Source organism: Microbacterium gubbeenense DSM 15944 (assembly GCF_000422745.1).
GTDB classification, from domain to species: Bacteria; Actinomycetota; Actinomycetes; order Actinomycetales; family Microbacteriaceae; genus Microbacterium; species Microbacterium gubbeenense.
In genome coordinates this window covers 1-56,847 of sequence record NZ_AUGQ01000010.1, presented here as the reverse complement: position 1 = coordinate 56,847, position 56,847 = coordinate 1, and the positions used below count along the sequence as shown (strand labels likewise).

At 69.2% G+C, this 56,847-nt stretch carries 53 protein-coding genes (1 of these 53 only partly in view); 36 read left to right on the top strand and 17 right to left on the bottom strand.

Annotated elements, in window-relative coordinates:
* A protein-coding gene (locus G510_RS0107875; protein WP_029153187.1) for a dipeptide ABC transporter ATP-binding protein crosses the window boundary here: on the top strand, window positions 1–1,229 show its 3' portion. The gene continues 382 nt to the left of window position 1, outside the view; the window shows 1,229 of its 1,611 coding nt (coding positions 383–1,611); its start codon lies beyond the left edge, outside the window; it ends in the stop codon at window positions 1,227–1,229.
* On the opposite strand, the gene G510_RS15965 is transcribed toward G510_RS0107875, so the two are convergent.
* Window positions 1,187–1,744, bottom strand: coding sequence for an NADPH-dependent FMN reductase (locus G510_RS15965; protein WP_036322430.1), 558 nt, complete (start codon window positions 1,742–1,744; stop codon window positions 1,187–1,189). The two genes, G510_RS0107875 and G510_RS15965, sit on opposite strands and share 43 nt — an antisense overlap.
* Before the next feature lie 113 nt (window positions 1,745–1,857).
* Between G510_RS15965 and G510_RS15960 the strand changes: the two genes are divergently transcribed.
* Window positions 1,858–3,987, top strand: coding sequence for an ATP-dependent Clp protease ATP-binding subunit (locus G510_RS15960; RefSeq protein WP_084644264.1), 2,130 nt, complete (start codon window positions 1,858–1,860; stop codon window positions 3,985–3,987).
* Between the two features lie 78 nt (window positions 3,988–4,065).
* Here the strand turns inward: G510_RS15960 and G510_RS0107860 are convergent, their stop codons facing one another.
* Together G510_RS0107860 and G510_RS0107855 are read right to left on the bottom strand one after the other, a co-directional pair.
* The gene (locus tag G510_RS0107860; RefSeq protein WP_029153186.1) at window positions 4,066–5,154 is read right to left on the bottom strand and encodes an ABC transporter permease; all 1,089 of its coding nucleotides are present in this window, start codon (window positions 5,152–5,154) and stop codon (window positions 4,066–4,068) included.
* On the bottom strand, window positions 5,151–6,035 hold the full coding sequence (locus tag G510_RS0107855) for an ABC transporter ATP-binding protein (RefSeq protein ID WP_029153185.1): 885 nt from the start codon (window positions 6,033–6,035) through the stop codon (window positions 5,151–5,153). Before G510_RS0107855 ends, G510_RS0107860 begins: the two co-directional genes overlap by 4 nt.
* A 190-nt stretch (window positions 6,036–6,225) precedes the next feature.
* Here G510_RS0107855 and G510_RS0107850 point away from each other — a divergent pair, with 190 nt between their 5' ends.
* Entirely contained in the window at window positions 6,226–6,783 is a 558-nt protein-coding gene (locus G510_RS0107850) for an NADPH-dependent FMN reductase (RefSeq protein WP_029153184.1), read from the top strand.
* A gap of 73 nt (window positions 6,784–6,856) precedes the next feature.
* On the opposite strand, the gene G510_RS15955 is transcribed toward G510_RS0107850, so the two are convergent.
* Entirely contained in the window at window positions 6,857–7,345 is a 489-nt protein-coding gene (locus G510_RS15955) for a VOC family protein (protein WP_036322428.1), read from the bottom strand.
* A gap of 119 nt (window positions 7,346–7,464) precedes the next feature.
* Between G510_RS15955 and G510_RS0107835 the strand changes: the two genes are divergently transcribed.
* Window positions 7,465–8,739 (top strand): sensor histidine kinase, encoded by a 1,275-nt coding sequence (locus G510_RS0107835; RefSeq protein ID WP_084644270.1) that lies wholly within the window; start codon window positions 7,465–7,467, stop codon window positions 8,737–8,739.
* A 12-nt stretch (window positions 8,740–8,751) separates the two neighbouring features.
* Window positions 8,752–9,402, top strand: coding sequence for a response regulator (locus G510_RS0107830; RefSeq protein WP_029153182.1), 651 nt, complete (start codon window positions 8,752–8,754; stop codon window positions 9,400–9,402).
* An 8-nt stretch (window positions 9,403–9,410) separates the two neighbouring features.
* On the opposite strand, the gene G510_RS0107825 is transcribed toward G510_RS0107830, so the two are convergent.
* Both G510_RS0107825 and G510_RS0107820 read right to left on the bottom strand, forming a co-directional pair.
* Window positions 9,411–10,250, bottom strand: coding sequence for an exodeoxyribonuclease III (locus G510_RS0107825; RefSeq protein ID WP_029153181.1), 840 nt, complete (start codon window positions 10,248–10,250; stop codon window positions 9,411–9,413).
* 10 nt (window positions 10,251–10,260) lie between these two features.
* Window positions 10,261–10,527 (bottom strand): hypothetical protein, encoded by a 267-nt coding sequence (locus G510_RS0107820; protein ID WP_157560476.1) that lies wholly within the window; start codon window positions 10,525–10,527, stop codon window positions 10,261–10,263.
* Between the two features lie 37 nt (window positions 10,528–10,564).
* Here G510_RS0107820 and pyrE point away from each other — a divergent pair, with 37 nt between their 5' ends.
* Together pyrE and G510_RS0107810 are read left to right on the top strand one after the other, a co-directional pair.
* Window positions 10,565–11,143 (top strand): orotate phosphoribosyltransferase, encoded by a 579-nt coding sequence (gene pyrE / locus G510_RS0107815; protein ID WP_029153179.1) that lies wholly within the window; start codon window positions 10,565–10,567, stop codon window positions 11,141–11,143.
* Window positions 11,144–11,186: 43 nt separating this feature from the next.
* Window positions 11,187–12,101: an ROK family protein gene (locus tag G510_RS0107810; protein ID WP_029153178.1), complete on the top strand. Its 915-nt coding sequence runs from the start codon at window positions 11,187–11,189 to the stop codon at window positions 12,099–12,101.
* Between the two features lie 8 nt (window positions 12,102–12,109).
* Here G510_RS0107810 and G510_RS19005 read toward each other — a convergent pair whose 3' ends face one another.
* Complete coding sequence (locus tag G510_RS19005; protein WP_281167431.1) at window positions 12,110–12,238, bottom strand: hypothetical protein; 129 nt, start codon at window positions 12,236–12,238, stop codon at window positions 12,110–12,112.
* 62 nt (window positions 12,239–12,300) lie between these two features.
* Between G510_RS19005 and G510_RS0107800 the strand changes: the two genes are divergently transcribed.
* The 4 genes from G510_RS0107800 (at window position 12,301) to G510_RS15950 (ending at window position 15,776) form a co-directional block, all read left to right on the top strand.
* Window positions 12,301–13,287, top strand: coding sequence for an SDR family NAD(P)-dependent oxidoreductase (locus G510_RS0107800; protein ID WP_245563260.1), 987 nt, complete (start codon window positions 12,301–12,303; stop codon window positions 13,285–13,287).
* Window positions 13,288–13,296: 9 nt separating this feature from the next.
* Window positions 13,297–13,932 carry a metal-dependent transcriptional regulator gene (locus G510_RS0107795; RefSeq protein WP_029153176.1) on the top strand — a complete coding sequence of 212 codons (636 nt, stop codon included), beginning with the start codon at window positions 13,297–13,299 and terminating at the stop codon, window positions 13,930–13,932.
* A 103-nt stretch (window positions 13,933–14,035) separates the two neighbouring features.
* Window positions 14,036–14,455 carry a YciI family protein gene (locus G510_RS0107790; protein ID WP_036322423.1) on the top strand — a complete coding sequence of 140 codons (420 nt, stop codon included), beginning with the start codon at window positions 14,036–14,038 and terminating at the stop codon, window positions 14,453–14,455.
* Between the two features lie 13 nt (window positions 14,456–14,468).
* Window positions 14,469–15,776 (top strand): RNA polymerase sigma factor, encoded by a 1,308-nt coding sequence (locus G510_RS15950; protein ID WP_051216586.1) that lies wholly within the window; start codon window positions 14,469–14,471, stop codon window positions 15,774–15,776.
* On the opposite strand, the gene G510_RS0107780 is transcribed toward G510_RS15950, so the two are convergent.
* Window positions 15,739–16,980 carry an Nramp family divalent metal transporter gene (locus tag G510_RS0107780; protein WP_029153174.1) on the bottom strand — a complete coding sequence of 414 codons (1,242 nt, stop codon included), beginning with the start codon at window positions 16,978–16,980 and terminating at the stop codon, window positions 15,739–15,741. The genes G510_RS15950 and G510_RS0107780 overlap by 38 nt on opposite strands.
* 70 nt (window positions 16,981–17,050) lie before the next feature.
* Here G510_RS0107780 and G510_RS0107775 point away from each other — a divergent pair, with 70 nt between their 5' ends.
* Window positions 17,051–17,656: a TrmH family RNA methyltransferase gene (locus tag G510_RS0107775; protein WP_029153173.1), complete on the top strand. Its 606-nt coding sequence runs from the start codon at window positions 17,051–17,053 to the stop codon at window positions 17,654–17,656.
* A gap of 28 nt (window positions 17,657–17,684) precedes the next feature.
* Here the strand turns inward: G510_RS0107775 and aceB are convergent, their stop codons facing one another.
* Both aceB and aceA read right to left on the bottom strand, forming a co-directional pair.
* Window positions 17,685–19,337 carry a malate synthase A gene (gene aceB, locus G510_RS0107770; protein WP_036322421.1) on the bottom strand — a complete coding sequence of 551 codons (1,653 nt, stop codon included), beginning with the start codon at window positions 19,335–19,337 and terminating at the stop codon, window positions 17,685–17,687.
* 27 nt (window positions 19,338–19,364) lie between these two features.
* Window positions 19,365–20,663 (bottom strand): isocitrate lyase, encoded by a 1,299-nt coding sequence (gene aceA / locus G510_RS0107765; protein WP_029153171.1) that lies wholly within the window; start codon window positions 20,661–20,663, stop codon window positions 19,365–19,367.
* A gap of 143 nt (window positions 20,664–20,806) precedes the next feature.
* Between aceA and G510_RS0107760 the strand changes: the two genes are divergently transcribed.
* A complete protein-coding gene (locus G510_RS0107760) occupies window positions 20,807–22,255 on the top strand; it encodes an XRE family transcriptional regulator (protein WP_036322419.1) in 1,449 nt (482 codons plus the stop codon).
* A gap of 6 nt (window positions 22,256–22,261) precedes the next feature.
* Here G510_RS0107760 and G510_RS0107755 read toward each other — a convergent pair whose 3' ends face one another.
* Window positions 22,262–23,578, bottom strand: a complete 1,317-nt coding sequence (locus tag G510_RS0107755; RefSeq protein WP_029153169.1) for an MATE family efflux transporter — start codon at window positions 23,576–23,578, stop codon at window positions 22,262–22,264.
* A 22-nt stretch (window positions 23,579–23,600) separates the two neighbouring features.
* Here G510_RS0107755 and G510_RS0107750 point away from each other — a divergent pair, with 22 nt between their 5' ends.
* Window positions 23,601–25,562, top strand: coding sequence for a M13 family metallopeptidase (locus tag G510_RS0107750; protein ID WP_029153168.1), 1,962 nt, complete (start codon window positions 23,601–23,603; stop codon window positions 25,560–25,562).
* A gap of 16 nt (window positions 25,563–25,578) precedes the next feature.
* Here G510_RS0107750 and cydC read toward each other — a convergent pair whose 3' ends face one another.
* The 3 genes from cydC to G510_RS0107735 all read right to left on the bottom strand — a co-directional run bounded on the left by cydC (window position 25,579) and on the right by G510_RS0107735 (window position 31,877).
* Window positions 25,579–29,184, bottom strand: coding sequence for a thiol reductant ABC exporter subunit CydC (gene cydC, locus G510_RS15945; protein WP_051216585.1), 3,606 nt, complete (start codon window positions 29,182–29,184; stop codon window positions 25,579–25,581).
* 77 nt (window positions 29,185–29,261) lie between these two features.
* On the bottom strand, window positions 29,262–30,299 hold the full coding sequence (cydB, locus tag G510_RS0107740; protein ID WP_029153167.1) for a cytochrome d ubiquinol oxidase subunit II: 1,038 nt from the start codon (window positions 30,297–30,299) through the stop codon (window positions 29,262–29,264).
* Between the two features lie 12 nt (window positions 30,300–30,311).
* Window positions 30,312–31,877 carry a cytochrome ubiquinol oxidase subunit I gene (locus G510_RS0107735; protein ID WP_029153166.1) on the bottom strand — a complete coding sequence of 522 codons (1,566 nt, stop codon included), beginning with the start codon at window positions 31,875–31,877 and terminating at the stop codon, window positions 30,312–30,314.
* Between the two features lie 144 nt (window positions 31,878–32,021).
* On the opposite strand from G510_RS0107735, the gene G510_RS0107730 reads away from it, so the two are divergent.
* The 6 genes from G510_RS0107730 to G510_RS0107705 all read left to right on the top strand — a co-directional run bounded on the left by G510_RS0107730 (window position 32,022) and on the right by G510_RS0107705 (window position 37,663).
* Window positions 32,022–32,372 (top strand): BlaI/MecI/CopY family transcriptional regulator, encoded by a 351-nt coding sequence (locus G510_RS0107730; protein WP_029153165.1) that lies wholly within the window; start codon window positions 32,022–32,024, stop codon window positions 32,370–32,372.
* Window positions 32,373–32,497: 125 nt separating this feature from the next.
* Window positions 32,498–33,250 carry a M56 family metallopeptidase gene (locus tag G510_RS15940; protein ID WP_051216584.1) on the top strand — a complete coding sequence of 251 codons (753 nt, stop codon included), beginning with the start codon at window positions 32,498–32,500 and terminating at the stop codon, window positions 33,248–33,250.
* A 66-nt stretch (window positions 33,251–33,316) separates the two neighbouring features.
* Window positions 33,317–34,252: a ribokinase gene (gene rbsK / locus G510_RS0107720; RefSeq protein WP_029153164.1), complete on the top strand. Its 936-nt coding sequence runs from the start codon at window positions 33,317–33,319 to the stop codon at window positions 34,250–34,252.
* 42 nt (window positions 34,253–34,294) lie between these two features.
* A complete protein-coding gene (locus tag G510_RS0107715; protein ID WP_029153163.1) occupies window positions 34,295–35,236 on the top strand; it encodes a LacI family DNA-binding transcriptional regulator in 942 nt (313 codons plus the stop codon).
* 97 nt (window positions 35,237–35,333) lie between these two features.
* Window positions 35,334–36,968, top strand: coding sequence for a fucose isomerase (locus G510_RS0107710; RefSeq protein WP_029153162.1), 1,635 nt, complete (start codon window positions 35,334–35,336; stop codon window positions 36,966–36,968).
* Between the two features lie 20 nt (window positions 36,969–36,988).
* Window positions 36,989–37,663: a FadR/GntR family transcriptional regulator gene (locus tag G510_RS0107705; protein ID WP_029153161.1), complete on the top strand. Its 675-nt coding sequence runs from the start codon at window positions 36,989–36,991 to the stop codon at window positions 37,661–37,663.
* 3 nt (window positions 37,664–37,666) lie between these two features.
* Here G510_RS0107705 and G510_RS15935 read toward each other — a convergent pair whose 3' ends face one another.
* Window positions 37,667–38,062 carry a cupin domain-containing protein gene (locus tag G510_RS15935; RefSeq protein ID WP_051216583.1) on the bottom strand — a complete coding sequence of 132 codons (396 nt, stop codon included), beginning with the start codon at window positions 38,060–38,062 and terminating at the stop codon, window positions 37,667–37,669.
* An 87-nt stretch (window positions 38,063–38,149) separates the two neighbouring features.
* Between G510_RS15935 and G510_RS0107695 the strand changes: the two genes are divergently transcribed.
* From G510_RS0107695 to G510_RS0107685, 3 genes are all read left to right on the top strand, one after another.
* Window positions 38,150–38,995: an amidohydrolase family protein gene (locus G510_RS0107695; RefSeq protein ID WP_029153160.1), complete on the top strand. Its 846-nt coding sequence runs from the start codon at window positions 38,150–38,152 to the stop codon at window positions 38,993–38,995.
* Window positions 38,996–39,066: 71 nt separating this feature from the next.
* A complete protein-coding gene (locus tag G510_RS0107690) occupies window positions 39,067–39,906 on the top strand; it encodes a fumarylacetoacetate hydrolase family protein (protein ID WP_029153159.1) in 840 nt (279 codons plus the stop codon).
* Window positions 39,906–40,649, top strand: coding sequence for an SDR family NAD(P)-dependent oxidoreductase (locus G510_RS0107685; RefSeq protein ID WP_029153158.1), 744 nt, complete (start codon window positions 39,906–39,908; stop codon window positions 40,647–40,649). Before G510_RS0107690 ends, G510_RS0107685 begins: the two co-directional genes overlap by 1 nt.
* A gap of 62 nt (window positions 40,650–40,711) precedes the next feature.
* Here the strand turns inward: G510_RS0107685 and G510_RS0107680 are convergent, their stop codons facing one another.
* Both G510_RS0107680 and G510_RS0107675 read right to left on the bottom strand, forming a co-directional pair.
* Window positions 40,712–41,692, bottom strand: a complete 981-nt coding sequence (locus G510_RS0107680) for an aldo/keto reductase (protein WP_036322416.1) — start codon at window positions 41,690–41,692, stop codon at window positions 40,712–40,714.
* Window positions 41,685–42,965: an L-fuconate dehydratase gene (locus G510_RS0107675; RefSeq protein WP_029153156.1), complete on the bottom strand. Its 1,281-nt coding sequence runs from the start codon at window positions 42,963–42,965 to the stop codon at window positions 41,685–41,687. Before G510_RS0107675 ends, G510_RS0107680 begins: the two co-directional genes overlap by 8 nt.
* 146 nt (window positions 42,966–43,111) lie before the next feature.
* Between G510_RS0107675 and G510_RS0107670 the strand changes: the two genes are divergently transcribed.
* The 13 genes from G510_RS0107670 to G510_RS19085 form a co-directional block, all read left to right on the top strand.
* Complete coding sequence (locus G510_RS0107670) at window positions 43,112–44,494, top strand: flavin monoamine oxidase family protein (RefSeq protein ID WP_245563259.1); 1,383 nt, start codon at window positions 43,112–43,114, stop codon at window positions 44,492–44,494.
* Window positions 44,495–44,650: 156 nt separating this feature from the next.
* Window positions 44,651–44,995 carry a 30S ribosomal protein S6 gene (gene rpsF / locus G510_RS0107665; protein ID WP_036322442.1) on the top strand — a complete coding sequence of 115 codons (345 nt, stop codon included), beginning with the start codon at window positions 44,651–44,653 and terminating at the stop codon, window positions 44,993–44,995.
* Between the two features lie 9 nt (window positions 44,996–45,004).
* Window positions 45,005–45,535 (top strand): single-stranded DNA-binding protein, encoded by a 531-nt coding sequence (locus G510_RS0107660; protein WP_029153153.1) that lies wholly within the window; start codon window positions 45,005–45,007, stop codon window positions 45,533–45,535.
* A 26-nt stretch (window positions 45,536–45,561) separates the two neighbouring features.
* Window positions 45,562–45,816, top strand: a complete 255-nt coding sequence (rpsR, locus tag G510_RS0107655) for a 30S ribosomal protein S18 (RefSeq protein ID WP_029150891.1) — start codon at window positions 45,562–45,564, stop codon at window positions 45,814–45,816.
* A gap of 11 nt (window positions 45,817–45,827) precedes the next feature.
* Window positions 45,828–46,283 (top strand): 50S ribosomal protein L9, encoded by a 456-nt coding sequence (gene rplI, locus G510_RS0107650; protein ID WP_029153152.1) that lies wholly within the window; start codon window positions 45,828–45,830, stop codon window positions 46,281–46,283.
* 72 nt (window positions 46,284–46,355) lie between these two features.
* Window positions 46,356–47,378 carry a LacI family DNA-binding transcriptional regulator gene (locus G510_RS0107645; RefSeq protein ID WP_029153151.1) on the top strand — a complete coding sequence of 341 codons (1,023 nt, stop codon included), beginning with the start codon at window positions 46,356–46,358 and terminating at the stop codon, window positions 47,376–47,378.
* On the top strand, window positions 47,375–48,904 hold the full coding sequence (locus G510_RS15930) for a sugar ABC transporter ATP-binding protein (RefSeq protein WP_036322414.1): 1,530 nt from the start codon (window positions 47,375–47,377) through the stop codon (window positions 48,902–48,904). Before G510_RS0107645 ends, G510_RS15930 begins: the two co-directional genes overlap by 4 nt.
* A gap of 152 nt (window positions 48,905–49,056) precedes the next feature.
* Window positions 49,057–50,052, top strand: a complete 996-nt coding sequence (locus G510_RS0107635; protein ID WP_029153150.1) for an ABC transporter substrate-binding protein — start codon at window positions 49,057–49,059, stop codon at window positions 50,050–50,052.
* Between the two features lie 80 nt (window positions 50,053–50,132).
* Window positions 50,133–51,668, top strand: a complete 1,536-nt coding sequence (locus G510_RS0107630; protein WP_029153149.1) for a sugar ABC transporter ATP-binding protein — start codon at window positions 50,133–50,135, stop codon at window positions 51,666–51,668.
* Window positions 51,665–52,723 carry an ABC transporter permease gene (locus G510_RS15925; protein ID WP_051216581.1) on the top strand — a complete coding sequence of 353 codons (1,059 nt, stop codon included), beginning with the start codon at window positions 51,665–51,667 and terminating at the stop codon, window positions 52,721–52,723. Before G510_RS0107630 ends, G510_RS15925 begins: the two co-directional genes overlap by 4 nt.
* Window positions 52,720–53,751 (top strand): ABC transporter permease, encoded by a 1,032-nt coding sequence (locus G510_RS0107620; protein WP_029153148.1) that lies wholly within the window; start codon window positions 52,720–52,722, stop codon window positions 53,749–53,751. The genes G510_RS15925 and G510_RS0107620 overlap by 4 nt, the downstream gene beginning before the upstream one ends.
* Window positions 53,752–54,126: 375 nt before the next feature.
* Complete coding sequence (gene dnaB, locus G510_RS0107615; protein ID WP_029153147.1) at window positions 54,127–55,509, top strand: replicative DNA helicase; 1,383 nt, start codon at window positions 54,127–54,129, stop codon at window positions 55,507–55,509.
* A gap of 394 nt (window positions 55,510–55,903) precedes the next feature.
* Window positions 55,904–56,847 (top strand): hypothetical protein (locus G510_RS19085; RefSeq protein ID WP_425411291.1); only part of this gene is annotated, 944 nt, incomplete at its 3' end.

Below are 56,847 nucleotides of genomic sequence, written 5' to 3'. Positions count from 1 at the left end.
ACGCGGCGACGCGCACGGTGGAGATCCTCGGCGACGTCGGGATCCCGAACCCCGAGGTGCGCGCCGGGCAGTATCCGCACGAGCTGTCGGGCGGCATGAAGCAGCGCGTGCTGATCGGCATGGCGTGGAGCTGCGATCCGCGTCTCGTGATCGCCGACGAGCCGACGAGCGCGCTCGACGTCACGGTGCAGCGCCGCGTGCTCGACCAGATCGAGCAGCTCGCCGAGACGCGCGGCACGGCCGTGCTGCTCGTGACGCACGACCTGGGAGTCGCAAAGGATCGCGCCCAGCACGTCGTCGTCATGCAGCAGGGGCTCGTGGTCGACCAGGGATCCACGCACGACGTGCTCGGCACGCCGCGCACCGACTACACGCGCGAGCTCGTCGCGGCCGCGCCGGGGCTCACGAGCCGACGCCTGGAGCCGACGCTCGAAGGGGATTCACCGTCGGAGCCGGTCGTGCAGCGCCCGCTGCTCGAGGTCGTAGGCCTGCGCAAGACGTTCGCGCAGGGAGACGACACCTTCGTCGCAGCCGACGATGTGTCCTTCGTCGTACCAGCAGGACGCACGGTGGCGCTGGTCGGCGAGTCCGGATCCGGCAAGACGACGACGGCGCGGATGGCCGCGCGCATCACGCAGGCCGATGACGGCCGCGTGCTGTTCCGCGGGCAGGACATCACGGACCTGCGCGGCGCGGGCCTGCGCGAATGGCGGCGCTCGGTGCAGGTCGTCTACCAGAACCCGTTCGGCAGCCTCGATCCGCGCATGAGCGTCGAGGCGCTCATCGCCGAGCCGCTGCGCGCCTTCCGGATCGGCTCGCGTGCGGAACGCTCCCGTCGCGTGCGAGACCTGCTCGACTCGGTGCGGCTGCCGTCTACGGTCGCCGAGCGCCTGCCGGTCGAGCTGTCGGGCGGACAGCGCCAGCGCATCGCGATCGCTCGCGCTCTCGCCCTGCAGCCCGAGCTGCTCGTGCTCGACGAACCCGTCTCGGCACTCGACGTGTCGGTGCAGACGCAGATCCTGCAGGTGCTCGTCGACCTGCAGGCCGCGCTCGGTCTCGGCTACCTCTTCATCACGCACGACTTCGGTGTTGTGCGCCAGATATCCGACCACGTCGTCGTGATGCGGGAGGGCCGCGTCGTTGAGCAGGGCCCCGCCGAACGCATGCTGACGCTCCCCGAATCGGACTACGCGCGCGAGCTGATCGAGGCGGTTCCCGGGGCGCTGTAAGGGGCGCGGCGGCGCGAGAGCACGCCGTCGAGCCGCGCATACTCCGACTCGACCCACTCGCCGATGATGCGGGCGCGGTCGCCCGTCTCGGCGGCGGGGAAGGCGATGGCACGCGTCGGCACGCTCGCGCCGAGCTCGACGAGCAGCGGCCGCAGCGTGGTGTCGACCGCGAGCGTGTGCGCGGGGGATCCGATGGTGAGGATCGGCACGGCCGTCACCGCCGAGAGTCCGCCTGCGCCGTATCGATCGAGGAACGCCTTGAGCAGACCCGTATACGCGGCCTTGTACGTCGGGCTCGCGATCACGACGACGTCGGCGGCGGCGACCTGTGCGTTCAGCTCGTCGATCTCGGCCTCGGGGTAGGCGAAGATGCGCTCCGCGTAACCCGCGAGGTCGATCGTCGGCAGCACCGTCGCCCCGGATCGGGCGGCGAGCTGGGATGCAACCTCCCCCGCGACGAGCGCGGTGCGCGAGGCGGGCTGCGGGTTTCCGACGACGACGGCGATGGTGCTCATGGATCCATTGAACAGGCGCTGTTCGTGCCGGGGCAAGAAGCTCGACACACGCGGTCACGCCGATGGTGTTAAACTTGAGTCGACCTAACTCAAGTTAAAACCGGGAGGACGATGTGGCAGAGAATCAGGACGACCAGAAGAGCGCGCTCGAGCAGTTCGGCATCAACCTCACCGAGCTCGCTCGCACGGGCAAGCTCGATCCGGTGATCGGGCGCGACAGCGAGATCCGCCGTGTGAGCCAGGTGCTCACCCGGCGCACGAAGAACAATCCCGTGCTGATCGGCGAGCCCGGCGTCGGCAAGACGGCCGTCGTCGAGGGCCTCGCTCAGCGCATCGTCGCGGGCGACGTCGCCGAGTCGCTGAAGGGCAAGGAGCTCATCTCGCTCGACATCTCCGCCCTCGTCGCGGGCGCGATGTACCGCGGCCAGTTCGAGGAGCGCCTGAAGAAGGTGCTGCAGGAGATCAACGACTCCGAGGGGCGGGTCGTCACGTTCATCGACGAGCTGCACGTACTGATGGGCGCGGGCGGAGGAGAGGGATCCGTCGCGGCAGCGAACATGCTCAAGCCCATGCTCGCGCGCGGCGAGCTGCGCATGATCGGCGCAACCACGCTCAACGAGTACCGCGAGTTCATCGAGAAGGACGCCGCGCTCGAGCGCCGCTTCCAGCAGGTGTACGTGGGCGAGCCCACGGTCGAGGACACCATCGCGATTCTGCGCGGCCTCAAGCAGCGCTACGAGGCGCACCACAAGGTGTCGATCTCGGACAGCGCCCTGGTCGCGGCCGCATCGCTCTCGCACCGCTACATCCCGAGCCGCCAGCTGCCGGACAAGGCCATCGACCTGATCGACGAGGCCGCGAGCCGGCTGCGCATGGAGATCGACTCGGCGCCGCTCGAGATCGACGAGCTGCGCCGCCACGTCGACCGGTTGAAGCTCGAGGAGCTCGCGCTGAAGAAGGAGAAGGACGCCGCGGCGAAGGAGCGCCTCGCGGCCCTCCGCGCGACCATGGCCGAGCAGCAGGAGAAGCTCGATGAGCTGCAGGCGAGGTGGGAGACCGAGCGCGCCTCGCTGAACCGCGTCGGCGACCTGAAGAACAAGCTCGACGGTGCGCGGATCCAGGCCGAACGCGCCCAGCGCGAGGGCAACCTCGAGAAGGCATCGCGCCTGCTCTACGGCGAGATCCCCGGCCTCGAGCGCGAGCTCGCCGACGCGGAGAAGGCCGAGCAGTCTGACGACCGCATGGTCGGCGACCAGGTCACCGACGAAGACATCGCCGCCGTGATCGCGGCGTGGACCGGGATCCCCGTGGGGCGCCTGCTGCAGGGCGAGTCCGAGAAGCTGCTGCACCTCGAAACGGAGCTCGGGCGCCGCCTCATCGGCCAGCGCGAGGCGGTCTCGGCCGTCTCCGACGCCGTGCGCCGTGCGCGGGCGGGGCTGTCGGATCCCGACCGGCCCACCGGATCCTTCCTGTTCCTCGGCCCGACGGGCGTCGGCAAGACCGAGCTCGCGAAGGCGCTCGCCGAGTTCCTCTTCGACGACGAGCAGGCGATGATCCGCATCGACATGTCCGAGTACGGCGAGAAGCACTCGGTATCGCGCCTCGTCGGCGCCCCTCCCGGATACGTCGGCTACGACCAGGGCGGCCAGCTCACCGAGGCCGTGCGCCGCCGTCCGTACTCGGTCGTGCTGCTCGACGAGGTCGAGAAGGCGCACCCCGAGGTGTTCGACGTGCTGCTGCAGGTCATGGACGACGGCCGGCTGACCGACGGCCAGGGCCGCACGGTCGACTTCAAGAACGTGATCCTGGTGCTCACGAGCAACATCGGATCGCCGATCCTCATCGACCCGACGATCTCGCCCGACGTCAAGCGCGACCAGGTGCTGCAGCTCGTGCAGGCCTCGTTCAAGCCCGAGTTCGTGAACCGCCTCGACGACATCGTGGTGTTCCAGGCCCTGGGCGAGGACGAGCTGGCGCAGATCGTCGAGCTGCAGGTCGACCAGCTGCAGAACCGGCTCGCGGATCGGCGGCTCACGCTCGCCGTCACGCCCGACGCGCGCGCCTGGCTGGCCGAGCGCGGCTACGACCCGGCGTTCGGCGCCCGCCCGCTGCGCCGCCTTATCCAGAAGCAGATCCAGGACCTGCTGGCGCGCGGCATCCTCGCGGGCCGAATCCACGACGGCGACACCGTGCGGGTAAATGTGGCAGCAGACGGGGACGCGCTGGCGCTGACGGGCGCCTAGCCCCCAGTTCATCATTTCTGGCACTTTTCTTACCCTGCTCGCAGGAGAAAAGTGCCAGAAATGAAGGGTTGTGGGGGGCTACTTCTTCAGGGCCTCGCTCCACTTCACGCGGGCGCCCATGCGCAGCAGTGAGCGCTCGTAGATTTTCGCGGCCAGCATGATCACGAGCGCGCACGCGATGAGCGAGATGACGATCGAGAGGATCGGCTCCCACCACTGCGCCTCGTTGAAGAACAGGCGGATCGGCATCGACACCGGCGCCGAGAACGGCACGTACGACATGATTGCCATCACGAGCGGGTTGTCGTTGAAGAAGATCACGAGGAAGTACGGGATCATCACGATGTACATGACGGGCGCGATCGTCTGCGAGATGTCCTCCTGACGCGACACGAGCGCTCCCGTCGCGGCGAACATCGTGGCGATCAGCAGGAATCCGGCGACGAAGAACAGTGCGAACCACAGCAGCGGCGCGCCGAGCCCTGCGAGCATTTCGGTCTGATCTGTCACGATGAGCGACACCGCCACCGCCGCGACGATCAGAATGATCTGCGCGAGCGCGAGCAGCGTGTTGCCGATCACCTTGCCCGCGAGCAGCGCCCGCGCGGGGATCGCCGTCAGCAGGATCTCGATCACGCGCGTCTGCTTCTCCTCGACGACGCTCGTCGCCACGGGGGATCCGAACGTCATCGCCGACATCATGAAGACGAGGCCGAAAGCGATCGCGAGGATGTAGCGGATCGGGGACCAGCCCGCATCCGGGTTCACGAGCTCGACGTGCGGCGCCTGTGACAGGCTCTGCAGCAGCTCGCTCGGCGCCTCGGTGAGCGCCACGATCGTCAAGCCGGTGGTCGAGTCTTCGTCGGGGACGACCGCCGCGTCGACCGCTTCATCCTCGACGAGCTGGCGGGCCTCGTCGGCATCGGCCACCTCGGTGACCTCGACGCCGTCGATCTCGGCGAGCTGCGCCGAGACGGTGTCGGGAGCGGCGACCTCGGTGGTCGTTTCGCGCTCGCTGAAGAAGTTCATCGCGATGATTCCGGCGATGATTCCGATCAGCAGGATCAGCGTCGAAATCACGAACGCCTTGCTGCGCACGCGGGTCACGACCTCGCGCTCCGCGACGAGGTAGGTGGCCTGGGGCAGGGACAGGGGCTGAGCGTTCATCGGACGACCTCCTTGAAGATCTGTGCGAGCGAGGGATGCTGCGGGGCGAAGCTCGTGACGTCGCCCTCGGCGACCGAGCGGCGCAGCACGTGCTGCGCGGCCTGGTCGTCCGTGACGTCGAACACAGCGTGGCCCGCATCGAAGTCGATGACCTCGATGCCCGGCTCGTCGCGAAGCCAGCCCGCGTCGCCGGTCGAGATCAGCTCATAGCGGTTGGTGGAGTGCTGCTCGCGGAGCGCCTCGCGCTCGCCGCTCGCGCGCACGGATCCGTCGGCGATGATCACGAGGTCGTCGCAGAGGCGCTCGACTACGTCGAGCTGGTGCGAGGAGAACAGCACGGCCGCGCCCTCGTGCGCGCGACGCTGCAGCACCGCGACGACCGTCTCGACGGCCATCGGGTCGAGGCCGCTGAACGGCTCGTCGAGGATCAGCACGTCGGGGTCGTGCACGAGCGCCGCGGCGATCTGCGCGCGCTGCTGGTTTCCGAGCGAAAGCGACTCGATCGGATCCGTGAGGCGCTCGCCGAGGCCGAGCTCGGTAAGGATGTCCGTCGCCTTTTCGCTGGCGACGCGCTTGTCGAAGCCGTGCAGGCGCCCGAGGTAGGTGATCTGCTCGAGCACCTTCATCTTCGGATACAGGCCGCGCTCCTCCGGCATGTAGCCGAAGCCGCGGCGCCGGGCGGCGGTGAGCGGATCTCCGTCGAGGGTGACCTCGCCGCCGTTCTTCTCGAGCAGCCCGAGAACGATGCGCATGGTGGTGGTCTTGCCCGCGCCGTTGCCGCCGACGAAGCCCGTGAGGCGGCCGCGCGTGACGGAGAACGACACGTCGTCGAGAACCGTGCGCTCGCCGTACTGCTTCGTGATTCCGCTGACGTCCAGCATGTCGGAACCCCTTTCCGTTCGTATGCTTCGACGCTATGCGGTGCGATACCGGCCGCACCTCCGCCGCGAGGGGGAGATCTCAGCTCGTTCACTGGGGATCCGGCCAGAATGATGAATTCATCGGAATAGACAGGACGGCGGGCCCGTTCCCGACTCCTGTACCGCAATTCGCCTACCAAGGAGAACCCCTGTGACCAAGATCGGCTACATCGTCGGATCCATCGGAACGACCTCGATCAACCGCGCGCTCGCCGGAGCGCTCGTGAACCTGCTCCCCGAGGGAGTCGAGGCCGTGGAGATTCCGATCAAGCAGCTGCCGTTCTTCTCGACCGACCTCGAGGGCGACTTCCCGCAGGTCGCGCTCGACTTCAAGGAGCAGATCGAGTCGGTCGACGGCGTGATCATCATCACGCCCGAGTACAACCGGTCGATCCCCGGCGTACTGAAGAACGCGATCGAGTGGGCGAGCCGTCCCTACGGCAACTTCTCCTTCGGCGGTCGGCCCGTCGCCGTCATCGGCGCCTCACAGGGCGGAATCGCCACCGCCGCCGCGCAGCAGCACCTCAAGGCCATCCTGAGCCACGTCAACGCGATCGTGATGGGCCAGCCCGAGGGCTTCATCCAGCTCACACCGGGCCTGATCAGCGAGACCGGCGAGGTGACGAACGCCGACACGAAGGCGTTCCTCGAGATGTACCTCGGCACCTTCCTCGGCCTCATCGGCCGCGTGCAGAAGGCCAACGCCTAAGCGTTCACGAACCAGCGCCCCGCGGATCCGCCTCTCCCCCTTATTGGATCCGCGGGGCGCTCTGCTGTGCGCGTCACTCGCGCGCGGGCCAGCCCTCCGCTTCCGCGTCCGTGAACGCGTCGTTCGCATCGGGGTGCTGGTGGTTGAATCCGTCGGCCGCGGCGGGCTGCGGGGCCTCGTCCGACATCCACGTGAACTCGATGATGTGCCCGTCGGGGTCGGCCATCGAGACCACGTACATGACGCCGTGATCGACCGGCGGCTTGTTCTCGGATCCGCCGTTGTCGAGCACCGTCTGCCGGGCGCGCTCGACCTGCTCGCGCGAATCCCGGCTGAGCGCCGTGATCGACTGCGCCCCCGTGCCCGGCATGACGACGGGCTGGTCGGTGAAGGTCGCGAAGTAGTCGGCCGCGAGGACCATGAAGAACACGTTCTCGTCCCACTTCAGGCACGAGGCGTTCTCGTCGGTGAACTCGGTGACGACCTCGGCGCCGAGCGCCGTGTAGAACGCCTTCGAGCGCTCGAGATCGGCGACGGGAAGATTGACGAAGATCATCACCATGGTGTGCTCCCTTGAGACGAGTGTGCCTGGCTCCAGGATCCGCGCGACGGCGCCGGAATACAAGGGCCTCCGCCGTGCGGGGGAGGCGATTGCCGCGATCGCCGCCTAACGTGGTCGGCATGACGATCACGACGGCGCGCACAACGCGCCCTGCGGCCGGATCCTTCGCGCGCGATGCGCCCGCGCCCGCGCAGAGAACGAACGATGTCTGGGTGGGACTTGCGCTGTTCCTCGGCGCGATCATCAGCGTGATCCTCGGGTTCTTCGCGCAGCTGATGGGATCCAGCGGGCTGGACGTGAAGTGGGGGCTCGTCTACGCGGCCGCGCTCTCGCTGCCGTTCGTCGTGCGCACCAGCTACCCGATCACCGTCGCGATCGTCGTCAACGTCGTCTACGTCGTCGGCATGGAGGCCGGGGCGACCGAGCTCTACGTCGGGCAGATCGCGCTGTTCCTGTCGATGTACACGGTGGGCGCGTGGGTCAACGACCGCCGCCGCGCCCAGCTCGCGCGCTTCGCGATCATGGCGGTCATGGCCGGGTGGCTGCTCGTCGCCACGTTCCGCGCGGCGACCGAGCCGGTGCCCGAGGGCATGCCCGACGCCGTGGGCGCGATGTCGCCGATGGTCGCGTACATGATGATCCAGTGGCTCATCAACGCGGTCTTCTTCGGCGCCGCGTACGTGATGGGCGACCGCGCGTACGAGGCCGCGCTCGGGCGGAAGGCGCTCGCCGCGCGCACGCGGGAGCTCGAGGAGCAGCAGGAGATCGCCTCCGCGCAGGCCGTCATGCTCGACCGCGTGCGGATCGCCCGCGAGCTGCACGACGTCGTCGCCCACCACGTGTCGTCGATGGGCGTGCAGGCCGGCGCCGCGCGCGCCGTCCTCGATCAGAACCCCGACGGCGCCAAGCGCGCGCTCACGGTCGTGGAGGAGTCGTCTCGGCAGGTGATCGGCGAGCTGCGGCACCTGCTCGACACGCTGCGCGGCGGCGACGACGACCACGAGGATCCGCCGTCGACGGTCACGCTCGCCGCGCTCGATCAGCTCGTTCGCGCGTCGGAGGCCGCGGGAACGCCCACCTCGCTGCGCATCATCGGGGATCCGCGCGATGTGCCGAGCCTCGCGCAGGTGAACCTGTACCGGATCGCGCAGGAGGCGCTCACGAACGCCCGCCGGCACGCGGGGCCGAACGTGACCGCCGACGTGCGCCTGCGCTATTCGGACGATGACGTCGAGCTCGAGGTGACGAACACCGGGCGAGCGGTCCTCGGATCCCGCGCGGGGCTCGGCACGCTCGGCATGCGCGAGCGGGCGACGTCGATGGGGGCGTTCCTCGAGGCGGGCCCGCGCGAGAGCGGCGGCTACCTGGTGCGCGTGCGCGTGCCGCTGGCATAGCAGGATGGAATCATGACCGCACCCACCGTTCTGCTCGTCGATGACCACGCCACGATGCGGGCGGGGTTCCGCATGATTCTCGAGGCGTCGGGCGTCGAGATCGTCGGCGAGGCCGCCACCGGTGTCGAGGCGATCGAGCGCGCAGCGCACCTCGACCCTGACGTCGTGTTCATGGACGTGCAGATGCCCGACATGGACGGCATCGAGGCCACGCGGCAGATCATCGCCTCGGGCAGCCGGTCGAGCGTCGTGATCGTGACGACCTTCGACCGAGACGACTACCTCTTCGCGGCCCTGGATGCGGGCGCGAGCGGGTTCCTGCTCAAGAACGCGGGGCCCGAGGAGCTCGTGAGCGCGGCGCAGGTGGCCGCTGCGGGCGACGCGCTGCTCGCACCCGAGGTGACCCGCCGGGTCATCGAGCGGCACAGCGCGGCGGGACATATGCCGCTGTCGGCATCCGATGGGATCCCCGTGTCTCTGACCGAGCGCGAGGCCGAGATCCTGCGCCTTCTGGCGGCGGCGATGAGCAACGCCGAGATCGCTCAGCAGCTGTTCATCGGCGAGGCGACGGTGAAGACGCACATCTCGAACATGTTGCAGAAGACGGGCTCGCGCGACCGCGTCGCCGCCGTGGTGTGGGCGTACCGCAACAACTTCGCGTAGGGCGTCGGTCAGCCGAAGATCATCGGAACGTCTTCGTCGTCCTCGTCGAAGTTCAGGTCGACGACCACCGGAACGTGGTCGCTCGGCCCCTCGCCCCCCCGCTCATCCCGCTCGATCGACGCGCCCTCGACCGCGTCGGCGAACGCACGGGATCCCAGCACGAAGTCGATGCGCAGGCCCTCGTTGCGCGGGAACCGCAGCTGCTTGTAGTCCCAGAACGTGAAGCCCTCGGGCACGAGCGGGCGCACGACGTCCTGCAGCCCGGCCTCGGACAGCGCGGAGAAGGCGTCGCGCTCGGCGGGGGAGACGTGCGTCGTCACGCCCTCGACGATCGACGGATCCCCGTTGTCCGCGTCCGTGGGCGCCACGTTGAAGTCGCCCGTGAGCGCGAGCGGAAGCGACGGATCCGCCGCGAGCGCGTCGGCAGCGTACTGTCGCAGCGCGTCGAAGAAGCGCAGCTTGTAGGCGTAGTGCGGGTCGTCGAGCCCGCGGCCGTTCGGCACGTAGAGGCTCCACAGCCGCACGCCCTCGACGAGAGCGGAGATCGCGCGCGCCTCGAGCGGGGCGTCGTCGCCGTCATAACCCTTCTGGAATCCGGGCATTCCCGGGAAGGAATATTCGACGTCCTCGAGCGGCAGGCGGCTCGCGATCGCAACGCCGTTCCACTGGTTCAGGCCGTGCGCCTCGATCGTGTAGCCGGCGTCCTCGAACTGTTGATACGGGAACTGCTCGGGCTTGCACTTGATCTCCTGCATGAGCAGGACGTCGATCGCGGCACGGTCGGCGAAGGCGACGATGCGGTCGACGCGTGCACGAACCGAGTTGACGTTCCAGGTCGCGATGCGCATGTGAAGAAGCCTACTTGCGCGGGTCGGATCCCCACTTCAGGTTGTCGAAGAGGTCGTCGACGGCCGCGCGGTCGTACGCCTCGGCGCGCGGGGCGGTCGGGAAGTCGATCTTGCGGATCAGATCGGCGTACTGCCGGTCAGCGCGCAGCCGGTCGACGACCTTGTCGGTGACCTCGTCGACCGCTCGGCGCGAGTAGCCCTCGCCCGCGAACAGGCCGGGCTTCTTCAACGGGTGGGATGCGAGCCATTCTTCGAGGGGCTGGTGTGCCTTAGCCATGTCGTCAGCCTATGGCCTGCCGAATAGACTGGGGCACATGGCCATCGCATCCACTCCCGCGCTCGAGTCCGACCGCCAGAACCTGATCTCGCTGATCACCGACGAGGCCGTGTTCCACGGTGACTTCACGCTGTCGAGCGGCAAGAGGGCCACGTACTACGTCGACATGCGCAAGCTCACGCTCGACCACCGCGCGGCCCCCGCGATCGGCCGCATCATGAGCGACCTGATCGCCGACATCGACGGCGTCGTCGCGGTCGGCGGGCTCACCCTGGGCGCGGATCCCATCGCGAACGCCGTCATGCACGCGACGGCGGCCTCAGAGCGGCCGCTCGACGCGTTCGTCGTGCGCAAGGAGCCGAAGGATCACGGCCGCGGCCGGCAGATCGAGGGCGCGGAGGTCGAGGGCAAGCGCGTCGTCGTGCTCGAAGACACGTCCACGACGGGGCAGTCGGCGCTGAAGGCGGTCGAGGCGCTGAAGAAGGCCGGAGCCGAGGTCGTGGCGGTCGCCGTGATCGTCGATCGGCTGACCGGCGCCCGTGCCGCGATCGAGGAGGCCGGCCTCGAATGGCGAGCCGCGATCGACCTGGGCGACTTGGGGCTCGACCCTCAGTAGAGCGCACCGACTGGGACATCCTCGGTACCGCTAGCCTGAACGCATGTCCCGCATCGCGTTGGCCGTCGACCTCGGCGGCACGAAGATCGAAGCCGCCCTCGTCGACGAGACGGGCGCCGTGATCACCGCGAGCCGGCACCGCGTTCCGACCGGGCGGGACATCACGCCCGAACGTCTCGGCCAGTCGGTCAGCGCGGTGGTCGCGGCCGCTCTTGACCACCTGCCGCAGGGCGCCGACTTCGCTGGGGCGGGCGTCGGGTCGGCTGGCCCGGTCGACCGCGCGGCGGGCACGATCCACCCGGTGAACATGCCGCTCGTGATGGGGTTCGACCTCGCCAGCACCGTGCGCGACGCCGTCGTCGTGGACACGGGTGACATCGACGCCGACGTGACGCTGCGGCACGACGGCGGCGCGCTCGCGCTCGCCGAGTCGTGGCTCGGCGAGGCCGCGGGCGCCAGGGCCTCCCTCTCGATCGTCGTCTCGACCGGCGTCGGGGGCGGCATCGTCATCGGGGGCGAGCCGATCGGCGGATCCTCCGGCAACGCCGGCCACCTCGGCCAGACGCACGTCGCCGAGCAGAACGGTGAGCTCACGCTCGAGGAGGTCGCCTCGGGGCCCGCGAGCGTCACGTGGGCTCAGCTGCAGGGCTGGCAGGGCACGGCGGGGGAGCAGCTCGGAGAGGACGCGCGCCGGGGCGATCGCACCGCGCGCGCCGCGATCGAGCGGTCGGCGCACGCGGTCGGGCGGGCGCTCGCCGACGCCTCCACCCTGCTCGACCTCGAGGTCGTCGCGATCTCCGGCGGGTTCTCGTTCGTCTCCGACGACTATGTCGAGCTCGTCCAGGCCGCGCTCAACGACTGGGCCGAGCTGCCGTACGCGCAGAACACCCGGGTCGTGCGCAGCGGCCTCGGCCCCGACGGCCCTCTGATCGGTGCCGCGGCCCTCGCGCTGCGCTGAGCCCGCCCTCAGCGGCGGGGGCCGAACATGTCGTCGTCGTCTCGACCCGACTTGTTCATGCGGCGCACGGCGCGAATGCCCATGACGATCACGCTGACGCAGGTCAGGGCGATGACGATCACGAACAGTTCCGGCATGCCGCCCACGTTACCCGCGCGCCGACCGGTGTGGGATCAGAACCCGACATAGGCTCGGCATCGTGGCGAAGAACCCGATGAAGGAGCGCGATTCCTTCAGCATGCCGCCGCAGGACGGCCGCACCTACCTCGTCACGGGCGCCAACGCCGGCCTCGGATATTTCGCCTCTGAGCACCTCGCGCGGGCCGGCGCGCACGTGATCATGAGCGGGCGCCACCCGAACCGCCTCGCCGCCGCCCACGACGCCCTCGAGGCGCGCGTGCCCGGGGCATCCGTCGAGACGCTGCTGCTCGACGTCGCGAACCCCGGATCCGTGCGGGCGGCCGCCGCGAGCATCCGCGGCGGCATGTTCGACCGCACGCGCCTCGACGGCGTGATCTTCAACGCCGGGATCGTGCACCCGCCGCACGAGCGCCGACTGACGCGCGACGGGCGCGAGCTCGTGTTCTCGACGAACGCGCTCGGCCATTTCGTGCTCGGATCCGAGCTGCTCGTGCCGCTCGCGAAGTCGGCGACGAATCGCTGGACGCCGCGCATGGTGTGGATCGGCAGCGTCTCGACGCGCATGGGCGCGCACAACCCCGTCGACGTGCAGCTCGAGGCGAAGTACTCGGCCTGGAAGGCGTACGTGCAGTCAAAGGTCGCCGTGCAGGCGCTCGGTTTCGAGGCCGACGCGCGCCTGCGCGACGCCTCGGTTCCGGTCAAGAGCATCGTTGCGCACCCCGGATACTCGATCGGCGGCCGTACGCCGCGGGTGCAGGGCGTCAACCAGCCCGGCCTGTTCAAGCGGCTGAAGGACGGCGCCCAGGCGCCCTTCTCGCAGAGCAAGGAGCACGGCGCCGAGGCGATCGTGCGCGCACTCGTGGATCCGGGCATCTCGGGCGGCGAGTACTGGGGCCCGCGCTACCTGCTGCGCGGCGAGGCCGTCAGGCAGCGCCCGTCGGTGACCTCGGCCGATCCGGAGGTGCGCCGCCTGCTCTGGGAGAAGTGCGAGGCGCTGTCGGGCATGACGTGGCCGCTGCAGAAGGCCGCCCGGGCCGCTCGGTAATCTGGTCTCGTGTCCACCAGCCCTGCAGCCGACGATTATCTGAAGACGATCTTCCACCACACCGAGTGGCAGGATCGGCCGATCACGCCGTCGGTTCTCGCCGCGAAGCTGGGCGTCGCGCCCTCGAGCGTGACCGAGATGGTGAAGAAGCTCGCCGCCGCCGGTCTCACGATCCACGAGCCGTATCGCGCCGTGCGCCTCACCGAGGCGGGCCTCGCCCGGGCCGTCACCATGACGCGCCGGCATCGCCTCATCGAGACCTGGCTGGTCAGGGAGTTCGGTTACACCTGGGACGAGGTCCACGACGAGGCCGAGGTGCTCGAGCACGCCGTCAGCGATCGCATGCTCGACAAGATCGACGACCGTCTCGGACACCCCGATGTCGACCCGCACGGCGACGCGATTCCGCGCCCCGACGGCACGATCCACCGCCCCGCGTTCGTGTTGCTCGGCGATGCGGATACGGGGCACGAGGGGCGCGTGCTGCGCGTGAGCGACGCGGATCCGATGCTGCTGCGCGCGATCACGGCGTGCGGCATCGATGTGGGAACGTCGATCGCCGTGCTGAAGCACGGTCTCGAGGTCGAGGGATCGCCGGTCGACCTTCCGGAGGGCGCGGCCGACGCCGTCTGGCTCACGGCCTGATTCGTTGGTCCGGAAATTAATCCGCCGCCGTGTCGATTTCCGTCTTCCGCGTTCGATGCGTCAGTGAGAGGGTCAGAACGGGCCCACCAGCGAGAGGAAGATCATGTCCAAGTTCATGCTCATCATGCGCGACAACGACGAAACGGCCATCGTGTCGAGGGACGTTCCGTTCGAGGAGATGCTCGAGGCGATGGGGAAGTACAACGAGTCGATGATCAAGGCCGGCGTGCTCGTCAACGCTGACGGGCTCACCGACCCCGCGGAGGGCGTCGTCGTCGACTACTCTGCGACACCGCCCATCGCGACTGACGGACCGTACGGCGAGACGAAGGAGCTCTTCAACGGGTTTTGGACCCTCGAGGTCCCGACGATCGAGGAGGCGACCGAGTGGGCGAAGCGCGCACCTCTCGGCGCTGGAAGCAAAATGGAGATCCGCCGAATCCACGGCAACGAAGATTTCCCGACCGACAACGAGTGGATCCAGAAGGAAGCCGAGTGGCGCCAGCAGCTCGGCACCGAGTGATCCGGATCCGCGGATGAACGGCGACGGGGTTGGCACCGCGCCCGAGCGGGAGGCGGCGTCAGCCCGCCGCCGCGTCGAGGCGGTGTGGCGCATCGAGGCCGCGCGCATCGTTGCGACGCTGATCCGGTACACCGGCGACTTCGATCTCGCCGAGGATCTCGCGCAGGAAGCGCTTTCGGCTGCGCTTGAGCAGTGGCCCGTCGACGGCACGCCGTCGAACCCGGGTGCGTGGCTCGTCACCGTCGGCAAGCGCCGCGCCGTCGACGGCTGGCGTCGCGCGGCCGCGCTCGACAAGAGGTGCGCGGCGATCGCGCGCAGGCTCAACGAGCAGGCGGAGGAGAACGCGTACGACCCCGACGCGATCGAGGACGACGTGCTGCGGCTCGTCTTCATCGCCTGCCACCCGTCCCTCTCGCGCGACGCCCGCGTCGCGCTCACGCTGCGCGTCGTCGGCGGGCTCGCGACAGACGAGATCGCGCGAGCCTTCTTCGTGCCGACCCCGACGATCCAGCAGCGCATCGTGCGGGCGAAGAAGACGCTTGCGGCCGTGAACGCGCCCTTCGAGGTGCCGCCGCGCGAGGAGTACGCTGGCCGCCTCGACGGCGTGTTGAGCGTGCTCTACCTCATCTTCAACGAAGGACACGTCGCCAGTTCCGGCGGTGAGTGGATGCGCGAAGATCTCGCCCGTGAGGCGATGCGACTCGCGCGCGTGCTCGCCGGGCTGATCCCGGCCGAGTCCGAGGCGCACGCGCTGGTCGCCCTCATGGAGCTGACCGCCGCACGTTTCCCCGCTCGCACCGACGCGAACCGAGACCCGGTGCTGCTCGACGCGCAGGACCGCACGCGGTGGGACGCGTCCCTCATCTCCCGGGGGCGTGCGGCGCTCCAGCGGGCAGACGCCGTCGGCCGCGGACGCGGGGCCTACGGACTGCAGGCGGCGATCGCCGAGTGCCACGCGGTCGCCGCGACGTTCGATGACACCGACTGGGAGCGCATCGTCGTGCTGCACGAGGCCCTCGGGCGCATCGCCCCGTCGCCCGCGGTCGAGCTGAACCGGGCCGCCGCGGTGGCCATGGCGGCCGGACCGGCGAGCGCCCTGCGCATTGTTGACGAGATCGATCGTTCGGGCGCCCTGTACGGCTCCCACCTGCTGCCCTCCGTGCGCGGCGACCTGCTCGCGCGCCTCGGCCGCGTGGACGAGGCGCGCGAGTGCCTGACGGATGCGGCGCGACTAACGGCGAACGAGCGCGAGCGCGGCGTGCTGCTCGCGAAGATCGCGGCGCTCAGCCCGCGAACGTCAGCCACAGCAGCACCGCGTTGAGGGCGATGAGGAACGCGCTCGACGCGACGCCGACGGCGGTCGTCCACCACCGATTGCGGTGGGATCCGAGGGTGCGCTTCTGCGCCGTCAGCGCGACGAGCGGCACGAGCGCGAACGGGATGCCGAACGACAGCACGACCTGACTGAGGATCAGCGCCTGGGTGGGGTCGACACCGATCGCGAGCACCGCGAGCGCCGGGATGATCGTCACGACCCGGCGCACGATCATCGGGATCTGCACGCGCAGCAGCCCGCGCATGATCTCGGATCCGGCGTACGCGCCGACCGAGGTCGAGGCGAGCCCCGACGCGAGCAGGCCGACGGCGAACACGGTCGCGATGATGCCGCCGAGCGACGCCTCCAGCGCTGCGTGCGCGCCCTCGAGGCTGTCGGTTCCGGGGACGCCGGGCAGGTTCGCGGCCCCGAGCAGCAGGATCGCGAGGTTCACGGCACCCGCCACGACGAGCGCGATCGTCACGTCCCACCGCGTCGCGCGCAGCAGGCGAGGGATCCGTCCGGGGCCCGCCGCGTCGGGCTCGACGTCGGGGGCGAAGCGGTCGCGCACGAGCGCGGAGTGCGCGTAGATGGCGTGCGGCATGACCGTCGCGCCGAGGATCGACGCGGCGAGCAGAACGGATCCGGACCCCTCGAAGCGCGGCACGAGGCCGGCCACGGCGGACTCCACGTCGGGCGGCCCGACGATCACGCCCGCCGTGAAGCCGATCGTGATGATCGCCATGAGCGCGATGATCACGAACTCGAACGGGCGCACGCCGCCGCGGGTCTGGATCCACAGCAGCCCCATCGATACGGCGCCCGTGATGACGCCGCCCGCAACGAGCGGCACGTCGAACAGCAGCCACAGCGCGACGGCGCCGCCGATGACCTCGGCGACATCGGTCGCCATCGCCACCAGCTCGGCCTGCAGCCAGAACAGGCGCCGGCCCCAGGGGGATCGGATGCGCTGGCTGAGCGTCTCGGCGAGGCTCTGCCCCGTGACGACGCCGAGCTTCGCCGAGAGGTACTGGATCAGCCAGGCCATCGCGTTGCCGAGCACGACGACCCACACCAGGAGGTAGCCGAACTGCGCTCCGGCCGACATGTTCGTCGCCACGTTGCCCGGGTCGAGGTAGGCGACGCCCGCCACGAGGGCGGGCCCGAGCAGCCACGCGGCGCGGCGTCGGGGCGGCGAGACGGTCGTCATCCGGCCAGTGTGTCAGATTTTTAGGCGCACCGAAAGATTCGTTCCGAGCATCGGGTGGGACGATAGGGAGGTGACCGATGAACCGACCCACGGCGTGGGGCCCTGGCAGGGCGAGCTTCCCGACGGCGACCGCTTCGACCCCGAGCTGCTGGCGTCCGGCGATACCCGCAACGTCGTCGACGAGTACCGGTATTGGACGATGGAGGCCATCGTCGCCGACCTCGACTCCCGCCGCCACGCGTTCCACGTCGCGATCGAGAACTGGCAGCACGATATGAACATCGGATCCATCGTGCGAAGCGCCAACGCGTTCCTCGCGAACACGGTGCACATCGTCGGGCGCCGCCGCTGGAACCGGCGCGGGGCCATGGTCACCGATCGCTACCAGCACGTGATCCACCACCCGGACGTCGACACGTTCCGGGCGTGGATGGACGAGCGCGGCATCCCGATCATCGCGGTCGACAACGTCGGCGATGCGGTTCCCGTCGACAAGGCGGATCTCCCGGAGACCTGCGCATTCCTGTTCGGCCAGGAGGGCCCTGGCCTCACCGAGGAGGCGCTCGCCGCGGCGAGCTCGCAGATCGAGATCACGCAATACGGATCCACGCGCTCGATGAACGCCTCGGCCGCCGGCGCCGTCGTCATGTACGAATGGTGCCGCCGCTGGGCTTGACCCGGCGGCGGCACCATTCGAGGACCCGCTACGGCGTCTCGACGAGGTACATCGCGTAGGCCTTCGTCGTGAGGAACGGAGCGAAGGTGCCCGACAGGGCGACGTCGCGGAACACGCTCGCCGCCTCGTCGAACCGGTCGCCGTCCGTGCGCTCGACCGACTGCAGCATCTCGTCAACGAGCCCGTCGACGTAGCCGTGCGTGATCGCCGTGCCCTCCTCGGTGACGCGGTCCTGGCGGATCCACTGCCAGATCTGCGAGCGCGAGATCTCTGCCGTCGCCGCGTCCTCCATCAGGTTGTTGATGGCGACGGCGCCGAGCCCGCGCAGCCACGCCTCGATGTAGCGGATCGCGACCTCGACGTTGCCGCGCACTCCCGCGTCGGTCACCCCGCGCCCGATCGTGAGATCGAGCAGCTGGCGCGGCTGCACGTTGACATCACCGCGCTGGCGGGTGAGCTGGTGCGGCGCGTCGCCGAGCACGGCATCGAACTCGGCGCGGGCGGCGGGGATCAGGTCGGGGTGTGCGACCCACGTGCCGTCGAAGCCGTCGGTCGCCTCGCGCTTCTTGTCGCTCGCGACCTTCTCGAGCGCGTTACGGTTCGCCTCGGGATCCCGTCGGTTCGGGATGAAGGCGCTCATGCCGCCGATGGCATATGCGCCGCGCCGGTGGCAGGTCTTCACGAGCAGCTCGGTGTACGCCCGCATGAACCCGACGGTCATGGTGACCTCGTTGCGGTCGGGCAGCACGAACCGCGAACCCCGACCGCGGTAGGTCTTGATGATCGAGAAGATGTAGTCCCAGCGCCCGGCGTTGAGGCCCGCGCAGTGGTCGCGCAGCTCGTAGAGGATCTCGTCCATCTGGAACGCGGCCGGCAGCGTCTCGATCAGCACGGTCGCGCGGATCGTGCCGTGCGGCAGGTCGAGGTACTGCTCCGAGAACGTGAAGACCTGGTCCCACAGCCTCGCCTCCTCGGCCTGCTCGATCTTCGGCAGGTAGAAGTACGGGCCGCGCCCCCGGGCCACGAGCTCGCGCGCGTTGTGGAACATGTAGAGGCCGAAGTCGACGAGCGACCCCGACGCGGCCATCGTGCGGCCGTGCCGGTCGGTGAACGTTAGGTGGTGCTCCTCGAGGTGCCAGCCGCGCGGGCGCATCACGATCGTCGGCGTGTGCTCCGCCGTGACCGCGTAGCGCTTGCCGTTCTCGGCGGTGAACTCGAGCTGCTCGCGGATCGCGTCGAACAGCGAGAGCTGGCCGCCGATGACGTTCTGCCACGTGGGGCTCGTCGCGTCCTCCTGGTCGGCGAGCCACACGTTCGCGCCCGAGTTGAGGGCGTTGATCGTCATGCGCGGATCCGTCGGGCCGGTGATCTCGACGCGACGGTTCTCGAGGCCGGGGCCGGCGCCCGCGACGCGCCAGTCGGTGCGTTCGCGGATCCGCGCGGTGTCGTCGCGGAACGACGGGTCGTGTCCGTTGCCGATCTCGTACCCGTGGCGCAGCCGCGCCGCGAGACGGTCGTAGCGGGGGCCGGCGAACAGCTCGTGCAGCTGTGCGACGAAGGCGAGCGCGTCGGGCGTGAGGATCTGCTCGAAGCGGTCGCGCATCGGTCCGACGATGCGGATCGCGGGCAGCATCGGCTCGGGTGCGGAGATGGTCGGTGGGGCGGTGTCGATGAGAGTCATGTCATGCTCCTTGGGAAATCGTGGGAGTCAGGTGAACTGAGCGGTCTCGGTGGAGCCCGCGAGCGCGAGGGTCGAGGCGTCGGGGTTGAGCGCCTGAGACACGTGATCGAAGTAGCCGGTTCCCACTTCGCGCTGGTGCCGGGTCGCGGTGTATCCGTCGGCCTCGGCGGCGAACTCGGCGTTCTGGAGCTCGACGTACGCGGTCATCGCGTTCTGTGCGTAGCCGCGGGCGAGCGAGTACATCGAGTGGTTGAGGGCGTGGAATCCCGCCAGGGTGATGAACTGGAAGCGGTACCCCAGCTCGGCCAGCTCGGCCTGGAAGCTCGCGATCTCGGTGTCGGAGAGCGCGGCCGACCAGTTGAAGCTCGGCGAGCAGTTGTACGCCAGCATCTTGCCCGGGTGCTCCGCGTGGACCGCGGCGGCGAACTCGCGGGCGAGCTCGATGTCCGGCGTGCCCGTCTCGACCCACAGCAGGTCGGCGTACGGCGCGTAGGCGAGGCCGCGCGAGATCACGGGATCGATGCCGTTCCGCACCCGGTAGAAGCCCTCGCTCGAGCGCTCGCCGGTGAGGAAGGGGCGGTCGCGCTCGTCGATGTCGCTCGTGAGCAGGTCGGCCGCGAGCGAGTCGGTGCGGGCGATCTGGATCGTCGAAACGCCGGCGACGTCGGCCGCGAGGCGCGCCGCGTTGAGGGTGCGCACGTGCTGGCTCGTCGGTACGAGCACCTTGCCGCCGAGGTGGCCGCACTTCTTCTCGCTGGCGAGCTGGTCCTCCCAGTGGATGCCGGCCGCGCCCGCCTGGATCATGCCGTGCGCGAGTTCGTAGGCGTTCAGCGGGCCGCCGAATCCGGCCTCGGCGTCGGCGACAATGGGCGCCATCCAGTCGCGAGAGAGCGATCCCTCGGCCGACTCCAGCTGGTCCTGGCGCATCAGCGCGTTGTTGATGCGGCGCACGACGGCGGGAACCGAGTTGGCGGGGTAGAGCGACTGGTCGGGGTAGGTCTGGCCCGAGAGGTTCGCGTCGGCGGCGACCTGCCAGCCCGAGAGGTAGATGGCCTCGAGCCCGGCACGTACTTGCTGCACCGCCTGGTTGCCGGTGAGGGCGCCGAGCGCGCGGATGTACTCGCCGGTCGTGAGCTTGTCCCACAGCGTCTCGGCGCCGCGGCGGGCGAGCGTGGGCTCTTCCCGCACGCTGCCGCGGAGGCGGATGACGTCCTCGGCGGTGTAATCGCGCTCGATGCCGTTCCAACGCGGGTCCGCGTCCCACTCGAGCTGAAGCTCCTCGGCGGTCTGCGTCTGTGATCCGGGGCGGGGTGTCGTGGTGGTCATCGTCGATCTCCTGTGAACGGGCGGCGGGGCCGCGTGTGCTGATAGGTCCACCCTGCGTGAAGTTCTCACGCCAAAACATGGATTGTTGAGGAGAAATAATCCAGTTGTTCCGTTCGGGAGATATCTGTGCCAGAATCCGGGACATGGTGGCACTCGACGATGAGACGAACGACGCCGACGCGATCGCGGTCGGGCGACGGATCCGGTCGCTGCGGCAGCAGCGCGGCATGCGGCTCGCCGAGCTCGCCGACGCCGTGGGGCGCGCGCCGAGCCAGCTGTCGATGATCGAGAACGGTCATCGCGAGCCGCGGCTGCCGGTGCTGCGTGCGATCGCGAAGCACCTCGACGTCACGCCCGACGAGCTCCTCGTGCGCGAGGAACTGGATCCGCGCAGTGAGCTGGAGATCGCCCTCGAGCGCGAGATGCGCTCGCCGCGGTTCCGCGAGCTGGGGCTCGAGCCGTTCCGCGTGCCGAAGGGCATGCCCGACGAGGCGCTCCACGCGATCCTGCGCCTGACGGGGGAGATCGACCGGCTGCGCGACGAGCGGCAGGCGACGCCCGAGCAGGCGCGCCGCGCGAACCGCGACCTGCGCGACCTCATGCGCGAGATGGACAACTACTTCCCCGACCTCGAGAGGGTCGCGGGCGAGCTGCTCGACGCCATCGATCATCCGGGCGGTCCGCTGACGCAGCGCGCGGCCGGCGACATCGCGCGGCACCTCGGCGTGACGCTGCACTACGCGCCCGACCTGCCGCAGTCGACGCGCAGCGTCGTCGACTTGCGCAACGGGCGCCTGTACCTTCCCGACCGGATCTCGACGGATCCGCGCGGGCCGATCCTGCAGTCGCTCGCGAGCCTCGCGCTCGGGCACACCGAGCCGTCGTCGTACGCCGACTTCCTGCGGCAGCGCGTGGAGCAGAACTATCTCGCCGGGGCGCTGCTCGTGCCCGAGGCCGATGCTGTGGCGGCGCTCTCGGACGCGAAGAAGCGCCGGGCGATCTCGATCGAGGACCTGCGGGATGCGTATGCGGTGTCGTACGAGACGGCGGCGCACCGGTTCACGAACCTCGCGACGCGGCACCTCGGCATCCGCGTGCACTTCCTGAAGGTGCACGAGTCCGGCACGATCACGAAGGCGTACGAGAACGACGACGTCAACTTCCCCGCGGACAGCCTCGGATCCATCGAGGGCCAGATGTGCTGCCGGCGGTGGACGAGCCGGGCGATCTTCGACGTCGACGACCGGTTCAACCCGTACTTCCAGTACACCGACACCGGAAACGGCACCTACTGGTGCACGGCCCGCGTGGAGCAGTCGAGGCAGGGCGCGCACTCCGTGAGCATGGGCGTGCGGTTCGACGACACGAAGTGGTTCGTGGGGCGCGAGACGCAGAACCGTGAGGTCTCGCGGCACGCCGACGAGACCTGCTGCCGAAGCGCCCCCGCCGAGCTCGAGAACAGGTGGCGCGGCGGATCCTGGCCGAACGTCGCGACGCCGCGCACGCTGCTCGCGACCCTGCCGACGGGGTCGTTCCCGGGCGTTGACACGACGGCGCTCTACGAGTTCCTCGAGGCGCACGCGCCCGAGTGACGCGCGCTACGCCGCGTTCTCGAGCCAGGCGGATCCCTTGACGCGTCGCGCGAGCGTCCACCAGCGCATGCCCATGAGCACGCCGTAGAAGCCGAACGCGACGAACATCAGGCCCCAGGATCCGGTCGGTTGTGCCATCAGCACGATCAGCAGGTAGATGACGAACGGCACGAGGCCGATGGCGCCGGCGAGGGCGAGGTAGCGCGAGTCGTTCGCTCCCATCAGTACGCCGTCGAGCACGTAGACGATGCCGGCGAGCGGCTGCAGCACCCCCATGAGGATGAGCGCCGGCAGGATCAGCCACGACATGTGCCACTCGCCCGTGAACGCGACGCCGAGGAGCGGGCTCGCGCCGGCGATGACGACGCCGAGCACGGCGCCGGCCGCGGCGCCCCACGCGACGGTGCGCGACAGCACGAACCGCACAGACTCCTCGTCGCCGGATCCGAGGTGCTTGCCGATCAGCGCCTGCGCGGCGATCGCGAGCGAGTCGAGCGCGAACGCGGCGATCGTGCCGAGCGTGAAGACGATCTGCCAGCCGGCGAGCTCCTCGGTGCCGAGCGCGGTCGCCGTCGCCACGGTGATCAGCAGCCCGATCCGGAGGGCGGCGGTGCGCAGGAACAGCCATCCGCCGGTCTTCGCCGTCCCGCGCACGCCCGCGCGCGCGGGGCCGGCACCGGATCCGTACTTCCGCGCCAGCCGCGCGGCGATGACGATGTACGCGACGACCATGCCCCACTGGGCGACGACGGTGCCGGCGGCTGATCCCGCGATGCCCCAGCCGAGGCCGTAGATGAACAGCCAGTTGAGCAGGGCGTTCGCGGCGAAGCCGAAGCCGGCGATCCACAGCGGCGTCATGGTGTTCTGCATGCCGCGCAGCAGGCCGGTCGCGGCGAACACGATGAGCATGGCCGGCAGGCCCCACATGCTGAGCGAGAGGTAGCTCTCGGCCTGTTCGGAGACCGCCTCGGACGCGCCGAAGAGCGACACTGCCCAGGGGGAGAGCAGGTACCCCACCACCGCGAGCACGCCGCCGATGCCGAGCGCGAGCCACATGCCGTCGATGCCGCGCGAGACCGCCTCGCGGTTGTTGCCCGCCCCGAACATGCGCGCGACCGCCGGCGTCGTCGAATAGGCGAGGAAGACCATGAGGCCCACGAGCGTCTGCAGCACGCTCGACGCGATCCCGAGACCCGCGAGCTGTGCGACGCCGAGGTGCCCGATCATCACCGAATCGATCGCGATGAACAACGGCTCGACGACGAGCGACCCGAACGCGGGCACGGCGAGCCACAGGATGTCGCGATTGAGGGAGCGGGTCACTGCTCCAGCCTAGGCTGGAGCCATGACGCATCCTTCCGGCCTCGCATCCGAGGACTTCTCCGCAGACATCCGCCCGCAGGACGACCTGTACCGCCACGTCAACGGCGCATGGATCGATCGCACCGAGATCCCCGCCGACAAGGCGCGATGGGGATCGTTCATGGAGATCGCCGAGCAGGCCGAAGAGGACGTGCGGGCGATCGTTCAGGAGTCGCAGACGGCGGATGAGGGCACCGAGGCCCGCAAGGTCGGCGACCTGTTCACGAGCTTCATGGACACCGAGCGCATCAAGGCCCTCGGCACGACCCCCATCGCGGACCAGCTGACCGCTGTCGACCAGATCGCCGACGTCCCCTCCTTCCTCCGCACCGTCAGCGAGTTCGACCGCCAGGGCGTGACGAACGTCATCGGCGTCTACGTCGAGCCCGACCCCGGCAACCCCGAGCGCTACGTGCCGTTCTTCACCCAGGCCGGCATCTCGCTTCCCGACGAGCAGTACTACCGCGACGAGGCCTTCGCCGAGATCCGCGATGCCTTCACGGGGCACATCGAGCGCATGCTCGCGCTCGCCGGGGTGGCGGATCCTGCGGGAAGCGCCGCGCGGATCCTCGCGCTCGAGACGAGCGTCGCGAGCCACCACTGGGACAACGTGCGCAACCGCGACGCCGTCGAGACGTACAACCTCATGACGTGGGCCGACGTCGAGCAGCTCGCGGGGCTCGACCTCGCGCCGTGGCGAGACGCCGTGCTCGGCGAGATCGACGCCGACGCCTTCGCCGAGATCAACGTCAACCAGCCCTCGTTCCTCTCCGGCCTCGGCTCGCTGCTCACGGCCGACAGCCTCGACGACTGGAAGACCTGGCTGCGCTGGAAGGTCGTGCGCTCGGCGGCGCCCTACCTCACCGACGACCTCATCGAGGAGAACTTCGACTTCGTCGGGCGCACGCTGCAGGGCGTTCCCGAGATGCGCGAGCGCTGGAAGCGCGGCGTCAGCCTCGCCGAGGGCGCCATGGGCGAGGCGGTCGGCAAGGTCTACGTCGAACGGCACTTCCCGCCGGAGGCGAAGGCGCAGATGGATGAGCTCGTGAAGAACGTCATCGAGGCGTACCGCGACTCGATCACGAACCTCGACTGGATGACCCCCGCCACCCGCGAGAAGGCGCTCGAGAAACTCGACACCTTCACGCCCAAGATCGGCTACCCCGTCAAGTGGATCGACTACGCGGCGCTCGAGATCGACGCCGCCGATCTCGTCGGCAACGCCCGCCGCTCCGCCGAGTTCGGCCACAACCGCGAGCTGAACAAGCTCGGCGGCCCGATCGACCGCGACGAGTGGCTGATGACGCCGCAGACGGTCAACGCCTACTACCACCCGCTGATGAACGAGATCGTGTTCCCGGCCGCGATCCTGCAGTACCCGTTCTTCGACCCGAACCGCGACGCCGCCGCGAACTACGGTGGAATCGGGGCCGTCATCGGCCACGAGATCGGCCACGGCTTCGACGACCAGGGCTCGCAGTACGACGGCACCGGCGCCCTCAACAACTGGTGGACCGAAGACGACCGCGCCGCGTTCGAGGAGCGCGCCGCGAAGCTGATCGCGCAGTTCGACGAGCTCTCGCCCCGCGACCTCGACGACAAGCACACGGTCAACGGCGCCCTCACGATCGGCGAGAACATCGGCGACCTCGGCGGCCTCTCGATCGCCCTGTCGTCGTACGCGCGCTCGCTCGCGGGCGCCGAGGATCCCGAGATCGACGGCTTCACGGGCGTCGCGCGCGTGTTCTACTCGTTCGCGCAGGTCTGGCAGCTGAAGATCCGCGACGCCGAGGCGATCCGCCTGCTGGCGGTCGACCCGCACTCGCCGAACGAGTTCCGCTGCAACCAGATCGCCCGCAACATCGACGCGTTCTACGACGCGTTCGGCGTGACCGAGTCGGACGACCTCTACCTCGCACCAGAGCAGCGCGTCTCGATCTGGTGACCCGCGGCCGGTCGGCTCAGAGGCGGATGACCTCTGCGCCCTCCGGCGCCTGGGCGTCTCCGCGGTGCGAGACCAGCACGACGATGCGATCGCTCGTCGCCGCGCGAATGTCGGCCATCATCGCCTCCGCCGTCGGGCGATCGAGGTGGGCGGCGGGCTCGTCGAGCAGGACCACGTCGGCCTGCGTCAGCAGCGCCCGCGCGACCGCGAGGCGCTGGCGTTCACCGCCGGACAGCCCGGATCCGCCCGCCCCGACGTGCGTGTCGAGACCGTCGGGGAGATTGTCGATGAGCTTCCCGAGCCCGACGCGGCGCAGCACGGCGAGCATCTCGTCGTCGGTCGGCGCCTGCTCCCGGGGGCGCGCGATGAGCAGATTCGCGCGCACGCTCGAGTCGAACACGTAGGCGTCCTGCGGGCACCAGGCGACCCGCGACCGCCACGACGCCGGGTCGAGCTCGCTCAGCGGTATCCCGTTCGCCGTCACCGACCCGTTCGTCGTCCACAGGGCGCCCATGATCACCGACAGCAGGGTCGACTTTCCCGATCCCGAACGGCCGGCCACGACGAGCCAGCCGCCCGCGCGCACGGATCCGTTCACGCCGCGGAACACGGCCTGATCCATGCCGGGGTACCGCGCCGCGACATCGTTGAGCGCCAGTTCGCGCACCGGAACGGGTGCGGGCGCCGTGCCTGTCGACACAGGCTTCGGCGCCGAGGCGAGAGGCGAGACGCGGCGCGAGACCTCGCTGAGCGCGGGGATGCGGTGGCCCGCCTGCACGAACTCTTCGAGCGGCTCCGTCGCGGCGAGGGCGAGTAGCGCGATAACGCACGCGAGCTCGCCGGAGGTGCCGACCGACATCGTCGGCACGGCGACGGCGAGCACCGAGCAGGCGAACACGACGATCGCGGATCCGAGGCCCGTCGACCAGGCGGATCCGCGCTCCGCCCGCGCGAGCCGCGCGGCCGTGCGGTCGAGCCGCGCGATGGCGGGGATCCCCGTGCCGTTCGCGCGCAGTTCGTCGGCCGCAGTGGCCAGGGCGCTCGTGCCGCGCACGAGAACGGACCGTTCGCCGATGCGCACCCGCGCGGATCCGCGTGCCACGACGACCGCGGCCGCGAGCCCCGCGAGCGCGGCGACGGACAGGACGATCGAGACGGCGAGCGTCAGGTGCGGTGCGACGAGCGACGTCGTGAGCGAGATCGCGGCGATCGAGAGCGCCCCGACGACGAGCGGCGGGATCGTGCGCGGCAGCAGATCGCGCATCTCGTCGGTGAGCGTGACGAGGTAGTCGATGGGGGATCCGCCCTCGAGGAGGCGGCGGGATCCCGCCCCGCGCGCCGCGATCGATCCCCAGAGCGTCGTGCGCAGCCGGTCGGTCGCTCGGAACGCGGCCGTGTGGATCACAAGGCGCTCGACGTAGCGCGACACGGCGCGGCCGATGCCGAAGAACCGCACGCCGACGATCGCGACGAGCAGGTACATGATGAACTCTTCGACGCTCGCACGCACGATGAGCCAGCCCGACACGGCGGTCAGGGCGAGGCCCATGCCGGTCGTGACGAACGCGAGGAACACGCCGAACACCCAGGTGAGGGTGCCGGATCCGGGCTGCATGATGCGCGACAGCGCCCGCCACGGCACGCGCCCGAACCGGCGCAGTGACTGGTGCGCGGGGCCGCGCAGCTTCGGCAGCCGGATCGCCTGCGACTCGGCGGCGTCGGCGATCCGCACGGTGTCGGTGACGACCCGCAGAGCGACCGTGGAGGCGTAGGGGTTCTCTACCTCGTCCGAGCCGTCGTCCGTCGCCTCGCGCGGATTCGTGTCGTCGTCGCCGACCGCCACGGTGTGCGTGGCGAGCGCGAGCGTCTCGGCCTCGTGCGTCGCGAGAATCACGGTGGCGCGGTCGGCTCGGCGCGAGATGGCCTCGCGCACCCGAGCGGCGGAGACCGGGTCGAGGTGCGCCGTCGGCTCGTCGAGGATCAGTACGTTCGCGCCCTGGTCGACCCGCGCGAGCGCCCGCGCCACGGCGAGGCGCCGCAGCTCGCCGGGGCTGAGCTCGGAGATCGCCGAGTAGGCGGCGTCGTGCAGACCGACCTCGCGCAGCGCGGCCTCGGGGTTCGAGGCGCCGTACAGGGCGAGCTCGTCCCACGGCGTCGTCGTGAAGGCGCGCGGGGCCTGCGGTGCCCAGCCCACGTATGCGGGGTCGACCCCGGCGATCCATCCGGAGGCCGCGGCGTCCGACGGAAGGGTGCCGGCGAGGGCACGCAGCAACGTCGACTTGCCCGCGCCCGAGGGGCCTGTGACGGCGGTGATCCCGCTCAGCGTGGCATCGAGGCCCGAGATCACGGGGGCCGACCGGTCGGCGTGCTGGATGACGAGATCCCGCACCTCGATCACGACCGGGCCGACCGGGCTCGTGGCCTTCTTCTCGCCGCCCCACGCCGTTCCCGAGGCGATCTGCGCGAGCGTGGGGAAGCCCGGATCCGTCGTCGTCTTCTGCTGCTCGGTGCGGGTGATCGGCAGGTCGATCTCGGTCGTGATGTCGGCGACGACGGCCAGCTCGGATCCGCGCACGTCGCCGCGGTGGGCGCCGCCGAGGATTCGCCGGATGCGCTGGAGCGCCGACAGCCCGTTCTGCGACGCGTGGAAGGCGGTGCCGACCTCGCGCAGGGCCTGGAAGCACTCGGGGGCGAGGATCAGCGCGATGAGCGCCACCTCGAGGCCGACCGTGCCGTTCATCAGGCGCAGGCCGAGCACGACGGCCACGAGCGCAACCGACAGGGTCGCGATCAGCTCGAGCGCGAGGGAGGACAGGAACGCCGTACGCAGCGTCTGCTGCGTACGGCGACGGTACGCGTGCTGGATGTCGTCGAGGGCGCGCGACTGCTCCTCGACCCGATTCAGGCCGACGAGCACGGGGAGCCCGCGCGCGAGCTCGGTCATGTGGTTCGCGAGCCGCGCGAGAGTGCTCGTCGCCTCGTCCGTGCGCTCCTGCGTGTGCTTGCCGATGAGGATCATGAACAGCGGCACGAGCGGCACCGTCAGCACGATGATCACGGCGCTCAGCCAGTCGGCGCCCAAGATCCGGAGGCCGATGAGCAGCGGCACCGCGACCGCCTGGATCATCGCCGGCAGCGACGTGCGGTAGTACTCGTCGAGATCGTCGAGCCCGTCGGTCGCGAGCACGGCGACGGATCCCTCGCCCTCGCGATCGCGGGAGATGCGCGCGGGTGCCGAGGGGCGATCGGTCGCCGGATCCGATTCGAGCTCCGCGCCCTCGGCGTCACCGCCCGCGATGCGATCCCACAGCCGCCCGCGGAGGTCGTGCTTCACCGTGACGGCGATCCGCTGGGCGACGCCGCTGGTGCCCCAGGCCGCGAGCGCCCGCAGCAGCGCGCCCCCCGTGCCGAGCATCAGGATGTGGGAGGGGTCGAGCTCGCCCGACATGAGCCCCGCGACGCCCGCCGCGATTGCGCCGGCGACGAGCACGAGCCCGACGGCCTTCAGCACGGCGAGCGCGCCGAGCACGACGAGCTGCACGCGCGGAACGGGGCCGAGCTCGGGGCGCCTCGTGGGCGCGTGGGCCGGCCTGTTTTCGGCCCGCCAGGGATCCTTCGTCATCGTGCTTCCATGCCTACCCGAATCTGAGCCCGCCGACCGGTTGCCCCGCCGTACCGATCCGGGGCGTTCGGATGTCGTTATCGCGCGCGGAGGATGGCGGGGAGCACGACGTGCGCCTCGGGGATCATGCCGGGGGTGATGCGGCGGCGGAACACCCAGTACGACCACGCCTGATAGGCGATCACGAGCGGAAGGCCGAAGGCCGCGACGACCGTCATCACGCCGAGCGTGTACGTGCTCGAGGAGGCGTTCTGAACCGTCAGGCTGAACGCGTCGTCGAGCGTCGACGGCAGGACGTACGGGAACATCCCCGCGAAGACGGATCCGCCGCCCGCGACGATGAACCACACGTACCCCGCGAACGCGCGCCCCTCGCGTCGCGCCCGGCCGCTGAGCCAGGCGAAGACCGCGCCGGCGACCGCGAGCGCGACGAGCGCCCAGGAGAGGACGGATCCGCCGTGCGCGACCTGCACCCAGATCGCCCAGGCGGCCGCGGGCAGGAGCAGCAGGGGTCCCCATGTCGCGGCGACGCGGCCCGAGCGCTCGCGGATCTCGCCGTCGGTCTTCAGCGCGAGGAACGCGGATCCGTGGGCGATCGCGAAGCCCACGACCGCGAGGCCGCCGAGCAGGGCGGGGATGCCGGCCCACGCGAACGGGCCGCCGACGCGGTCGCCGTTGGCGTCGATCGGCAGGCCGGTCGAGGTGATCCCGATCATCGCGCCGATGCAGAAGGCCGATACGAGGGAGCCGAGCCCGAGGCACCAGGTCCAGAACTCGGCCCAGCGGCGGGTGTGCACCTTGCCGCGGAACTCGATCGCGACGGCGCGCGCGATGAGTGCGAGCAGGAGCACCGTGAGGGGCACGTACAGCGCGGAGAACAGCGAGGCGTACCAGAGCGGGAAGGCCGCGAAGATCGCCGCGCCCGCCGTGATCAGCCACACCTCGTTGCCGTCCCAGACGGGGCCGATCGTGTTCAGCATCGTGCGGCGCGTGCGCTCGTCCTTCGTGCCGAACAGGATGTGCATGCCGACGCCGAAATCGAAGCCCTCGAGGGCGAGGAAGCCGAGCCAGAGCACGGCGATCACGACGAACCAGAGAACGGGGAGAGTATCCATGCCAGTGTCCAATCAGTACGCGAACGCGAGAACGTCGTCGCGGCGCGGGTCGTCGGTGTCGTCGTGGTCGTCTGTCAGCTCCGGCATCGCCGCCGCGGTGCCGCCCCGCACGTAGCGCACGAGCAGGAACAGCTCGACGACGAGGATCACGGCGTACACGAGCGTCAGGGCGATGACGGAGAACAGCAGCTCGCCCGCCGTGACGCCGGGGGAGACGGCGGCGGCCGTGTACATGAACACCCCGTCGATGCCGGTGGAGTCGGGATTGGGGGCGACGACGAACGGCTGCCGGCCGATCTCGGTGAAGATCCAGCCCGCGATGTTCGCGGCGAACGGCGCGATGATGCCGAGGACCGCGAGGCGCATGATCCACGGCGACCGCGGCACCGTCCCGCGGCGCGTGAGCCAGAGCGCGACGACGGCGGCGCCGGCGACGATGCCGCCGAGGCCGATCATGAGGCGGAAGCCCCAGTACGTCACCCACATGGTGGGCACGTAATCGATCTCGCTTCCGGCGTGCTCGCCGTAGAGCGGGTTGTCGGGCATCGTCGCGCCGTAGCTCTCGATGTACTGCGGCTCGAGGTCGTTGATGCCGGGCATCTCGGCGCCCCACTCGCCCGTGCCGAGGAATCCGAGCACGCCGGGCACCTCGATGAGGGTGATGACGTCGTCGCACGATCCGCCGGGGTCGCCGATGGAGAGCACGGAGAAGGATCCGCCCGTGTGGCAGGCGGCCTCTGCCGCGGCCATCTTCATGGGCTGCTGCTCGTACATGAGCTTGCCCTGCACGTCGCCGGTGATGACGGTGCCGGCGAATCCGAGGATCGCGACGACGGCGCCGAAGCGCAGCGACCAGATCCAGACGCCGTGGTCGGTCTTGTCGCGGCCGGGTGCCGTGCCCGCGCCGACGATGACGTGGCCGGTGTCGTCGACGGTGTCGATGCTGTCGTGGCGGCGGCGCCACAGGTGGTACCAGCTGATGCCGAGGGTGAACATGCCCGCGACGACGAGCGCGCCGAAGATCGTGTGCGTGTAGGCCGCGAGGGCGGTGCTGTTCGTGAGCACGGCCCAGACATCGGTCATCACCGGGCGGCCGTCGTCGCTCATCTCGACGCCGACGGGGTGCTGCATCCACGAGTTGGCGACGATGATGAAGAACGCCGAGATCCACGACGCGATGACGGCGCACCAGAGCGCGGCGAGGTGCAGGCCCTTGCGGACCCGGCCCCAGCCGAAGATCCACACGCCGAGGAAGGTCGACTCGACGAAGAAGGCGAGCAGGCCCTCCATCGCGAGCGGGGCGCCGAACACGTCGCCGACGAAGCGCGAGTACTCGCTCCAGGCCATGCCGAACTGGAACTCCTGCACGAGCCCGGTCGCGACGCCCACGATGAAGTTGATCAGGTAGAGCTTTCCCCAGAACTTCGTGGCGCGCAGGAACTGCTCGCGGCCGGTGCGCACCCACATCGTCTGCAGGACGGCGACCATCATGCCGAGGCCGATCGTCAGCGGCACCATGAGGAAGTGGTAGACGGTCGTGATGCCGAACTGCCAACGGGCGATATCGAGAGGATCCACGGGCGCTCCAAATGTTCTACGGTCTGTAGAAGTACGAGGCCAGCGTACCTCAGTTTCTACGGTGCGTAGAAGTTCTTCGACAATGAGTAGACGTTGCTTCGACAGGCAGTAGAATGAAGATCAGATACCAACGAGGGGGACCGATTGGGCAGTCTGGGAGACCTGGAACGCAGCGTGATGGACCTGCTGTGGGACGCCGAGCAACCGCTGACGGCGTATGACATCAAGGACGCGATCGAAGCGAACCGCGGCCGTGGGCTCGCGGCGACGACCGTTCTCACGGTGCTGTCGCGCCTTGAGAAGAAGGGCCTGGTCGACCCCGATAAGTCGGTGCGCCCGCACCGCTACGCCGCGATCGGTTCGCGCGCCGAGCACCAGGCCGAACTGATGCACGAGGTGCTCGTCGATTCGGGCGACCGCTCGGCCGTTCTGGCCCGCTTCGTGGGCGGCGTGTCCGACGAGGACGCCGCATTCCTGAGGTCGCTGCTCGACTGAGTGCGGTTCTGTCGGAGCACCCGCCCCGATGCGTCGATTCCGGCCGCGTGGGGCCACCTTCTCCGACATAACCTGAGGGTCCGTGCCGCAGGTTCCGACAGAACCGGAGTCGTACTCTGGACAGCATGAGTATCCCGGCGTTCAGCTCAGCGATCGCGCTGGCGTGCGTCGCGGTCTTCCTGGCCTGGCCGGCGCCGATCGTGCTCTCGCGGGCCGCCTGGCCCGCCCGCGCGCCGGCACGCGCCCTGATCCTGTGGCAGCTGATCGCGCTCGCCGGAGGCTTCTCGATGATCGGCGCGCTGTGGCTGATCTTCGACGCGATCTTCCCCGCCCACCCATGGTTGTCCGCGATCCCGGCGGCCGCGCTCGCGCTCTACCTGATCGCACATCTGGTCGTGACGGTGGTGCGCTTCGATCGGCAGCGCCGCCGGCACCTGCAGCTGCTCCTGCTGTTGAGCGAGCCCGATCCGACTCGTAAGCGCACGGTCGTGCTCGACGACAGCGCCCCCGTCGCCTACTGCCTGCCCCGAGGCGTCGGGTCGGTCACCGTGCTGTCCAAAGGCCTGTTCGACGCCCTCGATGAGGACGAGCTCGCCGCCGTGATCGCCCACGAGCGCGCGCACGTCGAGCAGCGGCACGAGGTGCTGCTCGTGGCGTTCAAGGCCTGGCGTTCGGCGCTGCCGTGGTTCCCGATCGCCGCGCGCGCGGAGGTCGAGGTCGAGGCCCTCGTCGAGATGCTCGCGGACGACCATGCCCGCCGCACGCAGCCCGCCGCGGTGCTCGCCCGGGCGATCCTGCAGGTCGGCAGCGTGCAGGCCGAGGCGGGCACTGCGGGACGCAGCCGCCAGGTCGACCGGTTCCGGCGGCTGGCGGGGTAGCGGCGCTCGCCCTCGATAATGGAACAGATCGTTCCGACACTCGCGAACTCGATAGGAGCTTGAGCAATGGCGCAATCGCCTCGCACCGACGTCATCGTCGTCGGCAGCATCTCGGTAGATGTGACGACGTTCTCGGAGCGCGTTCCCGAGCGCGGCGAGACGATTGTCGGCGATGAGTTCTCGCTCATGCTCGGCGGCAAGGGCGGCAATCAGGCGATCGCCGCGGGGCGAGCCGGGGCGCCCGCGCACATGGTGGGCTGTGTCGGCGATGATCTATTCCGCGACATCGTGTGGTCCGGGCTGGCGGAGGCCGGTGTCGATACGGAGTTCGTGCGCGAGGTTGCGGGCGTCGGAACCGGTGTCGCCCACATCCGTGTCGATGCCGCGGGCGAGAACGACATCGTCATGGTGCCGCGCGCCAACGGTGAGCTCAACGAGGCCGACATCGACCGCGCGTTCGACGCCGTCGGATCCCGCTGCGCCGTGATGCTCACCCAGCTCGAGACCCCGCTCGTCCTCACCCAGTACGCGGTCGACCGGGCCAAGCGCGCAGGCGTCACGGTGCTGCTCGATCCCGCGCCTGCACACGTCCTCGACGACGGTCTCTGGGCGAGCATCGACTTCGTGACGCCGAACGAGACCGAGGCTCGGCTGCTGACCGGAATCGAGGTCACGGATCGCGAGAAGGCGATCGCGGCGGGCCGCTGGTTCACGGATCGCGGCACGGGCTGCGCCCTCATCACGCTCGCGGGCGATGGTGCGGTCGCCGTGACGGCTGATGACGCCGTCTTCTTCGAGCCGATCCGCGTCGATGTCGTCGACACGACTGCGGCGGGCGACGCGTTCGCCGGATGCCTCGCCGCCAGCCTCGCGGCCGGCCTCACCCGCGACGACGCGATCCGTCGGGCGATGGCGGCCGGCGCCCTGGCCGTGACGAAGGCCGGCGCCGCCCCCAGCATCCCGTCGAAGGAAGAGGTCGACGCGCTGCTCGCGCGGGGGTAGACGGCGCCGCGCCGATGTAATCGATCCCATAGTCTGAGCACCGTGGCAACGATCATCGACGTGGCGAAGCTGGCCGGGGTGTCGACCGCGACCGTTTCGCGCGTCTTCAACGGCCAAGTGGTGTCGGAGGAGCGCGTCAGCGCGGTGCGGAAGGCTGCGCAGGAGCTGCAGTATGTGCCGAATCGCACCGCGAGGTCGCTGCGCCGCCGGCACAGCGAGATGATCGCGCTGATCTTTCCTGATGTTTCGAACCCCTATTTCACCGAGATCGCGCGCGGCGTCGAGGACGTGGCGCGCGCCGCCGGATACTCCGTCGTGCTGTGCAACACCGATGGGGATCACGCGAGGGAGGCGGAGTATCTGCGCGTCGCCGCGGGCGCGAACATGGCCGGCGTGATCCTCGCCGCGGCCGATGACGATTCGCCCGCGCCGACGGGATCCGCCCCCGCCGTCGTCGCGATCGACCGCCCGCTGCGCGGCGCGAACGTCGACGAGATCCTGATGGACAACTACGAGGCGGGTTTTCTCGCGGCCGACGCAATCGCGGATCGAGGCCCGCTCGCCATGCTCACCGGATCCGCGACCGTCGGCACGGCGCGCGAACGCGCCCGAGGGGCCGTCGACGCGGGTGCGGTCGAGGTCATTCACGCGGACTTCGGCGTCGAGGGCGGCCGCCGTCATGCGCTCGAGCTGCTGGATCGCGCGGAGCGGCCCGGCGGGATCATCGCGGGCAACAACCTCCTCGGCGTCGGCGTCCTTCAGGCGATGGGGGCGCGCGGGCTTTCGTCGGGCGACGTCGCCGTGTCCGTCATCGGCGCCCTTCCGTTCACGACACTGGATCCGCGTGCCGTGCCGATCGTGCACCTCCCCTCGCGGCGCATGGGCGAGCTGGCCGCGGAGCGGATGCTGCGGCGCATCGCCGGCGACGCGGGCGGGCTCGAGCGGGTCGTTCTGCGCGGCGAGCTGCGCTCAGCCATCGACTGACTCGCGGCGACGGGAGTTGTCTCCGCACGGTCCGTCATGTAATCCTTTACATCGAGGCCGATCTGACCCACGAACACCCCATAGGCGAGGAAGATTCATGTCTGCATACGCACTGCCGGAGACCGTCGCGCGACCCGAGCTCGCACCGAAGACGGCCTATCTCATCACCAGCGGCGACCTCCGTGAGTCGGCGAACGTGGCCGGCTGGGAGACGCAGAAGGGCGTCGAGGCCGGCGTGACCGCGGCGGTCGCCGATCTCGGCTGGAACGTCGTGCGCGGCTTCGACGTCGACCCCGCCACGGGACACGGCTTCATCTCGAGCCAGCGCATGGGCCTCGACGTCTTCAAGAACATCCCCGAGGATGCGCCGCTCATCGTCGCGATCGCGAACTGGCAGTACTCGCACCACGTGCTCGCCGGGCTCCGCACGCACCGCGGGCCGATCCTCACGGTCGCGAACTTCGCTGGTGACTGGCCGGGTCTCGTCGGGCTCCTGGGCCTCAACGCCAGCATGACGAAGGCCGGCATCGACTACTCCACGACGTGGTCGGTCGACTTCACCGACGACTGGTTCCGCGCCGGCATCCGCGAATGGATCGAACAGGGCACGATCACCCACGACGCGTCGCACGTGCGCGCGCTTCCCGAGCTTCCGGAGAGCGCTGAGCGCGCGCTCGGCCAGGCCCTCGGCGACCAGCTGCTCCGCGAGAAGGCCATCATCGGCGTCTTCGACGAGGGCTGCATGGGCATGTACAACGCCATCTTCGACGACGAGCTGCTCAACCAGATCGGCGTCTACAAGGAACGCCTCAGCCAGTCGGCGCTCTACGCCGAGATGCAGACCGTCTCGGACGACGAGGCCGCGAAGATCGGCGAGTGGCTCGCCGACAAGGGCATGACCTTCAAGCTCGGCACCGACGAGGCCACCGATCTCACCGAGCGCCAGCTGCGCGAGCAGTATAAAATGTACATCGCCGCGCTGCGCATCGCCGACGACTTCGGGCTCGACGCGGTCGGCATCCAATACCAGCAGGGCCTCAAGGATCTCGCTCCCGTGTCGGACCTCCCCGAGGGCCTGCTCAACTCCACCGAGCGCCCGCCCGCCTTCTCGCGCGACGGATCGCGCGAGCTGTTCTCCGGCCGCGCCGTGCCGCACTTCAACGAGGCGGACGAGGGTGTCGCCGTCGACGCGCTCATCACGGATCGCGTGTGGCGCGCCATGGGGCTCGTGCCCGACAACACGCTGCACGACGTGCGGTGGGGCGAAGACTTCGACGGCCAGTTCGTCTGGGTGTACGAGATCTCGGGCTCCGTTCCCGGATCGCACCTCGGCGGCTGGGACAAGGCCGAGGGGTGGCGTCAGGATCCGGTGTTCTTCCCCGCCGGCGGCGCGACAGTCAACGGCGTCTCGAAGCCCGGCGAGCTCGTCCTCTCTCGCGTGTTCATCGCCGACGGCGTGCTGCAGGCCGACATCTTCCGCGCCACGGCGGTCGAGCTGCCGGAGGAAGAGACCCTTCGTCGCAAGAACGCGACCAACCCCGAGTGGCCGATCGCGCACATCGCGCTGCACGGCGTGACCCGCGACCAGTTCATGGCCCGGCACAAGGCGAACCACGCGCAGATGGTCTACGCGCCCGACGCCGAGACCGCCGACAAGGCGCTCGCCGCAAAGGCAGCGATGTTCGATCGCCTCGGCATCACGGTGAATCTCGTGGGCGACGTAAACATCTGATCTATCGCTAGAATCGCCGCATGGCTGTTACCGACGAGGCGATTGCGGGCATCAAAGAGATGATCGTCTCGGGGATCCTGTCCCCGGGCGATCGTCTTCCGCCCGAGAAAGAGCTCAGCGAGTCGCTGGGCCTCTCGCGCAGTTCCCTGCGCGAGGCGGTCAAGGCGCTCGCCGTGATCCGCGTGCTCGACGTGCGCCGCGGCGACGGCACCTACGTGACGAGCCTCGAGCCGAGCATGCTGCTCGAGGCGATGAGCTTCGTCGTCGACCTGCACCAGGACGACTCGGTCCTGGAGATCTTCGCGGTCCGGCGCATGCTCGAGCCCGCCGCCGCCGAACTCGCCGCGCACACGGCCGATGAACAGGACATCGCCGACCTCGAGCAGATGCTCGAGGATGTGCCGGACGGCCCCGACATCGAGGCGCTCGTGTCGCACGACATCGAGTTCCACCGGCGCATCGCGCTCTCGACGGGCAACTCGTACCTCACCGGCCTGCTCGACTCCCTCTCGGGACCGACCGTGCGCGCGCGGGTGTGGCGCGGCATCACGGAGACCGGATCCACCCCGCGCACGATCGGCGAGCACCGCGGCATCGTCGAGGCGATGCGCCGCGGCGACGGTCAGCTCGCGAACGCGCTCATGGTCGCGCACGTCGCGGGCATCGAGCAGTGGCTGAAGGCCGCCAAGGCCTGATCCTTACTCGCTCCAGGGGAACGGGCTCTCCTTGTCGAGCGTGGCGTCCTTGCCGGTGCCCGCAAGGGAGTCGGCGCCGGAGCGCAGGCAGAGCCACTTGAGCGCGACGGGGCTGCTCGGCAGGCACCGCAGCGCCCGCATGCTGTCCGGGGCGACCCGCACCACGGTGCCGGCGCTGAGCGGCACGACGTCGTCGCCTACGGCGAGCTCGCCCTCGCCGTCGAGCACGACGTAGATCTCCTCGAGTAGGGCGTGCGAGTGCCAGAACGGCGACTCGTCGCCCGGGTCGGTGGCGTTGACCGAGATACCGACGTTCTCCACCCCGAGGTCGCCCTCGATGAACTGCTTGCCGGTCCAGCTGCCGACGCTGCCGATGGTCGTCACGTTGTATTCGCTCATGCCCTCACGCTAACCGAAAAGATCACCCGCGCGAGAGATCTGATCTCTCGCTACACTCTCCCCAACGTCGGCTGAGGGAGCGGAAGAATGACGATTCTCGATTCGCATGCGCACGTGTGGGATCCGCGGGAGATCCCGCACCCCTGGCTCGAGGGCAACGACGTCCTGAATCGGCCGTTCCTGCCGGCCGACATCGACACGGCCGGCGGCCTGATCGATCGGTGGATCTTCGTCGAGACCGACGCGATCGCCTCGTTCGCGCGCGTCGAGGCCGACTGGGTCGCGAGCATCGACTGGCCGGGGCTCGAGGGCATCGTGGCCCACGTCGAGATGGCCCGCGGCGATATCGAGCATCAGCTCGACGACCTGCAGGACGCGCGCCTGCTCGTCGGGGTGCGGCCGTCGCTGCAGAACGGCCCCTCCGAGTTCATCTCGTCGCCGGAGTTCGCCGCCGACCTGCGCGAGATCGGCGAGCGCGGCCTCGCCTTCGATGCGTGCGTGCGCTGGCACCAGCTGGACGCGCTCGTCGCGGCCGCCGAGAATGCGCCCGACACGCGCATCGTGCTGGATCACCTCGGCAAGCCGCCCGTGCTCGAGGGCCTCGAGGGCGCGCAAGGATCCGCGTGGCGCCGTGGCATCGAGCATCTCGCGGCGCTGCCGAACGCGTTCGTGAAGTGCTCCGGCATGCCCGCGGAGGCGGGCGAGGCGTTCGACGAGGTCGCGGGCACGTTCGATCGTGTCGCGCTCGACGTGTTCGGGGCGGATCGCGCGATGTTCGGCGGCGACTGGCCGGTGTCCGGATCCGAGGGGTTTGGGGTGCCGCTCGCGCGCGCCATCGACGCGCTGCGCGCCGTTTCCAGCGACGCGGAGTGGGCGCGGCTCGCGGGCGACACGGCCCGCGAGTTCTATCGCCTCAATACATCGGATGTTTGACGCCGTTCGAGTGGTAACCTCGGGGTGAACCGCGACAAAGCGGCTCGACACCTCGGATGTTCGGAGAAACCATGCGATTTGCGCGACGTGGCGCAGCGGGCGCGGAGAAGCCTGTTGTCGTCGTCGATGAGACGACCTACGACCTGAGGCCGATCACGGCCGACATCGACGGAGCATTCCTCGAGTTGGACTTCCGGGCGCGCGTCTCCGCGGCGATCGAAGCCGGATCCCTTCCGGTCGTCGACCCCGCCGACGCGCGGTACGGTGCGCCGATCACCCGCCCGAGCGCCGTGTACTGCGTGGGCATGAACTACGCCGCGCACGCCGCGGAGTCGGGCGCCGAGCCGCCGAAGAACCTCGTACTGTTCATGAAGGCGCCCAACACGGTCGTGGGCCCCTACGACGAGGTGAAGATTCCCCGCAATAGCGCCAAGACCGACTGGGAGGTCGAGCTGGCGATCGTCATCGGCAAGCGCGCGAGCTACCTCGAGAGCACCGACGATTCGCTCGATCACATCGCAGGCTTCACGATCGCGAACGACCTCTCCGAGCGCGAGTGGCAGATCGAGCTGTCCGGCGGGCAATGGGGCAAGGGCAAGTCGGCCCCGGGCTTCTCGCCCCTCGGCCCCGAGCTCGTCACCCCCGACGAGGTCGACTTCGCCGACCTGCGCCTGCGCAGCTTCGTCAACGGCGAGCCGCGCCAGGACTCGTCGACGGCCGACCTGATCTTCGACGTGCCGTACATCGTGTGGCACCTCTCGCAGCACCTCGCGCTCGAACCGGGCGACGTCATCATGACGGGCACGCCCCAGGGCGTCGCGCTGTCGGGCCGGTTCCCGTACCTCGCGGCGGGCGACGTCGTCGAGCTCGACATCGAGGGCCTCGGATCGCAGAAGCAGGTGTTCGCCTGATGGGCGCGTTCGACGGGCTGGCGGCGATCGTCACCGGCGGCGCGAGCGGCATCGGCGAGGCGATCGTGAACCGCCTTCGCGAGGACGGCGCCCGGGTGGCGATCTTCGACCGCCAGGTCCACGATGGCCTGACCGACGCCTATCGGGTCGACGTCACCGACGATGAGAGCGTGCGCGTCGGCGTCGAGAAGGTCGCGGCCGACTTCGGCGGCATCGACGTCGTCGTCAACAACGCCGGCATCGGCGCGCAGGGCACCGTCGAGACCAACGACGACGACGAGTGGCACCGGGTCTTCGACGTCAACGTCGTCGGGGCCGTCCGCGTCAGCCGCGCGGCGCTCCCGCACCTGCGGACGTCGAACGCCGCGGCGATCGTCAACACCTGCTCGATCGCCGCGACGGCCGGCCTGCCCGAGCGCGCGCTGTACGGCGCGACCAAAGGCGCGATCCAGTCGCTCACGCTGCACATGGCGGCGGATCACCTGCGCGAAGGGATCCGCGTCAACTGCGTGAACCCCGGAACCGCCGACACGCCCTGGGTCGGGCGCCTGCTCGACTCGGCACCGGATCCGGCCGCTGAGCGCGCCGCTCTCGGCGCGCGCCAGCCGCACGGCCGGCTCGTGCAGCCGGCGGAGGTCGCCGACGCCGTGGCGTACCTCGCGAGCCCGCGCGCGAGCTCGACGACGGGCGTCTCGCTCGCCGTCGACGGCGGCATGCAGGGCCTGCGCCTTCGGGCCGAGTAACGACACAAGGGGCCCCGGATCCTATTCAACGGATCCGGGGCCCCTTTGTGCTGCGCGAGGGCTCACCGCGGAATGAGACCGTCCGCGGCCAGCTCGGCCCACAGGTCCTGGGGGATATCGAGGTCCATCCACTCGGCGTTCTGACGGATCTGAGCCGGCCGACTGCTGCCCGCGACGACCGCGCGGACCGGGCCGATCCGGCGCGTGTACTGCAGCGCAGCGGCCGGCAGCGGCACGCCGTGTGCGCGGCACACGCCGGCGATCCGGGTCGCCTTGTCGAGCACCTCGGCCGGGGCCCGGCCGTACTCGTATCGCGCGTTCTCGCCCGGATCGTTGCGCGCGAGCAGGCCGGAGTTGAACACGGAGGCGGTGACGATGCCCGTGCCCGTGCGGTCGGCCGCCGGCACGACGTCCGCGAGCGCGGGCTGCTCGAGCAGCGTCAGGCGCCCCGCGACCATGAGCGCGTCGAGACCGCCCGACGAGGCGCCCCGGGCGAGGATCGCGGTGTCCATGGATCCCACGCCCGATGCCCGGACAGCGCCCTCGCGCTTGAGTCCGTCGAGCGCCTGAGTTCCCGCGTCGAGCGCGTCCTCGGGCGCGGGCGAACGGTCGGGATCGTGCATGTACGCGAGGTCGATGCGGTCGAGGCCCATGCGTTCGAGCGACTCATCGAGCGAACGGCGGATCCCGTCGGCCGTGAAGTCCCACGCGCGCTTGACGACGGCCGGAACGAAGAAGTCGTTGTCGAGGTCGAGCTCGTTCTCGCCGCCGGGATTGGGCACGAGCAGACGTCCGACCTTCGTCGACACGACGTACTCGTCGCGCGGCTTGGTGCGGAGGAACTCGCCGAGGCGGCGCTCCGACCATCCGAGCCCGTAGTGCGGGGCCGTATCGAAGTACCGGATTCCCGCGTCCCACGCCGCCTCGAGCACCTCCTGCGCGGCCTCATCCGTGAGCTCGCGGAAGAGGTTGCCGAGGTTCGCGGCGCCGTAGCCGAGCGCCGGCAGCGCCAGGTCCGTGCGGGGGGAGAGGGATTCAGTCATGGAACGTGTACTGCTCGCGGCTCGCGGCGAGCATCTCCATGCCGTTGCCGGGCGCGGTGGGTGCGCGGTACGCGCCGCCGGACACATCGGTCGGCGTGACGAAGTGCTCGTGCAGGTGGTCGACGTACTCGATGACGCGGCCCTCGGTCGTGCCGGTCACCGCGACGAAGTCGAACATCGACAGGTGCTGCACCGCCTCGCACAGCCCCACCCCGCCCGCGTGGGGGCAGACGGGCGTGCCGAACTTCGCGGCGAGCAGCAGGATCGCGACATTCTCGTTGACGCCGGCGACGCGCGCGGCATCGATCTGCAGCACGCTGAGGGAGCCGGCCTGCAGCATCTGCTTGAACATGACGCGGCCGCCCGAGTGCTCGCCCGTCGCGACCGGGATCGGGGCGACGCCGCGGGCGATCGCCGCGTGCCCCAGCACGTCGTCGGGGCTCGTGGGCTCTTCGATCCATGCCACGTCGAACTCGGCGAGGCGGCTCATCCACTCAATGGCTTCGGCGACGTCCCAGCGCTGGTTGGCGTCCGTGCCGATGCGGATGTCGGGGCCCACCGCATCGCGGGCCAGGCGCATGCGGCGCACGTCGTCTTCGATGTTGCCGCCGACCTTCAGCTTGATCATCGAGAAGCCGTCGGCGACCGCCTCGCGGCACAGCCGCACGAGCTTCTCGTCGGAGTACCCGAGCCAGCCGGGGGTCGTCGTGTAGGCGGGGTACCCCTCGGCGAGCAGCTGGCGCTCGCGATCGGCGCGGCCGGGCTCCGCGGCCCGGAGGATCTCGAGCGCGTCCTCGCGCGTGAGCGCATCGGTGAGGTACCGGAAATCGACGAGATCGACGATCTCCTCGGGCGTCATCCGCGCGAGCAGCTGCCACAGCGGCAGGCCCGCGCGCTTCGCCTTGAGATCCCACATCGCGTTGACGACCGCGCCGATCGCCATGTGCATGACGCCCTTCTCGGGGCCGAGCCAGCGCAGCTGCGAATCCCACACGAGCTCGCGCCAGAAGGATCCCATGTCGTCGAGGATCGCCTCGACGTCGCGGCCCGCGAGATACGGGGTGAGCGCGCGGATCGCCGACGTCTGCACGTCGGTGCCGCGGCCGATGGTGAAGACGAAGCCGTGGCCCTCGTGGCCGTCGTCGGCGTCTGTCTCGATCCGCACGTATGCGGCCGAGTAGTCGGGGTCGGGGTTCATGGCATCAGAGCCATCGAGGTGCTCCGATGTGGGGAACCGGATGTCGATGGTGTCGACGCTGACAATCGCGCTCACGTGCACTCCTTGGGGTTGTCCTCCCAGCGTAAACATCCGATGTCTATACCGCAATCGCCGCGCGGCAGGCGACGCAGGTAACCTTGCGATTGATGAGGATCTCGCGACGGACGCTCTTTATCGGGGCCGGGGCAGGCGCCCTGACGATGCTTCTTGCGTCCTGCACGCCCGATAGCCCGCCGGTTCCGGATCCCACAAAGACGCGACAGCCGACGGTGACGCCCACCCCCGTGGGCGAGGTGCCCGCGCCGAAGTCGTTCTTCCGCACCTCATGGGCCGAGGATCCGTTCGCCCGCGGGGCGCTGAGCATCACGCCCGCCGGGTCGACCTCGACGGAGCGCCAGGCGCTCGCGGCGGCGCTCATGGAGCGCGTGTTCTTCGCCGGTGAGGCAACGAGCGTCGAGCGGCCGGGCACGATCGCCGGCGCCGTGCGGTCCGGGGAGCGCGTGGCCGGAGAGATCGCTGACGTCGCCGAGGACGGCGAGCGGATCGCGATCGTCGGCGCGGGTGCCGCGGGGGCGTCCGCGGCCGCCCGGCTCATCGACGCAGGATTCGACGTGACGGTGATCGAGGCCCGCGATTACGCGGGCGGGCGCCTCGCGACGCAGCGCGACGACGACTGGCCCGTGCCGCCCCAGCGGGGCGCGTGGCTGCTCGGCGCCGACGACACCGAGGTCGCCTCGCGCATGGCGCTCCTGGGTGTCGGATCCGTCGCCGTCACGGATCCCGTGGGCTTCACCACCGACGGCGAGACGGAGAACCCTTCCGGCGATGCCCTGAAGACGGCGATCGCCGAGGCGCGCGACGGCATCGCCGACCGCACGATTCTCGATGCGCTCGAGGACGCGGGCATCGAGCAGTCCCCGGAGCTGGCGGCCGTGCTGTCCTCGCTGTCGGCGATGACCGGCGTCGACCCCGCCACAGGCTCGAGCTGGTTCGCTCCGGCACCGCCGGGCGGTTCCTTCGACGCGCTCGTGAGCGACGTCGCGCCGTTCGTCGACTCGGTGCTCGGCGACCTCGAGGTGACGCTGTCGACGGTCGTCTCGCACGTCAGCTACGACGATTCGGGCGTCAGCCTGCGCCTCGCATCGGGCGAATCGCTCACCTTCGACCGGGTGGCGCTCACGGTGCCGCTCGGCGTGCTGCAGGCGGGCGGGATCGAGTTCGAGCCGCCGCTGCCGTTCGCGCACCGCGGTGCGATCTCCACGCTCGAGATGGGGCACCTCGAGTCGGTGTGGCTGCGGTACGAGACGCCGTTCTGGTCGACGGACGCGGGCATCTGGCACATCGTCGGCCCGGTCACCCCGACCCCGACGCCGACCCCCACTCCGTCGCCGGGGGAGGAGCCCGCCCCGGACACGACGATCCGCACCTGGATCAACCTGCTGCCCGCCACGGGCGAGCCGATCCTCGTCGGGCTCGTGGGCGGTGCCGCGGCGCGCGCGATCGCCGAGCTGGGTGACGACGACGTGTTCACGCTGGCGGCCACGTCGCTCGCGCCCTTCACGGAGCCCGCGCCCAGCGAGTAGGGCGGGCGGTGCGCTAGGCTTGCACGGTTATCTTGCGGCGCCCGGCTCTCGGGATCCGTCGGATGACGTGCACACACCCTCCTGGTACCGGGAAATGCCCGGTACCCGTTCGAGTCCGAAGGAGGTGGGATAGTGACGCACAAGCACCAGTACGAGATGATGGTGATCATCCAGGCTGAGATCGACGAGCGCCAGGTTCCCGCGTACCTCGACAAGTACCTCAAGGTCATCACTGACGCTGAAGGCACCATCGAGAACGTGGACATCTGGGGGCGACGCAAGTTCGCCTACGAGATCGACAAGAAGAACGAAGGCATCTACGCCGTCGTCAACTTCACGGCGACGAGTGAGGCCACGAGCGAGCTCGACCGTCAGCTCGGTCTTGCTGTCGACGTGGTTCGCACCAAGATCCTTCGCGCGGAGGAGGCCATCGCTATGGCTGCTTCCGAGGCCAAGCGGGCCGACGCGAAGGCCGCGCGCAAGACGGCGGCAAAGGCCTAGGGGCAGCGCATGGCAGGCGAAACCGTCATCACAGTCGTTGGCAATCTGACCGCCGACCCCGAACTGCGCTACACGCAGTCCGGTGTTCCCGTGGCCAATTTCACGATCGCTTCGACCCCGCGCACGTTCGATCGCGCGTCGGGCGAGTGGAAGGACGGGGAAGCCCTGTTCCTGCGCGCCAGCGTGTGGCGCGACTTCGCTGAGCACGTCGCGGGATCCATGACGAAGGGCATGCGCGTCATCGCGCAGGGCAACCTCCGTCAGCGGAACTACGAGACGCGCGAGGGGGAGCGGCGTACGTCGGTCGAACTGGATGTCCAGGAGATCGGCCCGTCGTTGCGCTACGCCACGGCTCAGGTCACTCGCACCGCATCGAGCGGGAACTCCGGCGCACGGGGCGGCAACAATGCCCCCGGCCAGGTTCCCGGCGCGACGCAGCCCGCGCAGCAGTCGTCCGAAGAGCCCTGGGCAACGCCCGGCTCGACCGGCGCTGACGCGTGGAGCACCCCGGGGTCGTTCTCGGACGACACCCCGTTCTGATTTCTCTTTCTCTGTAAGGACCCACAATGGCTGGAAAGTCAAGCGGCGACCGCCGCAAGCCGCGCAAGGGCGGTAAGAACGCCGCTCCCGCGAAGCACATCCGGGTCGGCCTCATCGACTACAAGGATGTCGCGACCCTTCGCAAGTTCATCTCGGAGCGTGGAAAGATCCGCGCCCGTCGTATCACCGGTGTGTCGGTGCAGGAGCAGCGCCTCATCGCGCGCGCGATCAAGAACGCGCGTGAGATGGCTCTCCTTCCCTACGCTGGCGCCGGCCGGTAAGGAGCACCCACATGTCGAAGCTGATTCTCACTCATGAGGTCGACGGGCTGGGTAGCGCCGGAGACATCATCGAGGTCAAGGACGGGTACGCCCGGAACTACCTCCTCCCGAAGGGCTTTGCTGTCGCGTGGACGCGCGGCGGCCAGAAGCAGGTCGACCAGATCCGTGCCGCCCGCAAGGCGCGCGAGATCGCGACCCACGAAGACGCGGAGGCCATCAAGGCCCAGCTCGAGCAGGCTCGCGTGAAGGTGTCGGTCAAGGCCGGCGCTGAGGGCCGCCTGTTCGGTTCGGTCAAGCCGGCTGACATCGTCGAGGCCGTCAAGGCCGCCGGTCTCGGTGACCTCGACAAGCGTCGCGTCACGATTCCGACGGCGATCAAGTCGGTCGGTTCGCACGAGGCGCTCGTGCGCCTGCACGACGACGTGACCGCCGTCATCAACCTTCAGGTTGTCGCGCTCAAGAAGTAATTCTCTTCCGCGCATCGAAACCGGCGTCGCCCCACTCGGGTGGCGCCGGTTTCGTCTCGTTATGCTGGCGAGGTGACGCCAACCGGAACCGAGAAGCCGAATATTCGGCAGGTCGCGCAGGCGGCGGGCGTTTCCCACATGACCGTCTCGCGAGTCCTGAACGACCACGCGAGCATCCGCGACGAGACGCGCAAGCGGGTGCTCGATGCGATCGCCGAGCTCGGTTACCGGCCGAACATGGCTGCACGGGCGCTCGCGACCAAGCGCACGGGCCGAATCGGTGTCGTCGTCGAGTCAGCCGCCGAGTACGGTCCGACGAGCACGCTGCGCGCCGTCGAGGTGGCCGCGCGCGCCGCCGGATACGCGGTCAGCTCGGTCGCGATCGGCGTGGGCGAGGAGATCAGCCCGCAGGACGCGGTGGACAACCTGACGGCGCAGGGCGTCGACGCGCTGTGCGTCGTGGCCCCGCGCTCGTCGTCGATCACCGCGCTGCGGAAGATCGCGATCCCGGTTCCCGTGCTCGTCGTCAAGCCCGACGACGACCCGACGTTCCTCACCGTCTCCCTCGATCAGCAGGGCGGCGCCGTCCTCGCCGTCGACCACCTCGTCTCGCTCGGGCACCGCGACGTTCTGCACCTCGCGGGGCCGCTCGACTGGTTCGACGCCCGCGCACGCGAGCGGGCGTTCCACGCGCGGGCGCGCGAGTGGGGGATCCGCGAACGCCCCATCGTCGTCGGCGACTGGACCGCCGACTTCGCCTACGACTTCGCGCGCGGTATGCGGGAGCTGCCCGAGTACACCGCGATATTCGTCGGCAACGACTCCATGGCGATCGGGCTCATCCACGGCTTCGTCGAGCGCGGTTTCGACGTGCCCGGCGACATCTCGGTCGTCGGCTTCGATGATGTGCCGCTCGCGCGCCACGTCACACCCCCGCTCACGACCGTGCACCAGAGCTTCGACGCGCTCGGCAGTTCGGTCGTCGACATCCTCCGCGCCGCCATCGAGGGCCGCGGCATCCCGGGCGCCACGCGGATCCCCGCCGAACTCATCGTGCGCCAGTCGACGGCGCCGCCGCGCGGGGGTGGGCGATGACCGATCCGCTGGTCGAGATGCACGGCATCACCGTCGACTTCCCGGGCGTGCGCGCGATCGACGGCGTCGACCTCACCCTCGTCGAGGGCGAGGTGCATGCGCTGATGGGCGAGAACGGCGCCGGGAAGTCGACGGTGATCGGCGCCCTGACGGGCACGTACCCGCTGTCGGCCGGCGCGATCCGCATCGGGGGAGAGAGCGTGTCGCCCTCGGGCGTCGCGAGTGCGCGCGCGGCCGGCATCGCCACGGTGTTCCAGGAGGCGCACCTCAGTCCGAAGCTCTCGGTCGCCGAGAACATCATGCTGGGCGCGGAGGTGCGCGGCCGGCTCGGCATCGACTGGAAGGCCACGCGCGCGCGGGCCGCTGAGGTGCTCGCGAATCTGGGGCTCGACGACCTGGATCCGCGGGCCCGGCTCACGTCGCTGTCGCCCGCCGCGAAGCAGCTCGTCGCGATCGCGCGAGCGCTCGTGCTCGAGCCCCGCGTGCTCGTGCTCGACGAGCCGACGTCGAGCCTCGACGCCGCCGAGGCGCGCACGGTGCTCGGGGTCGTGCGCCGGCTGCGGCGCGAGGGCGTCGCGATCCTTTTCGTCTCGCACTTCATCGAGCACGTGTTCGCGGTGGCCGACCGCCTGACCGTGCTGCGCGGCGGGCGGGTCGTGGCCGAATACGACGCGTCGGAGGTCGAGCGCGCCGAGGTGATCTCGCGCATGATCGGCGAGGACATCGACGCGCTGCGCGAGATCCGATCCGACCGCCTGGCGCACCACTACGCCGCATCGGGCGCCCCCACGCTGCGCGCCGAGGGGCTCGGCCGGCGCGGCGTGATGCACCCGACCGACATCGAGCTCTCGCGCGGCGAGGTGGTCGGGTTCGCGGGGCTGCGCGGATCCGGTCGCACCGAGCTCGCGCGGCTCGTCGGCGGCTCGATGCACGCTGACAGCGGCGAGATCTGGGTCGACGGCGAGCGCGTGAAGCTGCGCGGCCCGAGCACCGCCCTGCACCGGCGCATCGCGGTCTCGCCGGAGAACCTGCGCGACGGCGGCATCATCGGCGGGCTGACCGCGCGGGAGAACGTCACCCTCGCGCTGCAGGCGATGCGCGGCTGGTCGCGCCCGCTGTCGCGCGGCGAGCAGGAGGCACTGCTCGACACCTATCTCGACGCGCTCCACATCGTGCCGGGCGATCTCGATCGGCCCGTCGAGTCGCTGTCGGGCGGCACGCAGCAGAAGATGCTGCTCGCCCGCCTGCTCGCGACCAGGCCGCACGTGCTCATCCTCGATGAGCCGACCCGCGGCATCGACATCGGCGCGAAGGTCGAGATCCAGCGGCACATCGCGAAGCTTGCGGGCGATGGCGTCGCCGTCGTGTTCATCTCGTCCGAGCTCGAAGAGATCGTGCGCGTCAGCGACCGCATCGTGGTTCTGAAGGATCGCGAGAAGATCGGCGAGCTGATGGGCGGGCCGGGCGTCACGGTCGACACGATCGTGGAGATGATCGCCTCGGGCCCCGGTTTCGATCTCGACTGAGACCCATTCGTTTCATCTCTGCTGTTGTGCTCTCGCTAATGTTCCCGGTAACATTCGAGGAACGACGATCATCGACGTCGTCACAGCACGCGCACATCCACGGTGGATCGGCGCTTCGGGCGTCCCTTGCCCGGTATCTCGAGGAGGAGAATATGTCTGCACGCAAGCGGTTCACTCAGGTGGCGGGAATCACCTTGGCGGGCGCGATGTCGCTCGGCCTCGCGGCCTGCTCGGGCGGCGACGGCGGTTCGGGCGGCGGCGACGAGCTGGCCACGGTCGGCTTCGTGGCGGTCGGCCCCGAGGGCGCGTGGCGCGAGGCGAACGAGTCGAACATCCAGGAGACCTTCACGAAGGACGCGGGCTTCGACCTCAAGTTCGCCCCGGCCGCGAACCTCGACCAGAAGTCGCAGATCGACGCGTTCACGTCGTTCGTCGACGAGGGCGTCGACGTGATCCTGCTCTCGGCGACGGAAGGCTCGGGCTGGGAGGACTCCCTCGCCCGCGCCCAGGAGGCCGAGATCCCCGTGGTGCTCATCGACCGCGGCATCGAGCCCGACGACACGAGCCTCTACGCCACCCGCATCGCGCCCGACAACGTCGAGGTGTCGAAGGCGGTCGCCGACTGGGCGATCGGCGCGTTCCCCGACGGCGCGAACTACTTCGTCCTCGAGGGCCCCGCCGGCGTCTCGGTCGTCAACGAGCGCAACTCGGGATGGGACGAGGTCATCGATGCCGAGTCGAGCTTCAACAAGCTCGGCGCGCAGACCGCGAACTGGTCGACGGAAGAGGCCAAGAGCGTCTTCGAGACCGTGCTGAAGTCGAACGGCAACGACGTGCAGCTCGTCTTCGCGCAGAACGACGAGATGGGCATCGGCGCCGTGCAGGCCGTTGAAGAGGCCGGGCTCACCCCCGGCGAGGACGTGAAGATTGCGACGATCGACGGCACCCAGGGCGGCCTCGAGGCCCTCGCCGCGGGCGACCTCAGCTACGTCGGCGAGTACAACCCGATCTTCGGCGACATCGCGCTCGAGGTCGTCGAGAAGCTCGTCGCGGGCGAAGAGGTCGAGTCGTCCATCCTGGTGGACAGCGCGGTCTTCGACTCGTCCGAGGCGGCGCAGGAGGCGCTCGACGCAGGTCGACCCTTCTGATGCTCGTGCGGTCGTGGCGCCCCGGTCGGGCGCCACGACCAACCGTATTCCCGTAATGGCATGAACGAGCGGAGCACGCGATGAGCACATCGCCACCCATCGTCGAGATGACCGGCATCTCGATCAGTTTCCCGGGCGTTAAGGCGCTCGACGGCGTCGACCTGCGCCTCTTTCCCGGTGAAGTGCACACGCTCATGGGCGAGAACGGTGCCGGCAAGTCGACGATGATCAAGGCGCTCACGGGCGTCTATTCGATCGACGAGGGCGAGATCCGGGTCGACGGCGAGGTGCGCCGCTTCGGCGGCACCGCCGACGCGCAGGCCGCGGGCGTCTCGACCGTGTACCAGGAGGTCAACCTCTGCACGAACCTCACGATCGGCGAGAACGTGATGCTCGGCCAGGAGGTGCGCGGCCCGCTCGGCATCAACTGGCGCGCGACGCATCGCGAGGCGCAGAAGGCGCTCGAGCGGCTGGGCATGGGGCACCTGAACCCGCGCCAGCAGCTGTCGACGCTGCCGCTCGCGCTGCAGCAGCTCGTCGCGATCAGCCGATCCGTCGTCGCCGAGTGCCGCGTGCTCATCCTCGATGAGCCGACGTCGAGCCTCGACGCCGCCGAGGTCGAGCAGCTGTTCACGGTGATGCGGCGGCTGCGCGACGAGGGTGTGGCGATCCTGTTCGTCTCGCACTTCCTCGACCAGGTGTACGAGATCAGCGACCGGCTGACCGTGCTGCGCAACGGTCGATTCGTCGCCGAGCACGCGACCGCCGAGATCGAGCGATCGAAGCTCATCTCCGAGATGATCGGCAAGGAGGCCGCGACGCTGTCGGCGATCGAGGCGACCGCCCGGCCCGACCTGTCCGAGAACGACGTCGTATATGCCGCGGAGGGCATCGGCCGAAAGGGCATGCTCGACGCGATGGACCTCGAGGTTCGTGCGGGCGAGGTGATCGGACTCGCCGGGCTGCTCGGATCCGGCCGCACCGAGCTGGCGCGCTTGATCTACGGGGCCGATCGCCCCGACTCGGGTCGCGTGTCGATCCGCGGCAAGAAGATCGACATCTCCCGTCCGGCTGCAGCGCTCGCGCACGGCATCGCGCTGTCGAGCGAGAATCGCCGCGACGAGGGCATCATCCGCGACCTCACTGTGCGAGAGAACATCATCCTCGCGGTGCAGGCGAAGCGCGGGTGGGCACGTCCCGTGCCGCGCCGTGAGCAGGACGAGATCGTGCGCCGCTACATCGACGCGCTCGGCGTGCGCCCGCCGCACCCCGAACGCCCGATCAAGAACCTGTCGGGCGGCAACCAGCAGAAGGTGCTGCTCGGGCGCTGGCTCGCGACGCATCCCGACCTGCTGATCCTCGACGAGCCGACCCGCGGCATCGACGTGGGCGCCAAGGCCGAGATCCAGGAGCACGTCGCGAAGCTCGCCGACGAGGGCGTGTCGGTCATCTTCATCTCGTCCGAGCTCGACGAGGTCGTGCGCCTGAGTGACAGGATCATCGTGATGAAGGATCACCGAAAGATCGCGGAGCTCGACGGCGGCGTCGGTGTCTCGGCCGAGTCGATCGTCGAGGCCATCGCCGCAGACCACAACGAAGAGGAGGTGTCGTCATGACCGATTCCGACTCCGGGTTCGTCGGCTTCGTGAAGGCATTCGCGCGCCGTCAGTACTTTTGGGGGATCGTCGCGATCATCCTGTTGCTCGTCGTGAACCTGCTGAAGGATCCGACGTACCTCGCGATCACCGTGAGCGGATCCGGCAACCTCGTCGGCAATCTGATCGACATCCTGCGGGCCGCAGCGCCCATCATGATGATCGCGGTCGGCATGTGCCTCGTGGTGGCCACGGGCGGCATCGACCTGTCCGTCGGCTCGGTGATGGCCGTCGCCGGCGCCGTGGCGATGGAGTTCCTCGCCTCGGCGGGCGGATCCGTTGCGAGCGCATTCGGGGCCCTCGGCCTCGTGATCCTCGTCAGCGGGGCCCTCGGCCTGGTGAACGGACTGCTGGTCTCCGTCGTCGGGCTGCAACCGTTCATCAGCACGCTGATCCTCATGCTCGCGGGCCGTGGGCTCGCGAAGGTGATCACGGGCGGGCAGAACACCGCAGCGAACAACGAGGCGTTCAACTGGATCGCGAACGGACGAGTGCTCGGGCTTCCGGTCGTGTTCATTCTCGCGCTGATCATCGTGATCGTCGTCGGCCTTGTCGTGCGCCGCTCGGCTCTCGGCCTCATGATCGAGGCGATCGGCATGGACGCGAAGGCCGCACGGCTCGCGGGCGTCAACCGCCGCGCGCTGCTGTTTGCTGTCTACATCATCGGCGGGATCCTCGCCGGGATCGCGGGCGTGTTCGCGACCGCATCCGTGATGACGGTCGACATCTCGCGCACGGGATACCAGCTCGAGCTCGATGCGATCTTGGCGGTCGTCATCGGAGGCACATCGCTCGCGGGCGGCAAGTTCAACATCTCGGGCGCTGCGATCGGCGCGCTGCTGATCGCCACCCTCGATAAGACGGTCGTGTTCCTCGGCGTCTCCTCGTCGGCGACGCCGGCGTTCAAGGCGATCATCATCGTGGTGCTGTGCCTGCTGCAGTCCGAGCGGGTGCGCAACCTGATCCGCCGTCGCCGAACAGTGCCCGACGTCACGAAGGAGGTGGTGCCGGTATGAGCGCCATCGCAACGCCCCCCGCCGAGGTTTCCCTCACGAAATCGCCCGGCCGCTGGATCTCGCAGCACCTCGACGCGCTGCCCACCGCCGCGTCCGTCGTGATCTTCATCGGGATGATCATCTTCGGCGAGGTCGCGTACGGCCACATCGTGCAGGCCAGCACGCTGTCGAACCTGCTGATCAACAATGCGCACCTCGTGATCCTCGCGGTTGCGCTGACGTTCGTGATCCTGACGGGCGGCATCGACCTCTCGGTGGGTGCGATCATCGCGTTCAGCAGCGTCGCAGGCGTCATGCTGATAAACGCGGGCTGGAACCCGTGGCTCGTCGTCGTGCTGATGATCCTCATCGGCTCAGCGTTCGGGCTGATCGCGGGCGTGCTCGTGCAGTTCTTCGGGGTGCAGCCGTTCATCGCGACGCTCGCGATGATGTTCTTGGGGCGAGGCCTCGCGTCGATCCTCAGCACTGTTCCCGAACGCTTGCCTGACGACTCGGCGTTCCGCTCGCTCGGCACGCAGTGGAAGGTGATCGACGGACCGAAGGTCAACGACCTGATCATCACGCCGGGTGTGCTGATCGCGGTCGCCGTGGTGCTGCTCGCGTTCTGGATGCTGCACCGCACCCGCATGGGGCGCACGGTGTACGCGATCGGCGGATCCGAGCAGTCGGCGGCGCTCATGGGGCTTCCCGTGACGGCGACGAAGGTCTGGGTCTATGTGATCAGTGGCAGCCTGTCGGGGCTGGCGGCCGTCGTGTACACCGCGCGGCTCGGCAGCGCACAGAACATCACGGGGATCGGGTGGGAGCTCGACGCGATCGCGGCCGCCGTGATCGGAGGCACGCTGCTGCTCGGCGGCGCGGGCTTCGTGCTCGGATCCGTCATCGGCGCGCTCGTGCTCGGCCTGATGAACGTGCTGATCACGCGCGACGGCAGCATTCCGCCTGAGGCGACGACGATCATCACCGGCGGCATCCTGCTGGTGTTCGTCCTATTGCAGCGCGCGGTGCTCGCCAAACAGCGTGAATAGCTGTACTCGCTGAGCGATTCCTCCACAAGGGGGCGTTGGAGGGAAAACCTTCAACGCCCCCTTTATGCTATTCGTTATCCACAGCATGTGAAGACTGAGAATGCCTGATCAATGCAGCTTTATGTGTGGCAAGATTTTGCCCTCCACATCGTTGTCCACAACGCAATTCCACAGGATCTACGGCGTTTTGCCCAGCTGTTTCCACAGAGTTATCCACAGGTCACATTGTCGGGGTGGTAACGCGCACGTAGGGTGAATCGGCGGCATCGAGATCGGTGCGCGCGCCAAATGTCAGTGGTTTCCGCTGTAGTGGCATCAAGGCCTCGCAGCGAGGCACCGCGTACAGCGCGACGGGTCCGCCCGAGAGGAGAGTCTGTGTCGATCAACGACGTCGTCGACGAGCGCCTGGGTGGCAACCGAGAGCGCGAGCGCACACCTCCCCACGACCTGCTGAGCGAGCAGTCGACGCTGGGCGGCATGCTGCTGTCGAAAGACGCCGTGGCCGATGTGGTCGAGGGCCTGCGCGGCAACGACTTCTACATCCCGAAGCACGAGGTGATCTTCGAGGCGATCCTCACGCTCTACTCGCACGGTGAACCGACCGACGTCATCGCCGTCACCGACGAGCTGATGAAGGCGGGCGACCTGCAGCGTGCGGGCGGCGTCGACTATCTGCACTCGCTCACCTCGATCGTGCCGACCGCGGCCAACGCGGGCTACTACGCGTCGATCGTGCAGGAGCGCGCGCTGCTGCGTCGCTTGGTCGACGCCGGCACTCGCATCGTGCAGATGGGATTTGACGGCGAGGGTGAGGCCGTCGAGCTCGTGAACCAGGCGCAGGCCGAGGTCTACGCCGTCACGGGTCAAGAGCATTCGGAAGACTACGTGCCCCTCGAAGTCGCGATCGGCGCGGCCGTCGAAGAGATCGAGATGGCGAAGGGGCGCGACGGTCAGATGACCGGCGTTCCGACCGGCTTCAAGGAACTCGATGACTTGACGAACGGTCTGCACGCCGGACAGATGATCGTCGTCGCGGCGCGCCCCGCGATGGGTAAGTCGACGCTCGCGCTCGACTTCGCCCGCGCGAGCGCGATCAAGCACAATCAGCCCGCGATCTTCTTCTCGCTCGAGATGGGCAAGACCGAGATCGCGATGCGCCTACTCGCGGCAGAGGGGCAGATCCCCCTGCAGAAGCTGCGCAAGGGCGAACTCGATTCGCGCGACTGGACGACGCTCGCCTCGACGCGGGGCCGCATCAACGACGCGCCGCTGTACGTCGATGACAGCCCGAACATGACGCTCGTAGAGATCCGCGCCAAGTGTCGCCGCCTCAAGCAGCGCGTCGGGCTGCGCATGATCATCATCGACTACCTGCAGCTCATGACGAGCGGCAAGCGGGTCGAGTCGCGTCAGCAGGAGGTCTCCGAGTTCTCTCGCGCGTTGAAGCTCATGGCGAAGGAACTGCAGGTGCCGGTCATCGCGCTGTCGCAGCTGAACCGTGGATCCGAGCAGCGCCAGGACAAGCGGCCGATGGTGAGCGACCTGCGCGAGTCGGGCTCGATCGAGCAGGACGCCGACATGGTGATCCTGCTTCACCGCGACGAGGTCTACGACAAACAGTCGCGCCCGGGCGAGGCCGACCTGATCGTCGCCAAGCACCGTAACGGCCCGACCGCCGACATCCCCGTCGCGTTCCAGGGGCACTACAGCCGCTTCCACGACATGGTGCAGATGAGCGACGGGTTCGGAGACGAGTAAGGGACCGATGAGGTGAGCGCGAGGAACCGCGCGCTCACCGAAGCACGAACGCGTGCGTCGGATCGCTATCGAGGTGACGGTTCTTAACTGAAGTGGCCAATTCTCAAGGGGCCTGTCACTGAGATGGCCAAATGGCCGGTTGGGTGAGAATCACTCCTCCGGCGAACACATATCAGCGCCCAGGGTGCAACAGGTGGGCTGAGTAGCCACTCTGGCGGCTGTTCGCGGATGAGGGTGTCGAGCGGGGTTGAGGTGCGGACGGTGTGTTGGTCGCCGCCCCGTTGCCACCGCAGATTGATCCATCCTGAGCTCGCTTCCCAGGCCCGTCGAGTGCGCTGGCCCGATGCGCGCGATCATCTCGAGGCATGTATCGTCCAGTGGCAGACTCGGCGCCATGAACGCGGCCCAGCTCAGCCCCTCATATGTATCCGCCCACGAGTTCGTTCAGAGCACGAGAGCCCTCGATCGGGTCCATACTGAGCTCAATAGTCGGCGCGGAGACGAAGACAAGCGGACCGCGGTCTGTGAGTTCGTGGTTCGAGTCCCGACCAATGACCCATCGCATTTCGCGACAGCGATCCAAGCACTGCATCTGTCTCTGGAAGCGTCGATCCTCATCGTCGAAGCAGCGCGTGAGCAGAACCCGACGAGGCTCGAAGATCCAGACGAGTTCAAAGCATGGGCTGACAAGGCGCTAGCAGCGTGGGTGACCGAGGAAGAGACATGGTCGCGTCGTGGTGAGCTTCTTGAGACGACCCTGCTCTGGTATGGGTCCGGGAACTGGAAAGGGCTGCTCAACCCAAGAACAGTGGTCCCCCTGGTGACCGTCGCCGCGGTTGCCGAGCTCGCTCAGGCGATCATGGACGCGCTCGTTGATCATGACGTTCTCGCGAACACGACCGGCACGATCACCGGCGGCGCGATCACCATCGGTGCGAGTGTCATTCAGACCATCGCAGCCTCGCTGAGTAGCAGGCTTCCAGACGACACCGCGGTTTCGACCGAACTTCACACAGGATCGGTTTCCTACTTCGCGGTGGTGGCCCCGACAGGGAGCACAGTCGACGCGCGGCGGCTCGTGACAGTGCTGCGGATCTCGGGCTTGGACCTGCGCAACATCTTCTTCTGCTCAGGCACCGCTGGCGCGAGAAAAGAGGGGCGTGAGGAACGAACTGGTGACAGGTGTGGTTTAGGCCGCGAGGGTGAGCGGCTCGGCCAGCTTGGACTCGAACTCGATGGGGGTCAAGCCGCCGAGGGAGTCCTGGGCTCGTTGCCGGTGATACTTCCGCTCGATCCAGACGACGATGGCGAGCCGCAGATCCTGCCGGGTGGTCCACC

Bases quoted from the DNA above. Each gene is read 5' to 3' on its own strand.
- G510_RS15965 (WP_036322430.1), bottom strand. From the start codon at position 1,744: ATGAGCACCATCGCCGTCGTCGTCGGAAACCCGCAGCCCGCCTCGCGC.
- G510_RS0107860 (WP_029153186.1), bottom strand. From the start codon at position 5,154: ATGAACGCTCAGCCCCTGTCCCTGCCCCAGGCCACCTACCTCGTCGCG.
- G510_RS0107855 (WP_029153185.1), bottom strand. From the start codon at position 6,035: ATGCTGGACGTCAGCGGAATCACGAAGCAGTACGGCGAGCGCACGGTT.
- G510_RS15955 (WP_036322428.1), bottom strand. From the start codon at position 7,345: ATGGTGATGATCTTCGTCAATCTTCCCGTCGCCGATCTCGAGCGCTCG.
- G510_RS0107835 (WP_084644270.1), top strand. From the start codon at position 7,465: ATGACGATCACGACGGCGCGCACAACGCGCCCTGCGGCCGGATCCTTC.
- G510_RS0107830 (WP_029153182.1), top strand. From the start codon at position 8,752: ATGACCGCACCCACCGTTCTGCTCGTCGATGACCACGCCACGATGCGG.
- G510_RS0107825 (WP_029153181.1), bottom strand. From the start codon at position 10,250: ATGCGCATCGCGACCTGGAACGTCAACTCGGTTCGTGCACGCGTCGAC.
- G510_RS0107820 (WP_157560476.1), bottom strand. From the start codon at position 10,527: ATGGCTAAGGCACACCAGCCCCTCGAAGAATGGCTCGCATCCCACCCG.
- pyrE (WP_029153179.1), top strand. From the start codon at position 10,565: ATGGCCATCGCATCCACTCCCGCGCTCGAGTCCGACCGCCAGAACCTG.
- G510_RS0107810 (WP_029153178.1), top strand. From the start codon at position 11,187: ATGTCCCGCATCGCGTTGGCCGTCGACCTCGGCGGCACGAAGATCGAA.
- G510_RS19005 (WP_281167431.1), bottom strand. From the start codon at position 12,238: ATGCCGGAACTGTTCGTGATCGTCATCGCCCTGACCTGCGTCAGCGTG.
- G510_RS0107790 (WP_036322423.1), top strand. From the start codon at position 14,036: ATGTCCAAGTTCATGCTCATCATGCGCGACAACGACGAAACGGCCATC.
- G510_RS15950 (WP_051216586.1), top strand. From the start codon at position 14,469: ATGAACGGCGACGGGGTTGGCACCGCGCCCGAGCGGGAGGCGGCGTCA.
- G510_RS0107780 (WP_029153174.1), bottom strand. From the start codon at position 16,980: ATGACGACCGTCTCGCCGCCCCGACGCCGCGCCGCGTGGCTGCTCGGG.
- aceB (WP_036322421.1), bottom strand. From the start codon at position 19,337: ATGACTCTCATCGACACCGCCCCACCGACCATCTCCGCACCCGAGCCG.
- aceA (WP_029153171.1), bottom strand. From the start codon at position 20,663: ATGACCACCACGACACCCCGCCCCGGATCACAGACGCAGACCGCCGAG.
- G510_RS0107760 (WP_036322419.1), top strand. From the start codon at position 20,807: ATGGTGGCACTCGACGATGAGACGAACGACGCCGACGCGATCGCGGTC.
- G510_RS0107750 (WP_029153168.1), top strand. From the start codon at position 23,601: ATGACGCATCCTTCCGGCCTCGCATCCGAGGACTTCTCCGCAGACATC.
- cydC (WP_051216585.1), bottom strand. From the start codon at position 29,184: ATGACGAAGGATCCCTGGCGGGCCGAAAACAGGCCGGCCCACGCGCCC.
- cydB (WP_029153167.1), bottom strand. From the start codon at position 30,299: ATGGATACTCTCCCCGTTCTCTGGTTCGTCGTGATCGCCGTGCTCTGG.
- G510_RS15940 (WP_051216584.1), top strand. From the start codon at position 32,498: ATGAGTATCCCGGCGTTCAGCTCAGCGATCGCGCTGGCGTGCGTCGCG.
- rbsK (WP_029153164.1), top strand. From the start codon at position 33,317: ATGGCGCAATCGCCTCGCACCGACGTCATCGTCGTCGGCAGCATCTCG.
- G510_RS0107710 (WP_029153162.1), top strand. From the start codon at position 35,334: ATGTCTGCATACGCACTGCCGGAGACCGTCGCGCGACCCGAGCTCGCA.
- G510_RS0107705 (WP_029153161.1), top strand. From the start codon at position 36,989: ATGGCTGTTACCGACGAGGCGATTGCGGGCATCAAAGAGATGATCGTC.
- G510_RS15935 (WP_051216583.1), bottom strand. From the start codon at position 38,062: ATGAGCGAATACAACGTGACGACCATCGGCAGCGTCGGCAGCTGGACC.
- G510_RS0107695 (WP_029153160.1), top strand. From the start codon at position 38,150: ATGACGATTCTCGATTCGCATGCGCACGTGTGGGATCCGCGGGAGATC.
- G510_RS0107690 (WP_029153159.1), top strand. From the start codon at position 39,067: ATGCGATTTGCGCGACGTGGCGCAGCGGGCGCGGAGAAGCCTGTTGTC.
- G510_RS0107685 (WP_029153158.1), top strand. From the start codon at position 39,906: ATGGGCGCGTTCGACGGGCTGGCGGCGATCGTCACCGGCGGCGCGAGC.
- G510_RS0107680 (WP_036322416.1), bottom strand. From the start codon at position 41,692: ATGACTGAATCCCTCTCCCCCCGCACGGACCTGGCGCTGCCGGCGCTC.
- G510_RS0107670 (WP_245563259.1), top strand. From the start codon at position 43,112: ATGCTTCTTGCGTCCTGCACGCCCGATAGCCCGCCGGTTCCGGATCCC.
- rpsF (WP_036322442.1), top strand. From the start codon at position 44,651: ATGATGGTGATCATCCAGGCTGAGATCGACGAGCGCCAGGTTCCCGCG.
- G510_RS0107660 (WP_029153153.1), top strand. From the start codon at position 45,005: ATGGCAGGCGAAACCGTCATCACAGTCGTTGGCAATCTGACCGCCGAC.
- rpsR (WP_029150891.1), top strand. From the start codon at position 45,562: ATGGCTGGAAAGTCAAGCGGCGACCGCCGCAAGCCGCGCAAGGGCGGT.
- rplI (WP_029153152.1), top strand. From the start codon at position 45,828: ATGTCGAAGCTGATTCTCACTCATGAGGTCGACGGGCTGGGTAGCGCC.
- G510_RS15930 (WP_036322414.1), top strand. From the start codon at position 47,375: ATGACCGATCCGCTGGTCGAGATGCACGGCATCACCGTCGACTTCCCG.
- G510_RS0107635 (WP_029153150.1), top strand. From the start codon at position 49,057: ATGTCTGCACGCAAGCGGTTCACTCAGGTGGCGGGAATCACCTTGGCG.
- G510_RS0107630 (WP_029153149.1), top strand. From the start codon at position 50,133: ATGAGCACATCGCCACCCATCGTCGAGATGACCGGCATCTCGATCAGT.
- G510_RS15925 (WP_051216581.1), top strand. From the start codon at position 51,665: ATGACCGATTCCGACTCCGGGTTCGTCGGCTTCGTGAAGGCATTCGCG.
- G510_RS0107620 (WP_029153148.1), top strand. From the start codon at position 52,720: ATGAGCGCCATCGCAACGCCCCCCGCCGAGGTTTCCCTCACGAAATCG.